This window comes from Chryseotalea sp. (assembly GCF_057350905.1).
Window position 1 is genome coordinate 57672 of the sequence record NZ_JBMRCF010000015.1, and the last position, 57671, is coordinate 115342.

Sequence of the window (57671 nt, forward strand, 5' to 3'; positions counted from 1 at the left end):
AATTACATAAGTTCCTGGAGCTAATTCTATGTTATCAGTGCCCGATTGACCGACATTAGGATCTTGCATACCAAACACAAAGTAAATCCTTGGCGTTGAAGGGGTATTGATGTTATAAATTTTTACCCATGGTTTCTTTGCACCAGTTACAGCATCAGTAAATGCAGTCCAGCTAATTGTCACCGGCACATCTTGACCTGGTCGTTCTGGATTTTCGTTTATGACAACATTAAGAGATTTGGTGGTGTTCGTTCCCTGAATTTCCTGCTCTGTCATGGATACCCCTTGCGTTATGGTGCCTAACTTAGGATAATATGTAATGGGGGTGGATTGAATATATCCATACTCATGCGGTTCGAAATTAAATTCTGTATAACCTCCAGTTGGATATGTAATTTTTTCTAATGACCCTGCCTTCGTATGCGTAGGACTTGCATTACGGTTAGCTCCCCCAGCAAAGATGGTTCCGTTATCGTAAGTTGCAACATTTTGGGCAGGCACTAAATGGGAATTCGTATTCTCACCATTGAAATACCCCCAGTGATCCTGAGCTTTTGATACAGCTGATGGTAAGTCTAAGGAGTTGTAGGTAAAACTAAAAGGTGGCGATGCATTTTGTCCTGATACTTGGGGTACCACAGATTTTAAAGTCAGTCTTCCATTAGAGTAATCTTGTTCAAGATCGAAAGATTTGATCTCATTACTATTTACATCTTTTACAATCACTTTATCCAACATTTTAAAATTAGTAGAATATCCTGATGGCCAAAGTTGCTCTGTATCAGTTCTTGCTAATCCAGGAATAAAGTCAATAACAAGAGTATTGTCATCAGTTTTTATTTGACTGATTCTTTTTCCGCTTACATAAGTTCTGGTATTGGTTTGGGATAACACTCCGGGATATCCGCCACCGCAATTGAAATCATAATACGACTCAATCAAATGTGTAATATTTACACTTGCTTGAAATTTGTAATCCAATATATAAGAATCGTATGTTAAGAGAATAGAGTTTTCATTATTTACATCAACAATTTCACTCAGGTACCATGATGATGCAAAAGTTCCGTTCCGCGCATCACCAGTAACACCAACCGGGTCCGCATTGGTTGTTTCAATTGTTCTGAATTTATACACAGTTCCCTGATCATCTGTTACGTCCCATCCCAAAATTTTATAAGGATTTGCAGAACCAACGTCCTGAATTTTTACAATTTTAAGTCGCTTATCTTCGTTTTGTACAATATTACCATTCCAATCAAAAGTAAATTGAGCAGTTATACCATTAACATTTACAAAGTACATATCCGGTTCTGCATCCGCTGTACCCTCAGCTATCTCTTGAAATAATGCTGTCTGTTGCACTTGAGTTTGTGAAGCAATCCAGGTTGGTGATTTACCAGGAGCATATTCTAAAAAGCCCTGACCATGATCACAATCATCCGGTTTACCTTTTACAGTTCTGGTTATAACACCTCCCGCATTTAACGCCCAACCAATACCTACCCAACTCGCCATTTCTTCTACCTTAATTCCAGAAGCATGGTAACTTAAACCGATACCAAGGTTTATGCTTCCTCTTGATAAATCGTATAGCGGTATGCTCACTTCTGGTGTACCTGTGTACAAGCTTACCGGTACATCAGCAAACTTGCCCAGACTTGATGCCTCAGGTGAAGCAGGAATTACCCTTGGTGCCGCATTACCAGGGTTGCCATTGTTTGGCTGTGCTTTAACATAAAGCGTAAGTAACATGGTTATGCTTAAAACTAAAAAACGAATCATAACATTAACTCTATTAAAATTTTTAAATCTCTTATTGTTCATATCATCTAAAATACTCGTAGCACACCTTAAACTTTTTTCTTTACTTTTCTGCACACAACTAACGGATTGTAACAAGATGATGCAATAAGTTAGCGCATGATTAAATCACCAATCTCATTAACCTTTCCTACAAACGAGGGCGGGTGGAGTGGTGCTCCCCTTAAATAAATTCAATAGTAGAGAAATCTATATCTCTTAATCTCATCATCATAAAGCGTTGAATCATAAAGCTCTTTATAAACAGTTGAGTCCAGTAAACCATCTGAAAAGTAATGCGTTAAAAGGAGTCGATTCTCAGTATAAAAAGAAATCTTGTTAATTATGCCATTGCTATCATATAAATACGTAATCCTATTCCAGAGGCTATCCTCAAAATGGGTTACTTTATTCTGAAGCAGCCCATTCGAAGAGTAGCTATACACCGAATACTCTCCAGTTATTGTATCATTTTCTTTAATTACTTTTCCAAGTTTATCAAAAGTAAACTCAACTATTTTTTCAACTTCCCCAGTTGAATCATTACTTGGCCATTCCTTGATCGATACACGCCTCCATACCTGATACAGTTTGTTGACTTTTCTATTATACTCAATAAAGTAGTTAGAGGTAACATCACTCTTTGTGTACAAAGCTCTCAAACAATGAAAACTATCATATATTCTCTTCTCTTGATATCCGTGAATATCTTTTTGAACAATATTTCCGAGTGTATCAAAAAAAAACGTGTCCACCCTATTAGGTAAACCTTCGTCAATCAACATAGCCTTTATATTCTTTCCCCAAAAAGATTCCGCATACGGATCTGGGCATTTCAATGGAGTGTTCGAATCAATAGATCTAGTACAGCTGATTAAGAATAGTGCTCCAGTAAAAAGTTTAATGACAATTTTCATTTATTAAAATCTATTTTTTCGCATTATAGTTATCCGTTGCAGATCTTGTTCCATATCTATTCATCATTACACTAATATAAACCTCATTACCTTTATAGCTATTGCTTACTTTAGGCGGATCAAGAATGTATTTCATACCATATTTACTATAATCAGCAACCAATTTGTTTCCTTCTTCCATAACGCCCTGGTCAAGATGACTTCTGTACCCTCTAGTATTTACATTTTTATCTATTGTCTTCGAACTATGTGCTGCTCCATGAATAATGGCTAATGCCGAACCTTCGATTGAATTTTTCTTTTGTCCTTGCGTTCCTATATTATCTTTCTTATGGTCAACAACAATTCCCATCCCACCATCTTCTTCATTAGAAACTTCAGGTTCTTGACCTGTTTCTGCCCATGCATCAATTGCATATTTATAATCTTCGTTTGTAGTTATACTTTTTGCTAATTCCGCTATGTCTTTGCGATTATCGCCAATAACTGCCCAGTTGTCAGTATCATCTAGTTTTTCAGCTTTGAATTTACCATTCTTTTTTGAGTCGAATACACGAACCTCAGTGTTCAAACCCAATTTCTTCAACATTTCGGTTGAAGACCTGGCAATTTTTTCTGCTTCTTCTTTACTGAAATCTCCAGCTATCAATAGATAGATTATATTATCCATTCCATTGGGGTCGACAAACAGTAATGGATTGTTAAATGCATAACCATATGGCGTTGTAATTTCATACCTATCGGAATGGGGATCAATCACTCCCCACCTTCCAATATCACTCATATACATCCTCGCACCATAATCCAGCCAACCAAGATTCAATTCATCTTGCAATTCTTTTCCATTATATAAGTACTTATTCTCTGTGCTACTCTCTTTCTGGTATGAGTTAAAGGCGAGACCGAATGGATAATAATCCTGCACCTGCGTTACTTGTAAGCTTGAGGTGTTTTTGTAGTGCACTACACTGAAATCGTCAAAAAAGGCACTGGCGGTATTACCCACGTTGCTTTCGTTGGCTATGTAAATGTACAAATAACCATCGCTGGGCACGTTCAGGTCAAGGGCAAGTTTTTCAAAACTTGCCTGTGAAGTGATGCCCACGGCATGGAAGCCGTGCTGTACAAAAGCATAGTTGTTGTTAAACAAGATATAGGCCAGATAGGCCTTGGGCAAGCCTGCATTTCTTCCCACCGCTGCTGCTGTAGCAGGAGCCTGGTTGCTGAGTGCCGTATACCCCGCCTCTACCGTGCTGGTTAAACCAAAAGCACCTGTTAGTGCAGTAGCAAAAGCACTGAGTACACTGTTGCTGTTTACCACTTCAGGGCTGCGCGCAAATACTTCCATGCTTACACGCTCTCCGCTTTTCACCTGCAATAATTTGGTGGCACCTACTGCCCTGTTCAAATAGGCATTAAGTTCTAAAGACTCATTGGGTGTTATGAGTTCATTATTAGGTGCGGTGTGGTTATGTGCCACTGAGCGCGCAACTCCTAAATTATTGAAATCGCTCTGTTCTCTGTCCAAAATGGTTTGGGTATCAGTTTCCATCGTGGCCTTGTATTCGGCTACATCCTGCAACAAACCATAGACTACACGTGCATTACCCAGGTGGTCTTTTAAATGGTATTCATATTCCCAGCTTGTGTTGTTTTTAATCGCACGGCCTTCTCTGGTTTGTACAAAAGCGAGTTGGCCTTTTTCGTAATGGATACCGCCTATGTAGTCGGTCTCTCCTACTGTTTCTGTACCGAGCTTGGCAATCTTTTTCAGCTTGGCTCCGCTGGCCGTGTAGGTATAGTCTATGGTTCGTACTTTTCCGTTTTGTGTCTCCAGTTGTACTTGTGAAGGCAGGTTCAAATGGTTGTAGGTAATATTGACAATACCTTTATTAAGGTCGTGCTTCATATTACCATTTTTATCATACCCATATTCTGTGGTCAGCTCCGTAATCTCCGTAAATCCAAAATCCCCTCCCGTTGCTGAAGGATTGTCGTAAGCTGAAATATCATCTACTTTACTGAGTTGATTGCCCAGACCTGCGTAGGCGTAACTCAAATTATCTATCATGGCTGTGGCTCCATTTATTTTAGCCGTACGTTGCAAGGCCGTAATGTTTCCATTTTTGTCGTAGCCTATGTTATGCTCATTGAACATGCCCACATCGGCATTCCAGCTGCCACCGTTGCGTTTGGCATACTTCGCATGTTGCAGGCGGTTGAGTGGATCATAGGCAAAACCATAAATCTTTTCTTCTGGCGCATCTGTTAAATTATTCGTCTTCCACGCGATGGAAGAAATGTTGCCATTGTATTGAGCACTAATGTTATCGCTGCCCACCGTTACACCGCTGTTGTAGTTTAGCTCCATGCCAAATAAGTCGTTGCCATCGTTGTTAACCGTACCATCATTGTTTAACTGTCGGTTGTTGATGTGCGTTAACCAACCGCGTATGTTGTAGCGGTGGTCAACCGATTGTAAAAAGTTTTTACCGCCATCGGTGGAGTGTTGGTTTTTCTCAGTAAGCTCACCCAGTTCATTGTATTTGTGCGCCACCAGCATCACAGGGTTGCCCTGATCCAAACTTTGTGTTACGTTCAATACCCTGCCCCTGTGGTCGTACTCCGTATTGGTAGTACTTACCAGTTTATTGGTACCATGCACCAGGGTGCTGGTAGTGACCCAACTGGTAGTGCCATAATAGGTGTTGGTAATTTTGTTTTTATTGAGCAAGTGGTCATCACTTACATTGTGTATTAAGCGGTAACGGTCATCATAATAATTAACACTGATAAGCCATTGAATGGGCGAAGTATTCAGTATACGTTCTTTCGTAGCGGTAACCAATCCTTTTACGGAGTTGAAATAAGCACCGGCATAATCGTAAGCATTGCCCAGCCCTAGATTTGTTTTAAAGGTATAGTCATCGTAGTAGGTGATGGCGTAAATATCATTTATTGTTGTACTAGTCGGATAGGTTGCGCTTAGGGTGTAGCCAGCACCGTTTGAAGCAATATTTTCAAAGCGAACAGTAAAGCTATTGAGGGCAGTTTGATGTGTGCTCCAACTACTGTTATTGCTTATCTCGCCTGCCATGATGGGTCTGTTTAAAGCATCATACTTAGTAAAGAACCATTTACCCTCTTCTTTCTGCTTGCCATCGCGTGTCATCACCAGTCGGTCCCATCTGTCGTACACCATTTCTACAGGATCAGCCCCAGGCACTTTTTTATACACCATGCGTCCGCGCTCATCATAACGGTACTCAAAGGCCAGTTTACCCAGTAGTATTCTTTTGTCTGCATTACCATAAGCAGTGTAGGTGCTCAAATTAGTCCAGAACTCGGGTTGCAACACAAAACGAAGCCTGTCAAAGTCATCATAGATATAATAAGTGATCGCCCAATGTGTATCATCATAAGTATTGGGCGTGGTCTCCGTATACTGAACTTTCTTAATCAGTGTTTTGCCTTGCTTGTCAACGTACTCTCTCACCTGTTTACCATTCTCGTCAGTGGTGGCATTGATAAATAAAGAACCAGAGGCATAGTTTGCGCTGGTGGCAAGAACATATTCTGTAACCGAAGCAATGCTTACTTCCTGTATGGTAAAAATGGGTAAGGATTCTTCGCCTTGTGTGCCTGTTCCATGCTTATTGATCAAGTAAGCAAACTGAATAGGCTTATTGTTTGGCTGCCATTGGGCACCCGGGGCACCTTGCTTCAACACGCGGTTAAGCGGTGAGGCTTCAAATTCTGTAACGGCAAAAGGATAATTATCTGTTTTAACACCATTGTTGTAGGCGCCTTGTGTTTCGCTATAAAAAGCAGCTTGTGCAGTCGCAGCACTGTTTTTATATAAGCCGTCACCGGGAAAAGCAGCATAAGGCAGGTACTTTTTGTTCTCGCGGCCAAAGGCATCGTAGGCCTGGTGCAATACAATATCGTTGTAGGTAGGACTGCCCTTTACATCTACACTTTGTATAGGTCTGCCCAAACCATCGAAGTATTGGTAGGTCACTGTTTTATCCTTCACGGTATTTGTGCTGATGGGGGCGGTTGTCAGCATTTGTTCCGTTTTGATAAAATTCATGTTCGACTCCACCTCAGGCAAGTACTGATCGGGTGGATAAATAGAAGCCCGGAAAGTGCTGCCATACGGCACTATAAAGGCAGCGCCATTATCATTTGGAAGCAGTCTGATGCTCCTGATGGCTTTCAGGTCGGCAGCACCTGGGTTGTATACCTTCGATTCGATGTCAACCGGAAGTGTTTGTGCCTGCACAAAAGCAATTGAAGTCAAACACAGTAGGGTTAGTAAAAGTAATTTTCTCATGTATAACTATTTTTTCAACAGGGTTGTGATTACTTCATTTTGTTTTTCGTTCTCTTTCTTCAGTTCGATGACGTAGAGCGTCAACTCCTCCACTTTCTTCAGCAACAGCATATTCATCTCACTCAGATTAATACCATTCGTTTCCATCTCTTTGGCAGAGGGCACTTCGGGTAAATGCTTATTGGCTTTAATGTAGTTTTCTATTTCGGTGAGGCTAGGTAATTGGTAGCTAGGTTCGAATACGTAGTCGGGGCCAGTGCCTGCGTTAATATCTACCTTAACTTCGGTGGAGTATACCGTGCCCTTGACGGTAAGTTTTTGCGTGGGGTTGGTGGTGCCTATGCCTAAGTTTCCTTTATTATTAATTCGCATTCTTTCAAGTAATCCATCACCAGTAGCTCCACCCCCTGGGCTAGAATCTTTTGTGTAAAAGAGAATTTCACCACCACCATACGAAGAGGGTAATGCATCTCCCACTCTAACGGATATCACACCTATCTCATCTTCATTGTTGTTAAACGATCTTGTCGAAAAGGAAAGCCTATTTTCAGTTCCATAAGGAACAAACATATCAGGAGTATGGAATTGCAGTTTTAAAATCGTATTTGACGATGGTATATAATTATAATTCACAGTAGACATGATAGATGCATTTCCAAATCGATCAATTGTAAACGTCTTCACCAATCCTGGGCTAGGCTGCTCAGCACCCCGAGCTGGTGCATAGGTATAGAAATTAATTTTACTCCCACCATAGATTCCACTCATATCCATCTCTTTCTCGACACCTATTGCACCAAAGTTTGTTTCACCATTTGACCAGTCTTGAAATTTAAAGTTCAGCCTTGAAATTGTTCCCGCAGGTACAAATCCATCGGGTGTATTTATCGTTAATGTCATTAAATCATTGACTGGACTTGCGATCACCGCTGAAACATTCAGAGAATTTTTCAAGTGAAGCTTACTTGCTGGATTGCTTGTACCAATACCAAGATTACCCGTATTAGTATTGTAAACATGGGTTCCACTGATGTTCCATTGCCCACTAACAGTTAGTGCCATACAAAGAAGGCATGCGACTAAAATAATTCCTTTCATTCTACTTTATTTTTTATTTTAAAATTCAACTTCTTTACGTTGCCCAATAAGTTGTTTTTGTTGATCAGTGTTACTTCAATATACTTCAAAAAGTACAGCGTTGGCTTCTCTATTTTTAAACAGCAGCACAAAAATTACACTAAGGTTCTTATTATTTGTCTTCATGTCTAATAATCTGTTGCCTATCGTCTGAACCATGATAATTGTGATTATTTTGGTTCAGACATTTTGCGACACTACTTTTTACGATTGCTCTTTAGTTCATTTATTTCATTTCGCTGCAACTCATTCTCTTTTTCAATTCTGATCAGATGCAACGTCAGCTCCTCCACCTTTTTCAGCAACAACATATTCATCTCACTCAGATTAATACCATTCGTTTCCATCTCTTTGGCAGAGGGCACTTCGGGTAGATGCTTGTTGGTTTTGATGTAGTTTTCTATTTCGGTGAGGGTGGGCAATTGGTAAGTAGGTTCGAATACGTAGTCGGGGCCAGTGCCTGCGTTAATATCTACTTTTACTTCAGTAGAGTAAACTGTGCCGTTGACGGTGAGCATTTGGGTTGGATTAGTAGTGCCTATGCCTACATAACCAGAGGGTGTGATGCGCATACTTTCACGCAAGTCGGCTTCACCGCTGGCGTTACCGATAGGGTTGGTGTAAAACGCCAGTCCAGTAATCTGCCTCAGCGCATTGTTGTGCTCATACCCGTTAAATCGCAGGGCAGAAATCCTAGCTCCAATCTGATCAGGTGAAACATCGCGGTAACCAGAAAAGTCGATGTTGTACCGGGCTGTCAGCAAGCCTACACCTACAGCAATATTTCCTGCGTCATTCACAGCACCGACTCTCATCCCTCCATTATTTGTATTGCCGATGTGTAGATTGGTGGTAGGTTGTGTGGTGCCTAAACCTAATTTTCCATTTTCGGTTAGCACCATAACATTTCCATATCCACCTTTAAAAAACTGAAGGGAGTTTGTTGTATAGGGTGCAGCCACGCTCCATCGCTCGGAACCATCCTGATTCATAATCATGAATCCAACATTATCCGAACTTCCAGAACCCTGAATAGCTATTCTGTCAACCGCATTGGTTGTTTTAGCATGGAAGAAATACATAGGAGTTGTCAATCCTATTCCAAGTCTGCCGTCCTGCCTAAACGTAGCACCGTTTATTTTTAAATATCGGTCACTCCATGTTGACCACACCAAATTGGTATTTACATCCTGAGTGGCATCCCAGTGTAAACTGTTACCATTAAAAATTCTCGTCTTACCGTTAAAGGAAAATGGGCCATCTTGAGCATTTGCGCTATTGAGTAACCATCCTACACTCAAAAATATTAGCAAGCCTGTACTTACCTGATTAATCTTTATTTTCATGGCTATTTATCTCTTCAGAAGTATTTCAATTAATTCCTGTTGCGCATGAAGTTGCTTCTGTTGCTCAATCAAGTGTAGCGTCAACTCCTCCACCTTCTTCAACAACAACATATTCATCTCGCTCAGATTGATACCATTGGTTTCCATCTCTTTGGCAGAAGGCACTTCGGGCAAATGTTTGTTGGCTTTGATGTAGTTTTCTATTTCGGTAAGCGAGGGTAATTGGTAAGCAGGTTCGAAAACGTAGTCGGGGCCGGTGCCTGCGTTAACATCTACTTTAACTTCAGTGGAGTATACCGTGCCATTGACTGTGAGTTTTTGCGTGGGGTTGATGGTGCCGATACCTACGTTGCCATCGGTATCAATAGTCATCCTGTCCTGAAATACATTATTTCTATCCCAAAGACTGAAGAGCATCTTTGGTTGAACTCCCCAATAGGTTTCTTTTAAAGAAATTCTTCCTTCAATATTGTTATTACCTGAATTATTCCCAATTCCAAAATCTAATGAAACTCCAGCTTTGTTATTCGGGCTACCTGGATTTATTTGCTGAAGTATGAGTGCTGTTTGAACCGAAACGTTGTCTCCATTTATTCCAACTTCTAATGGGCTACGTGGTAAAACGCCAAGGCCAATTCCGACATTTCCTGAAGAATTTATCAAAAACCTAGTGTTCTCATTTATTTGGTTGTCAGTCAATACCTGATCTAATGAGCTTGACGATGGTACATTAACTATCCTGAATTGACCAAAAGGATCTCCCATTATCATAGAAGCTCCATTGTGGCTTCCATTACTGTGTGCTATCCAGCCTTGAGAATTCCGAGCTAGATTTAAACCTATGTAATTATATGCCCAGCCTAATGCTTGACTGTATTGATTGGGTATTTTACCCAGTGATATTTTTGTATGGCCTGAATTAACTTGAAATTCACTTGTTGGTGAAGTAACACCTATACCCACATTTCCATTGTTTAGCACAACCATTTTCTCAGTACCGATTCCAGAAGCTCCTACACCTCTGGTGAAAAAAGCAATACCACCATAATATGGGTTATTGGTGCTATAAGTAGAGAAATCAATAAACGATGAGGGTTTTGAGGGATCAGGTATATCCCATAGACCATATTTGGTTCTCGCATTAACCCCGATGATGTTGTTTGCAGAATTAGTCGTTATGTAAAAAAAAACTGGCCCACCATTCAATGGTTCGAGACTCAAGTTATAATCACCTTTAACAGATAACTTGGTAGGAGGCTCTGCATCTCCTATCCCCACATTCCCTCCATTATAATAAATATTACCTGTAGTCTGATTATCAGGGTTCCACTGCGCAAAAGCGTGACCGGCCACTAGCAGTAGCAGCGTCACCATGAATAAGAATTTCATTGATGAAGATTTAGATAAAATTGTAAAGAGTTAACGCTGCACTAATTCATGCCCGGAACAAAGAAAACCACTAAAAGCTTTACAACAAAATATACAACCTGATTATTGAGTCACTTTGTGTCACTAATGACAAAAAATTTTAAGAAGGCTTTTTTCAAAGACTATAGTTTTCATCCCTTTTTAAGAAGAAAAGCATCCAGAAAAAATCATAAGCCATTCTGAATCAATAATTTCCTAACCTCCACTCTATTTGCACAATATATATACACCATATATACGCCTGCTGCTACATCATGAAGGCCCACTATCCTTTCGGTGCTGGTTTTAACCAGCTTCATCCTGCTGTCGTAAATATCTATACGCTCAAACTCATGTGCCTGAACTGTTACGAAAGCACTAGCCGGATTGGGAAACAAGGAGAATCTATCCCTCCTGTCTCTGTCAACTTTCTCAATCTTTAAATCAGTCGCAGCACCCTCAATATCTATCTGCCGTAATTTATAATAAGTTCTGCCCTCATTATGGCTATCGTCATAGAGTGCATGATAGTTATGCAATACGTTTGAATTACCTGAACCATCAATCTTACGAATCAATTGCCAGTTAAATCCAGCCTTGGATTCAAGAATTTCAAAATAATCGTTATTAAGCTCACTGGCTGTAGACCAGACAAATTCAAGCAGGTCATCACTCAGCGCACTCACATGAAAAGCAGAAAGTGTTATTGGCAATGGGGTTGTATTAATATTGCCTGAGCCAAAAGTGAAGCGACTACCATTACTGATGGCTGATACGTTTTGAAATTGATAACTGTTATTGCTTAGATCGTAAGCACCACTGATAGCAGTTTCATCCGTAAACAAACCATCCTGATCGGTATCAATCAACAATACTAAATCACTGGCAGTAACTGGTCCAAGGTTCTGCAACTGAAAAGTTATACTCAGGCTTCCTAGATCCACAGCCGTGCCTGCACTGCTCACTTCACTTACATACCAAAGGCGGTTAGATCTCGCCTCAACCCCTTCAGGCACATCATTGATTTCAACAGCGGCAAGGGCACCATTGTTATGTCCCCAAAACAAGAATTCATTAGCATCAATATTTGCTGCTTCAATGCTTACGATACCGGTTCCTTGTGTCGATAATCTTGCAGTAGATGCATCAATCCTACCAATGCCTGCGACATCATCATCAAAGGCATTGTCATCGCCTGTAAATAGATTATTCGCTGTTAAGGCAATGTTATACTTCGCGGAGAGGTAATTCTCAATTGTTATCAAGTCCAGTTCATTCAAGGCTTCGCTAAATACAATAAGCTCTGCCACTGCTCCATTAAACCAAAAGGGGTAATCAGCGTTAATCGAACCGCCTGAACCAACAACAAACTGATCGTAAGCACCGGGATTGTGATTAGTAGTAAAACTTCTGGCCGAAAAACCATTTACGCGGACTGTTGTTCCATTACTTACATCTTCCCTGAAAACAACAGTACTCAATAACCATTGATTTGCGCTGAATAATCCGGGTATGGAGCCTGAAGGATGATTAATATCGGGCGGCTCAAAACCTGGCCCTACAAAATTAGATGTGCGAGGCAGGTTGAGATTATTGTCTGTCAGGTACCTTCCCTCCCAATCTGATGCATAGTCTCCCCAAACACCCCCTGCATAGGTAATGAAGGGCTGATACACGGCTAAGATAGTCAGGTTAGGATACAAGGCAGCATTGATAAAGGCATTTGTTAAAATCTGTTGATCAATGCCATTAAATTGGATGGCACTTCTTTGATTTACAAAGTTGGTTGTCAGTGTTGGATTACCAACAATCGTATTTATCACACTATTTCCAGATAAATCTGAAATTTGTATAAGATTACCTCCCCCCACCTGTGCTTGCTGGTTTGCATCAATCCAATAGATGAGGGTGGAGGTTCCGTTTGTATCTCCTACTCCACCAGGGCCTTGCTGAGCAAAGGCAAGATCATTAAAAAAAAATAGAAGTATAAGACAAAAGACCAAGTAGCCACGTTGATGGTAATCATTTAAGACAGGGCATTTTATCATTGTCATAAATTACCAGATTCAGATAATCTGGTTTTAACCAAGATTAATTATTCGCTTAAAAAAATGATAATACACTTATCAAATTCGGAATAAAACTATGCGGAAGAAATACCAAATAATATCTTACAAAGTTCAAATAGAATAATTAAAGGATCAATTGAATGTATCGAGGTGGCAGCTGTGGGAGCTTACAGGCAAATGTTTATGCACTTCTGAAAATCAGTGTAAAGGTACTTCCTTTACCCAGCTCGCTGATGGCCTGGATTTGTCCACCCATCACCTCAATTTGTGTTTTTGTTAAAAAAAGTCCGAAGCCCTTACCCTCACTATTGGCATGAAAGCGCTGGTATAAATTAAATATTTTCCCTTCGGCATAACGCATATCAATACCTATTCCATTGTCGGTAATTATTACAATCACTTCTTCATTACTTCTACGGGTAGAGATTTTAATAATCGGTTGTCGGATATTATCTGAATACTTCAATGAATTATGGACAAGGTTATGGAATATACTCAACACATATGGCTCTATACCTCTGATAACATAATCCTGAAAATCAGATTGATCGATGATCGCATTTTTATCTTTTATATCGATCTCAAGTGTCTGAATAGTGTGTTCCAGCACATGTTGAAGTGAAACGGGCTCAATTAAGCGGCTGGCACCATCGCGTATATTGATGATAGTACCTAAATCAGAAATGATATCATCAAGACTCTGTACACTCTTTTTCAGGTGCTCAATTTCAATTAAATCTTTCTGAGGCAACAACTGCAGGAGTCCCTTGATGCGGGCCAGTGGTCCTCGTATGTTGTGTGCTGTGATGAATGAGAATTGTTCTAATTGAACATTTTGTTCAATTAATCTATTATTTACGTTCTGCAATACAAGCGTACGTTCTTTTACTTTTTTCTCTAAGGAGGAGCGAATCGAGATAAGTTCCTGATTCTGTATTGAGAGTGCCTCTGACTGCGTGCTCAGCTCTTCATTTTGCGCAGATATTTCTTCATTTTGGGTAGCAATCTCTTCATTCATTTTTTGAATTTCGTGTGTACGCGCTGCCACTACCCTCTCCAGATAAATGGACTGTCTCTTCAAACTGGATACACGCCAATAATATAGTAGAATAAAAAATATTAAAGCGCCAACTACCGCTGAAACTAAAAAATAAGGTGACTTCCAGAAAGGTCCGTTTACTGTAACATATATGGTTAATCCATGCTCCTCCCAATCCCCAAACGAATTAGAGGCAAGTACACGCAGGGTATATTTACCCGGAGGCACATTTGTATAAGAAATTCTCGTTTCATCTTCTACAAAACTCCAATCTGCATCAAAGTTCTCTAGTATGTATTTTAAACGAGTTCTACCAGGATAGTTAAACCCTAAACCTGCTACTTCAAAACCAAAATTCTGTTCACCCCATGCCAGTTCAATATGCTGATCACCATACTGACTGATAATGGTTCCATCCTTTAATGAATCTATTCTGGTCTGGTTGATAAAGAAACCTGTTACGATACTTTTCGGTATTGAAGATTTTATTGCATTTGCTTCCGCAGGTTTATAATAGGTTAAGCCATTGATACCACCAAAATAGAAATGGCCAGAGGGGGATTTAAAGAAAGCACTAGTATTAAATTCATTGCCTTGCAAGCCATCTGCTTTTTCAAAATTTCTGATTACTTTTTTCTTCTTTGTATCGAAAGCACAAATTCCTTTATTTGTGCTAAACCATAAATTGCCAGAAGCGTCCTCAAGGATTCCGTAAACAACAGCATTTGGTAACCCCTCTGACTCAGCAAAAGTCTGGAAGCGTTTATTGATGTGATCATACAAAATCAGACCTTGACCCCAGGTACCTATCCACAATGTCCCTGCTGAATCTTCATAGAAGCATTTTACCTGGGTATCCGGAAACTGGCTGCTGCCATTCGAGTCTTTTTTGAACATCTGTGTTGTGGTAATGCCATCACTACCTAACAACCTGATATCCTCTTCAGATTCTATCCAAAATTGACCGTGCCATTTTCCAATAACCATGCTCCGGTAGTCATTAAGCTTTACAGCCTTATTCCTATTAAAATCTACCTGAAACATACCTATGCTAGTAGCTAGTAGAGAGGTGGTTGAATCAAAAGCAAGCCCTGTGAAAATATTTACATCAGCCCCATCAAGTATTGAGATTCCACCAGGAACTACTTCTCTGTCCCTCCATTTCATCAGGCCTTTGGTTGTACACAACCAGATATTTTTATCGGTTGATTCAATCATTTTGTTAACCTGGGCACGATCTCCATTTTTACTTATCACTTCATAATGCCTGCTAGTGTTATTTTTAAGATTCAACACGTCCAGTCCCGAAAAAGTACCTACCAAAACCTGCTCATCGTTATTGGTGTAAATTGATCTGACGAAGTTATTGGAAAGAGCAAGCGGTGCATCTTTAAATGCACCTACATACTTAAAAACAGATAGCTGAGGGTTGTATTTGTTTAAACCAAAACCGTTGGTACCAACCCAAACAACCTGGTCTTTTGACTCATAAATACATGAAATTAAATTGCCTGATAAACTATTGGGATTCTGTGGTATACTTAACAATCTGGATTTAAGTATGCCCTGACTATCATAAATATGCAGGCCGTTACGATACACCCAAAGTTCACCTGTAGATCGTCTTAATAATCCATTTTGATCCGGGTTAAAGTTTTTTGATTCTTGAAAGGTCTCGAGATGGATGTAATTTCTTTTCAGCAAGTCATATTTTAACAACTGTGTTTTTGTCTGAAAGTATATTTCCTGGTTACCCTCGCTAACATAAGCAAAAAGGCTTATTGTATCGGTTAGTAATATCTTCCAGTCATTCGTATTTGTAAAGTGGAAGAAGGCACTTTCTTTCGTCACCACCAATTCACCGACTGATGGAAGACTTGCGTAGGATGATATTTTTTTCCCGGCAAACATAGAATACCTTGCTGAAGGTTTAGCTTCCTGTTTTTCAACATCAAATTCAATAAGCCCTACATTGGTTGATAATAAAATTGAATTTTTATCAACAAAATCAATTTCAAAAATGATAATGGACCCAACTATTGATGAAAGGGTGATGGGGTAATTGATGAACGCATCTGTTTTGGGTTCATAGCGCGCTATAGCATTATCGAATACCAACCAAAGTTGTTGATCCGGATCGAGTGCTAATGTCTTAACATGATTGGTGTAAAGCGAATGACTGTTTTTATTATTATGTTGGTAGATTTTAAATTCTTTGCCATTGTAGCGATTCAGTCCGTCCAATGTAGCAATCCATAAATAACCATATTGATCTTGAGTTATGCTACTAATTGATGATTGCGAGAGACCATCGTCAGTGGAAATGCGTTCAAATCGAATATCGTTCTGAGCAAAAAGATCAACCTGACCTATAACCAAAAAAGACAACAGCAGCCTGAAAGCCACGCCAATTACGTGGAGCCTTCTTCGGAGAAAGAACACCATTTCTATCATGACAGGAGCCAAGTGGCTTAGGTAGAACCCCAATTAAGTTAAAAATAATTGTATTACAAATGATCAAAGTATGAACCTTGATTTTCTTCATAATAAATACATTGTTTCGAACATTAGCCCCATCGTAATAAGCACTGCTTTGCCTTCTTTTGCTATGCTAAGTAAAAGTAGATCACGTTTACCACTATGTTACCTAAACATTTCGATAAATAAACCCATACACAGCCTCTTCTGGAAGGCAGAATAGAATGCAAAAACAAGCATTAGTCAGAAATCAGTAGAATAATTCTGATGACTCCTTCAGAATATAAAGACGTGCGACCGGGATGGAATCAGTATACTTAAGCACCGCTAATCTTCACAAAGATTGCTTTTGATTGGGGCATTCTGTTAGCACAGGCTGATCTTTAAAAACTATTTTTTAGGCTGCATTAAACCATCAAACCAAAAATCTGTCTAAATTCAAAAGAACGAAACTAGTCTTGGAAGACAGCGAACTCCTCAGTAAGATTCGACAGCCGGAAACCCGGAATTATGGCTTTAACATGCTGGTGCGAACCTACCAACAGCGGGTCTATGCGCATGTGCGTAAAATGGTAATCGATCATGACGATGCCGATGACATTACCCAGGAGACTTTCATTAAGATACACAAGCATATTGACGGCTTTCGCGAAGATGCCCAGCTTTTTACATGGATTTACAGAATCGCTACTAACGAATGCCTGACCTTTCTGCAAAAGAAAAAGAGGCGTTTCTTCCTCCCTATTGGTGATGTGGCCGGTGAACTGAGTGCCAAGCTGGATGCACATCCAGGACTTTCGGGTGACGAGATTCAGCTGAAACTTCAAAAAGCGCTCTTACAATTACCTGATAAACAACGGCTCGTTTTTAATATGAAGTATTTCGAAGACCTTACTTACGAACAAATTGCTGAAATAACACAAACAAGTGTGGGGGCCTTAAAAGCGAGTTATCACTATGCCGTAAAAAAAATTGAAGAATTAATCATTATTTAATTAAACCCTGAGCCATTAAAACCGTCAAAGACTTGAAAATGAAGAAACTGGAGGACATACCTAAAAAAGATCATTTTAGCGCGCCTGAGGGCTATTTTGAAGCACTTCCTAACAGGATTAACGCGAAGTTAGCAGAGAAGCCAAGCTTGCTTGCAAGACCTGCTTTTCGCTACTCGCTTCAATATGCTTTACCTGTGCTCATTCTTTTTGTGGTGGGGATTGTCTGGTTCTCGCAACCAACGATTGACAGTGATGCCGCTGACGACTTGCTCGCATCAATAGAAACCACTGCCCTGGTTGAGTTTCTGGCCGATGCTGAAAGCACTTCATATGAAGATTTTTTAGATGAAATGAATCCGAGCATTGCGGAAGCTGACAGCCTGGAAAATGCAGTTTACAAATTATCATTTCCTGGCGATGACATAGAAGCGCTCTTAGATGAAATAGACACAAATAATTTATAACATGAAAAAGATATTCTTCCTCAGTTTAGTCTTGTTTGCACTGGCAGGCTTTAGCAGCCTTGCACAAGATGAAGAAGCACTAGCGCCCGATCCGGCAGCAAGAGAAAAAATTAATGCAGCACGTGTTGCTTACATCACGGAAAGACTAGCCCTAACGCCAGCCGAGGCAGAGAAATTCTGGCCGCTGTACCGGGAGTTTACAGAAAAGCAACGCACGCTCAAGCATCAGTTTAACCAGGCCAGAAAAGAAGGAAAACCTGCCGAGGAACTGCTTGATCTTGAATACAAACTGAAACAGCAAAACCTTGATCTTGAAAAAGAGTATTCAGGAAAAATAAGACAAACCATATCACCGGAGAAATTGATGAACCTGCGCAGGGCGGAAGAAGATTTTCGCAAACTTGTATTACATCAGGTGCAACAGCGACAGATGCAGCATCAAAAAAGGGAGTTGCAGCGCGACCGCATGCAACAAAGGCAACAACAACGCAATAACTAAAAGCGATTTGTCAATGGCATGAAAGGCCTTCGGCTTCTATTCTTAACACTATTATTATCAACGTCTTCTGTACTTCATGCACAAGACGTTGATTCTTTATTATTTGGCGATGATCTCGACTTCCTGATCAGTGGCGATTCACTTTCTGTATTTTCGCTTATCGACAGTTTATTGAATGCTGATATCCATGCGCAGTCTCAACTCGCATTAAGGTTAGGATATAATAGTAATGTAATTGCAGCTGGCAGAACGCTGGGGGTTGAAAACTTTGGTTTAGCACCCGGCATTACGTATTATCACAAATCCGGGCTCTTCGCTGATGTGTCAGGCTTCTGGAGCAAAGACTTCTCCCCTCCCTACTATTTGACACTTGCTTCGGTAGGTTACTCCCCCATTATCTCAAAAAAATTCAGTCTCATGGCCACCTATGATCGCTACTTCTATCATACTGACACAGAAGATGTCTACATCCCCTATAAGAATACAGTCTCGCTCAATGGCAGTTTTGATTATCGATGGCTCAACACCGGCCTGACTTATTCATTTTATTTTGGCGATAAAACTGTTCAACGAATTATTCCTTCTCTGGGAGCTACTTTTGAAATCAAGAAAAAAGCATTGATTAAACGCATCGCAATTCTACCTACCTTTTATCTTCTTGTGGGCGATGAAATATTTTATAGCACTGAGGTGCTTGTTCCGCGAACAAGACTGGAAGCACTGTACAACTACAGAACTTATGGAAAGGTATTTCCAACCATCGTAACCGAAAAACGCGAGTTTGGATTGATGAATCTTTCTTTTACGCTTCCGGTGAGCATCTCCATAGGTAAAACCAATTTGCTGCTTACCTATGTCTATAGCGTTCCTAAAGCTCTACCCAGCGAAAACCTAACGTTTTCTGAGAGTAGCTTCATTACGGCCTCCTTTAGTTGGCTCCCTGCTTTTAAGTCACGTAAAAGCGCTTGGCAATAAGCCTTTCTTTCAATATACTTACAGCTGATAAACTGTTATTAGCATGTATTACAAGTCAATTATTACCTTTTGCTTATTAGGTGTGTTGTTTACCGCGCATAGCCAGGACTACCGATGGCAACAACGCGTGGAGTACAGCATGGATGTAAAACTCGATGTAGCTACGCATAAAGTGAATGGCACTCAAAAACTGGTGTATTACAATAACTCCAAAGACACCCTTACCAAAGTATATTATCACCTCTTTTTTAATGCCTTTCAACCCGGTAGCATGATGGATGTACGCTCCAGAAATATTGTGGACCCGGATGCACGTGTGGGCGACAGAATTTCAAAACTAAGCGATAGTGAGATTGGCTATCAACATATTGAAACACTTAAGCAAGATGGCAAAGATCTTACCTGGAATATTGAAGGTACCGTAATGGAAGTGGCCCTTGCTAAGCCTTTAATGCCAAATAGCAAAACAACTTTCGATATGAAATTTGAGGCACAAGTTCCGGTGCAAATAAGAAGATCAGGAAGAAATAGTAAAGAAGATATCGCTTACTCTATGACACAATGGTATCCTAAATTGGCTGAATATGATTTTAAAGGATGGCATGCTTATCAATATGTAGCCAGAGAATTTCAGGGCGTGTGGGGCGATTTTGATGTAAAAATTACCATAGATCCGAAATTTATTATTGGAGGAACAGGTGTATTACAAAATGCTGATAAAATCGGTCATGGTTATGAAAGTGCAGGCACTAAAGTGAACCGTCCCGCTGGCGATTTAACCTGGCACTTTGTTGCTAAAAATGTAATTGATTTCGCCTTTGCTGCCGACCCCGATTACGCACACGAAACTGCTCAGGTACCCAACGGACCGATGCTTCACTTCTTTTATCAGCCGGGAGAAAAAACCACCGCTAATTGGAAGGAACTTAAGAACTATGGCGTCAAGCATTTCGAATTCATGAATAAAACGTTTGGTAAATATCCGTATGAAACCTATTCCATTATTCAAGGTGGTGATGGTGGAATGGAATACCCGATGTGTACCCTCATAACCGGTGAACGAAGCATTGGCAGTCTTGTAGGTGTTATGGCACATGAAGTTTCGCATAGCTGGTATCAGGGAGTGTTAGCCTCTAATGAAGCATTATACCCCTGGATGGATGAGGGTTTCACTGATTTCTCTTCGAATGAATCAATGACTGCCATGTTTAACCAGGACCAAAGCAAAGCACATGATGGAAGTTACCGAGGATATTTTTCGTTGGTAAGCAGTGGTCTACAGGAACCCATCAGTCAACATTCAGACCACTACAATACCAACAGGGCTTATGGTACTGCTGCGTATTCTATGGGCACAGTTTTTCTACACCAATTAAAGTATGTAATGGGTGAAGAAGTATTCTATAAAGCTATGCGCAGGTATTACAACACCTGGAAGTTTAAGCACCCTGAGCCGAATGATTTTATCCGCATCATGGAAAAGACCAGTGGCTTGCAATTAAACTGGTATATGAACTACTGGGTTAATACAACTAAAAAAATTGATTATGGAATTAAGAGTGTAGTGGAGAAAGATGGTGCTACTTTAATTACGCTTGAGCGAATAGGCGATTTTCCTATGCCTGTTGATCTGCTGGTAACGTATAAGGATGGCAGCAAAGAAATGCTCTACATCCCGCTCAATGAATTATTAGGTAAGAAGATTAAGGAAAACACTACTATCAGCAGAACTGATTTAGAAGCCTGGCCATGGGTATACCCTACTTACACAGCCAAGCTTGGCAAAAAAGCAAGTGAGATAGATACTATTGAAATTGACCCTTCATTACGAATGGCAGATGTTGATAAAAAGAATAATAAAATAGAGGTGAGTAAGTTGAAGTCATTTGAAGACCCGACTAAATAGATCGAGGTCAGAGACTCGATGATCGAGTCTAGAATCTTGATAAATTTCAAACAAAAACCGTTTCGTAATTGAAGCGGTTTTTTTGTTTTTACGTACTTATGGTTTCCTGGAATAATGTTCTCTATCACTTTGTTAGGTAAGTGAAAGGTAAAAATGCCTGTCAATGGTTTGCTCGAGAATATGATGACCAATTTTTTTTCTCAGGTTTTTAATATAGGCTTCAATAGACGATTCCACCAGATAAATTTCCGAACCCCAGATTGTTTGCAAAAGGCTGTCAATGCTAATTTGTTTACCCGGATTCTGCGCAAAAAAGAAAAGTAATTCAAATTCCGGTTTACTCAACATCATTTCGCGTTTGCCAATTTTAACCGACAACTTCTTTCGATTTAAGGTAAGTGAACCGATAGTAAGTTTTGCAATGCTTTTGCGAATCACGAAATGCTGCTTCAATACAGTACTTACTTTATAAGTTAATGCCCTGAGTCCAACAATTTTTTCGATAAAATCATCGCCACCCGTATCCAAAGCTGCCTGTACAAAATAACTTTCAGATCGGGCTGTAAGAAAGAAGATATAAGTGTTTTCAAAAGCACTACTGCTGCGAAGGTAGCGACAGATTTCAATGCCATTGGGGTGGGGCATCATAATGTCGAGAATGATCAAATCCGGATGAAAGGACTTAGCCTGGCGAATGGCTTTAGCACTATCCGATACAGTCTTTACTTTGAATCCCTCTTTTTCCAGATTATATGAAAGTAAGTCAAGTATATCCTGATCATCATCCACAACCAATATCCTATGCGCTTTATCACTCATCAGAAAGTGTTTTAAGAAAGATAGTATAGCGCCTTTACCTGTTGATTAAGTCAGGTTTATAGAAGGATTAAGATATAAAGAAATTGATAAAACTAAGGTAACACCCACTACAAAGACCTACCCATGGCAACAGCATCATTTACGGCCTGCTCTGTTATGTTTGGATATTCAATATTGATTACGGTATCGGATTCTACCCATTCAGCAATGGTCTCCAGTCTTTTTTTCTTGATGTTCTTTAAAACCGGAACTTTCAATTCTTTTAAGGCTATGGCATTATAGTATTGCTCATATTGATTCTTCATTGGCACCACCATCAGTTTTTTATGCAGGTATAAGGTTTCTGCTGGTGTTTCAAAGCCAGCGCCACACAACACACCTTTGGCAGAGGTCATGCTTGCTTCAAATTCTTCTTTATTAACCGGGTACACTGATAGCTTGCCAATGTGGTAAGCTTTTTTTGTATGCTTGGAAAAAATATGCCACCGTACATGAGGTAGTTTTGCTAATAATGGCACCAATTTACGATCATCATATGCAGGCAGATACACAGTATAATGGTCGCGCATGGTGTTGCTCGCCTTTCGAATTCCTGCACGGATCACAGGTGTGTAGATGTTTTTGTCGAATGCCGCGAAGTGAAAACCAACATGAGCTTGCGATGGCGCATAGTTTTTTAGTATCCAATCCCCCACGGGATCATAATGCTTGGGTGAAGGTACTTTGGGCGATAGTAAGGCCGATTGATGACTTAATGCCACACAAGGAATATTTTTTCGCCTGCAGGCCCAGGCCGAGATGGGCTCGAAATCATTAATTACTAAATCATACTTCTCCACAGGAAATTCCTTGATTTCTCTATAGACATCTTTGGTACTATTTTTTCGAAAAGTTTTTAGCAAATCAACACCCCCACCCTTACCGAAATAAAAACTCAACCCTTTTGATTTATATTTAACGGGATACGATAATTTAATATCTGCCTGAGCACCACTAACAAATAAATCAAGTTTACCATGTTTTTGAAGTTCAGGAATAATGTCTTCGGCTCTGGCCAGGTGGCCATTGCCTGTGCCCTGAATTGCGTAGAGTATTTTCACTTGCGAACTGTTAAAAATTCATTAACAAGATCGCGGAATATCTCATCATTATCCAACTTGTCGCGAAGTCTTTTTGGTAACTTAACTGTCTTGGCACGTTCATCTTCAAAGTATCTGTAAATTCTCCACTCTACACCATCATATTCCAGGGCAGTCAGATTTTCCACCCAGTCACCTGAATTTAAGTACAATACCTCTCCTTTTTCAGTTTGAATATGCTTTATCTCAGGTTGATGGATGTGCCCACAGATTACATAATCGTAACCGTTTTCAATAGCTATATCTGCGGCTGTAGTTTCAAAATTGTTGATAAATTTTACTGCACTTTTTACACTGTCTTTCACTTTTTTGGAAAGTGAAATCTTTTGACGACCCACTTTAGTCAGTATCCAATTTACAAAAGTGTTCAGGACAATGAGTGTATCGTAGCCAATGGCACCGAGTTTGGCAAGCCACTTAGAGTATTGCATAGTAATGTCAAATACATCACCATGAAAAACCCAGGCGCGTTTTTGGTTCAGTTTTAAAACGACTTTATTATCAATGGTAAAAGAGCCTAGTTTAAACCCTGCAAATTTCCGCAACATTTCATCGTGGTTACCTGTCAGGTAAGTGATTTTGGTATTTTTTGCCAGCAAACCTGTAATGTGCTTCACCACCTGCATATGCGACTTAGGCCAGTAGCGCTTACTAAACTGCCACATGTCTATAATGTCGCCATTCAGAATCAGTCTTTTAGGTTTGATGGTTTTGAGGTACTTGAGAAGCTCTTCTGCATGGCAGCCATAGGTACCAAGGTGTATATCGGATAACACCACAATTTCTACTTCGCGCTTTTTTGTACGTTTGGCCATGCCTGTATAAAAGGATTCCCCGAGGTCTCTCAACCTAAGGGAACCTAAACCTATGAAGAAGTAATGTACAAAAATACAATGGGTGTATTACCTACCGATAGCCTGCCTGTTACTAAATTGTTATGCCTTATTAATCGCTCGTTCTCCTACACCTTCTTGATCCATCAACGACCTACCAGCCTGCGTTACAATTATTGTTACAACATAATCACACAAATCAAATTGGTCTATCGCAATCTCGGGTAAAAAGTCAGTTTTGTCATTGCATACAAACCTCGCTGGTTGTGAATAGATTATGCTGCCTTCTGCGTTTTCTTCTCTAGTATTTTAGCAATCCAGGCAAGAATCAGTGCAGAAATAATGAACACAAGGTGAATCGCTATTTCATAGTTCAAATCTTCAAAACCTTTACCCCTCTCAGATTCAGAATGTATATCAATAAATGTTTTTAATAGGTGAACACCAGAGATAGAAGCTAATGAGGTTGCCAATTTAACCTTCAGTCTATCTGCATCCAGATGGTCAATCCAATGGGGCCTGTCTTCCTGTTCATCAAAATCTATTTTACTGGTAAAAATGGAATAACCACCAATGATTACAATCACCAGCAGGTTCATAACCATAGAGATATCGATGAGACCCAATATAGCCAACATGGCTTGCACTTCCGTTATCTCATTAATGGTTAAAGCCAATCTGGATAACTCCTCAAGAAATTTATAAACGTATAACAGGGAGCCTATAATCAGACCAAGGTATATAGGGGCCTGGAGCCACCGGGAAAAGAAAATGAAAAACTCTATTGTACTTTCTACTGCTTTGTTAAAAGTTCTAAATGCACTCATAAAAAGGGTTGGTTGGGTTTTAAGGTGTAAAAATAGAGGATTTTATAATATTATTCAGCTGCTAAAAATCACTCAATTTATAGGTAAGCTACCCTATAAAGCTTCTTATGAAAAGCCTCTGCCTGCTTTAAACTTATCTAAAAAATATGTGGAATGGACTTTTCTGAACAACAATTGAGTAAGCAGTGCAGTATGGCTTTTGGTTTTTAGTAGGATTGAAGAAAATAATTCTTTAAAGTTATCATCGATAACCATGAGAATAAAGAAAAAAATAGTCTGGTTGGCTGAAAAAAAAAACAGCAGTCTTACTTGAAAGACTGCTGCTCTAATTTGATTGATAAATCAAATCAATTACTTACAGATAACATTGTATTCAAAAATCGCAGCAAGGCGAATAACATCTCTGTTAAGGGTTTGATCAGCAAATTTAGCTAAACCAGTTGCTTCCTCCTTATCGGCTTGCATTCCATAACCACCTTTTTCGAATTTCTCAACTACGACTGGACAATCCGCGAGCTCTTTCTTTACGTTAAGGTTATTAATAAGCTTTAGTTTACCGTCTTTACCAACTTTATAAACTAAGCTACCCACTGCGCCATCGCGCATGCTTTGTTCCATGGCAGAAACTTCACCCATTGATAATGGTGGTGAATAGTGCATGTATAAGCTTATTTTACCTTCTGAGTATTTTTGCATAAACATTTTTTTTGCAATCATGCCAGTACCCACAGCAGACATATCTGCATACTTAACACTCTCAAAAGTCATCAATGAGTCGCCTTGATATTTATATCCATCGATTTCATCCGCACCATATTTATCAAAATCTTTCAGCTTAACTTTTGCAAGGGCATCAAAAGCACTTTTTTCGATAAAGCGAATATCCTTTTGAAATTCCCATGGGGCAGGAACTGTTTCTGTACTTGACATGAGTGTTTCAGTTCCAGTTTTCATGATATACCCTTCTATTTCTTTTCCTTCTTTGATGATGGATCCTTTCACGACATACTCTTTCTCCATTTTTTCTTCTAGGGTCTGGGCTTGTACTGCAAAATGCCCACCTAACAATGCTGTAAACATTGTACAAAAAATAATTCTTTTCATAAACGAGTTTAGGTTAGTAAGGCACAAAAGTAAGCATTGATTCAGATTCAAAAAATGTTTTTAGGAGCCAACTAAAAATATCAATGCATCGATTTTTTTACCTAGGTACAGTATAAGTAATCTACTAACTGTTAATAGTTTAACAAGTTACGCAACTCCTCCTTTACTTTATCGGCATTGGGTAACATCATTTTCTCTAACTCGACATTGAGTGGAATGGCCGGCAAGTTTACTGCACCCAAGGTCCATACAGGTGCATCTAAATATTGGAAGCATTCTTTCGATATTCTACCTGCGAGCGATTCTGCAAATGAATTCAATAACGGTTCCTCTGTAAGTATAAATGCGCGACTATGGCTTTTCACCGATGTTGTAATGCTTTCCCAATCAATCGGGTTTAATGTTCTCAGATCAATAATTTCAACCTGACCACTGAAGGATTTTGCAGCCTCTTTAGCCCAATACACCCCCATGCCGTAGGTAATTACAACGCATGATTCACCAGACGCTATTTTATCCGCATCAGCTTGTTGCACTATGCTGGCTTTGCCTAAGGGTATAATATAATCTGCATCAGGTTCTATTGTTTTTGCTTCCAGTGTACCAGGTACTTTGGACCAATACAAGCCCTTGTGCTCTAACATAACCACAGGGTTAGGATCATAGAAAGAAGCTTTCATCAAACCCTTCATGTCAGCGGCATTGGAAGGATACACTACTTTAATTCCCCTAATGGTTAGTAAAGTGCTCTCAACGCTACCACTATGGTAAGGACCACCGCCCCCATATGCGCCAATAGGAACACGTATAACTGACTGGATAGGGAATTTTCCTTTAGATAGATAACAGCTCTTTGATAGTTCTTCAACCAACTGATTTATACCTGGCCATATGTAATCTGCAAATTGTATTTCTACAATTGGCTTGGCACCAACGGCAGACATGCCTGCTGTTGAGCCAACAATGTAGGCCTCTTGTATGGGTGTGTTAAAAACACGATCGTCTCCATACTTTTGTGCCAAGGTTGCGGCTTCTCTGAACACACCGCCTAATCTTCGCCCAACATCCTGTCCATAAAATAAAGCTTCCGGGTGTTTCTTTAGAATTTCATCTACAGCGTGCAGTGCCGCATCTACCATGACTACCTTCTCACCTCCCTGTGGGCTACGTTTACCGATTTCTTCAGTTACCGGACTAGGAGCAAACTCATGAGAATCAAAATCATGCACATCCGGATCAACAGCTGCTACTGCTTTTAAATAATCACTCGCCACTTTATCAGCGGCAATTTGCTTTATCTGATCAAGTTGCTCTTCTGTTTCCCCCTTCTCTATCAGGTATGCATGAAGCTTTTCAAGAGGGTCAAATTTTTGATGTTGCTCCAGGTCTTCACGATACCATTCTTTTCTTACCCCCGATGTATGATGCCCCAACAATGGACATTTTGCATGCACCAGAATTGGTGCCCGCTTTTTACGCACATAGTCGATTGCTTTTTTTATACCCAGGTATGAATCTTCAAAATCAGAGCCATCAACAGCCATTCTTTCGAGGCCTTTAAATCCTTCGGCATATTCATAAGCATCCATGGCACGCATCTCTTTGCCGGTGGCTGAAATCCCCCAATCATTATCTTGAATCAGATAAATAATCGGTAGCTTCTTTAACACTGCCATTTGAAAGGCTTCGGCCACCTCACCTTCTGTAACCGATCCATCACCTAATGAACAAAGGGTAACAGGAGGCTCTTCCGCCTTCAGCAAATTTTGTGATTCCAGGTAGGCAACACCATGCGCCATGCCGGTAGCCGGAATAGCTTGCATACCCGTGGCCGAACTTTGATGCGGAATCAGAGGAAAGCCTTCGCGTTTGAGTGAGGGGTGCCCATAATAAGTTCTACCCCCCGAGAAAGGGTCATCGCGCTTAGCCATGAGTTGTAACATCAATTCAAAAGGCTGTAATCCCATTGCCAACAGCATGGATTCGTCTCTGTAGTAAAGGGAGGCATAATCATAGGCCTTAAGTTGCAGACCTGCAGCCAATTGTATAGCCTCATGTCCGCGAGAGGTGCTGTGCACATATTTACTGCAAACCTCACGGTTTTCATCGTAGGTCTCTGCCATGCGTTTGGCTGCATGCATTAATTCATAAGCTTTGAGCAAAATTGGACGCTCAATTGGCGATTTAAGGACTCTGCTTTTTGCTTTTGACTGGGATATTTCCATCTCGCTTTCCTAACTTTTCTTAACCGCTTAAAGATAAGTAAAACAACAAATACCCCTGTAATTTTAAACAAATAGGTTGCAGAACTTGTGCTAATTTGCAGCCTTTATATGCAGCATATGCCAACTAAAGAAGATATCCACGACTGGTTTATTTCATTGCAACAATCCATTTGTGACCAGTTGGAGATTGGCGATGGCCAAGGTAAATTCCTAAGCGATAAATGGGAAAGACCTGGAGGAGGAGGAGGTCATTCACGTATCTTAACTAATGGCCGGGTAATAGAGAAAGGTGGTGTTAATTTTTCGGCTGTATGGGGCAAAGCACCTGAGCATACATTAAAAATGCTTAAACTGGATGAGACATCAGCGGACTTTTTTGCCACGGGAGTCTCCATTGTACTTCATCCCCACAGTCCGATGGTGCCGATCATTCACATGAATGTGCGTTATTTTGAAATCCTACCTGCTGGCAAGCAGGGAGCTACAAGTCAATATTGGTTCGGTGGTGGTATTGACTTAACACCCCACTATGTTGTAGAAGAAGATGCCCGCTATTTTCACACGCAATTAAAAAAAGTCTGTGACCTGCACCACCCTTCTTACTACACAGACTTTAAAAAATGGGCAGATGATTATTTCTACATTAAACACAGGCAAGAGACCCGGGGTATTGGCGGTATCTTTTTTGATTACCTGAAAGCAGATGAGCAATTCACAAAGCAAGATCGTTTTGACTTTGTGAAAGCTGTGGGTACAAGCTTTGCCCCCATATACACACACTTTATGCAAAAGAATAAGAGCCTGCCTTATAGCGAGACCGAAAAACAGTGGCAATACTTAAGAAGAGGTCGCTATGTTGAATTTAACTTAGTGTGGGACAGAGGGACTAAATTTGGTTTGGAGACCGATGGCCGTACAGAATCTATACTGATGAGCCTGCCGCCCCAAGCAAATTGGGCATATAGCCACCAGCCAGCGCATAACTCTGAGGAAGCCAAAACATTAAGTCTTCTGAAAAAGGGAATTAATTGGATTTAACTTAACAAGCCGTTAACTTCCCTCATTGTTTGTATGGTAAGTCTATGGCAAACCCTTAGTTACTGGGGTATTGAATCACATTATTCTTCAAAGGAAAAAAGAACAATCCTGCTTAGCAACCGCGTTTGCCTGCTCATTGCCATTTTTACTGGTTTCCTGACTACGGTTTCTTTTAGCTTTTTTGGCTTGATAAATTCAACTACGATTGGGTTTATCTTTACCCTATTATTTCTGACTCCCCTACTGCTAAATAGATTAGGGCACACAGATGCCAGCAGAATTTTACTGGCTATCTTTCTCAGCATCGGTTCCTTGATTATATCTGTTTTTGATAAATTCAATTATCGCGTACTGGAAGAAATGCAATACTTTGAGTTCAGGCTTACTTTACTCACGGCTACCATTATACCTTTCATTTTATTTGACCTTAATGAACGCAGGCTTTGGATAAGTGCACTCGTCATTAATCTGCTTTGCATCTTGCTTTATGATCCTATTCACGAATACTTTGATGTAGGCTATTACCAACTTGGCTTTACTGGACCTAACTATTACTTTGTCAATTTTATAGTTTCTGCCACCTACCTGATCATTGCTGCGAGCACCTACTTTTTAAAATACAGTTTTGAAAAATCTGAAAAAGAAAATGTAGACCTCATTAACCAGCTTTCAGCAAAACAAGAGGAGCTTTTGCTCGCAACAGGGCTTGTTGAAAAGCATCGCGCGCAACTGGAAAAAGAGAATAAGCAATTAAACAGCAGTTTAATTCAGTCCAACGCCACACTCACTGAAATGAATCATGAGTTGATCAGTCACAATAATAATTTACAGCAATTTTCATATACGATCAGTCACAACCTGAGGGGCCCCGTTGCCAGTCTGCAGGGTTTATTCAGTTTATTGAATCAAAAAGAACTTGGTGACAGTAACAGAGAATTATTCATTCACTTCAACAATTCAATAAAGGCATTGGATGGAACAATTAAAGATTTAAGCCACATTATAGAGTTAAAGAACGATGTCTCCAGTGTGCGGGATAAGGTTTCTTTACAGGCGGAACTAAATCAGATTAAAACATTGTTGCAACGCGAGATCATTGAACAGGAAGTTACCATTACACATGAATTTGGTGTTAGTGAATTTGAGAGTGTGAAACCCATGGTACACAGTATCCTTTACAATTTGATCAGTAACGCCATAAAATACAGGTCCTATGAACGCCCCCTCGTTATCACACTCAGATCGCAACGGGTGGGCAAACAAATACAAATAGAGGTTCAGGATAATGGCCTTGGCATTGATCTCGTTCAGTTTAAGGATAAACTGTTTGGTTTATACAAAAGATTTCATACCCACACTGAAGGTAAAGGACTTGGTCTGTTTCTGGTAAAATTACAGGCAGAGAGTTTAGGGGGTGGTGTGCATATTCAAAGCAAACCTGGAATTGGCACCACTTTTACAGTGTTAATAAGTGCTTCCTAAGTTTTTTCCTGCCTTTTGGTTTCACTGCATAATCCTGTACTTTTGCCACCTAAATTAACTCGGTAGCAATATGAAATTTATCAGTACAAGGGCTTTCTTATTTTATTTCATTCTGTTAGTAAGTGCCTCATGCTCAGAAGAAAATCCAGAGGACACTAACCTTGAAAATGGTTTAGTAGCGCATTATTCATTTTCAGGAGGGCTTGCTGAAGATTTAACCGGGAACGGTAATAATGGAAATATTTCTGGGTCAATAGCTTTTGACGATCAACTTGGAAGATCAAATCAATCCATGAAGTTCAACTCTTCTGACGATAATATAAAAGTTAATGCACCAACTTTTTTATCTAACAATCAAGGCACCTTCGCTGCATGGGTTAAATTTGACAATTTAGGGCATACACAGTATGTTGGTAGTGTTGGTGATGAACAATCTACTGAAAATTACTTAAGCTTTTTAAGAATTGATGGCACCGACAAAACTGTTGGAATTTACCAAAGAGAGGCAGGTTCTGCCAATTGGTTACAAGGAACCACTGTTCTTCAGACAAACACCTACTATCATCTTGTATTACTTTCAACAGGCACTGAATGGAAAATATTTATCAATGGGCAACCCGAGGTGTTAAGTATTGAAGCTGGTGTTAATAATGGTAAATGGATTAGTGATCTTGTGGGAATTGATAACTTTGTGATTGGTAATTTAATAATACAAGCCCCGTACACACTACCCTATTTCTCAGGCACTATCGATGAAGTTCGATTGTATGACAGAACTTTAAGTCAAACTGAAATCACTGCTTTATTCGAAACAACAAACTAGAAGCATCTCTTATAATAAAAAAACCTGCCTTTGGGCAGGTTTTTTTTTATTTTCTAATTTCTTCTACAGCAGACTTCAGGGCCTCTACGTATCCCCTACCAAATTTCAAATCAGGCTCCATATAATTTCCCTCAGCCCACTCATTCCATGATTTAAGGAAAATGATACGATGATCTGGCTCTTTATGCTTTACCGTGTCCAAGACTTGCTTAACATGCTTTTTAAAAACAGTTGGATTGGAGTTAATGAAAATATTACCACGCCTGCCTGACCTTGGCGAGTGATCCCAGTTAGGAATTATTGTGGGATACCAATTGTCTTGTTTATCTTTTTCATCTGAAAAATATTTAAACAATTTCTCATAATCAAAAATACCACCGTGTTTAAACCAGAGTCTTTTCATTTTCATAAAAGCTCTTTCCGGTAGTGTGTATTTATGCTTATAAAAATGATAGAGCCGAACAATATTTATTGCATCAAAACCTTTTGCAAGGATGGCTTCAATGTCCTCCTCTATCAATGTATGCCCAACGAAGTGTATTCCATCCAAACCATTTTTCTTAGCTTCTCGCTGCCAGCAAGCGATGAACTTATCAATGTCAGGAAACTGCAGCGGTTGATATATCTGGAATAAAGGTTTATTATCCACACGTATGTAGCGCTTATCTTGAAAGGCAGGCAGTAGCGCATAAAAATGTTCAAGGTAATCAGGCTCTCCGCCATACTTTTGTTCAAGTAGCATACGATTTGTACCCTCTTTACTGAATTGTTTGTCTTGCCAACTATGGTTGGCCCAACTTAAACAAAAGGGAAAATCCGGTTTACCAGATGTAAGCACTTCATTGAAAGGACGTTCAAGTAATCGCTTTCCATTTCCAAACCAGTAGTGCCAATAACAAAAGCCTTCAATACCGCACGCTCTGGCCATGTCAGCTTGTTGTTGACGCACTTCTGGAAGTCTTAAATCGTAGTAGCCTAGATCAGCTGGAACCCTGGGTTGATAGTGCCCACGAAACAGAGGCTTTGCCTTACCCACATTCGTCCACTCTGTAAAACCCTTACCCCACCATTCATCATTTTCTGGTACAGGGTGAAACTGTGGCAAGTAGGTTGCTAATATTCTAACTGATGTATTGCTCATGATTATTGTTCCTGATAAGCATCTGCCATTGCTTTAAAACGCAGGGCATCATCCTTACTTTCAATTTTTTTATAAATGATATCTATATTTTTACGTATCCAATCATCAGAAAAATTCACAAAATAAATTGGCAACAGGATCTTAATAATATCCTCTTCAAATCTATAACGAATAAGTTTTGCCGGATTTCCACCCACGATAGCATAGGGCGCAACATCTTTAGTAACCACAGCACCAGCTGCGATAACAGCTCCCTTCCCTATCGTTACACCCGAGAAAATCATAACTCCCGTACCAATCCATACTTCATCTTCAACCACTACCGCTCCCTTACTAAGCGCATCAATCGCTGAGCGTTTTATAAGCTTGGAGTGAAAAGGAAAAGTTGTAACTGTATCCAACTGATGATTCACACCAAGGAAAAAAGTAACATCTGGAGCGATTGATACGTAATTTCCGATGATTAGTTTTTCCTGAGACGTAACATATAGGCTTTGTATATTGAGCGTTCCATAACTCCCCTTACCAACCTCAACAACCTCCATGGGAAAAAAGCGCTTACCAGCTTTTGTTTCGTTATGCGCATTTCGTTTTCGCCATTCCTTTTCAAAGTCACGCTTGCGTATTCTTCTTACTAGTTCTCGAAACACCGGCATGTTGTTAAAAAAGCTGCTCATAGATAATCATTTCTTACAACGGATCACACCCTTACTTAATCGTTTATTCCAGTACATCAGCCCTTCAGAAAATTCGGTTGAAAAATTAAATTCTTTAAAGAATTTATCCATGAACTCTGGATCACCTACCTTGTGGTACGTACAAATGGCCGCCTTTATATTCTTTCCGTTAGATAACGTTTCCTCTGCGCCTGCCAATGCCATTCGTTCTGCACCTTCAATATCCATTTTGATGAATAAATTATCAGGACTTTCATTTGCCAGATAATCGTCAATCCTTATAAAGTTTCCTTCCGTTTTATCTCCAACAAACTTAGGCACTATTGTAACTTTCTCCTGCCAAGGAGAAAATGTTGCCCTAAGCGGTTTTTGCCAGCTCTCCATGTATTCAAATAGTATTACCCGATCAACTACGTCAATTGTATCTAAAGAAAAAATACCCTCCGCAGAACCTATGTCTAACAACGTCATACCTTTCAAATCATGATAGGAAGGAACATATCTATGAGCTGCGCGTGAGTCCTGCTCAATAAGCAAAGCGAGGTAATCCTTTTTCACCTTCTCCACAGAATAAGAGTGCGGGAAATAAAGTTTTTTCCCTTGATGATTTACGTAAGGCAAATCCAATGCAAGATCACGTTCAACCCGGATATCCTTACTCTTATACTCCAACATATAATTGGCCGGATAAGATGTTATGCCATATTTCCCAATAAAGGCAAATGCTTTATTTTCTTCATTCATTGGCAGCAAAAACCCAAACAGATAAGTAAACTTGGCTCTGATAATGACCTTAAAATTCCGAATGAAAAACAAGATTCTTCCAAGAAAAAAATCGTAGATGGCTTGCCGAAATGAGAAAGGCACTAAATTTCTGTAGAGGGTCGAAAGCATTTAGGATTTTTAGGTTAATTTTTAATGATCATGTTCTAAGTCAGGTCCAAAACATCATTTAAGTTCTTGCAAAAATAGAAACATTTTATGAATTGGATTCAGACATAATTATACTCAGGGTTTATCTGAATCTGGTATCTGACGCCAGTTAATCAGATTAAATATATTAATGACTTTCAGATCAGCATAGTATGTAAACCATAAAATTAAAACACACAGTATACAATAAACAGAATGACGCAAAAAATCATTTAAACCATCCAGTAATAATTCACCACTTATTATAATTGTAAACAAGATCAGCGGAGCAATGAGTATCTTATAAATATTAAAATTAAAAGAGAATCGATTTTTCGAGAAAATATAAATCAGAATCAAATCAGTAAAAAGGCTTAATGCACTGGCCAACACAACTCCTCTTACACCAAGGCTAGCAGCAAACAAAACAACACTTCCAATTTTGACAAATGCTACTACCAAATAAATAATTGGTAACGGCTTCGTATATTTTAAAATAGTATAAGGTAAACCAAAGTACAGTCTGATGGAGCGAAGCAGAAAGAGAACACTGATATATGGAATTAGGCTTACAGAAAGTTTATACTCTGGTTTGTTAAGATAATCGCTTAACCATGTTATACCAAGGGGCACGACCAGTATAGCAGCACACACCACCAACATCATAACCGCAATAAACCCATGGTAGTAACGGTTTGTTTCCGGAACCGCTTCCTTCAATTTTTGGCCAACGAGCACCTTCATTACTTTTGGAACAAAAGAGCTGTGTAAGCCATTCATAAAAAGCTCTATTCCTATTAGGCATTTAATTGCAAAATCATATACGCCCACGGTTGATAAGGGAACGTAAGCAAGCATAAGGAGTCTATCAAAATAGTTAATGAACCACTGCTGCAATTGATAAATAAAGGTGTAGAGATTGAACTGAAATGATTCCCCAAGAATATTTAAATTCAAATGAACTCCGAATTCTCTGACTATGCGATAAATAATCCAAAGCGTAATAAAAGAGAGGGCAAGGGCACGGCCGCCCAATGGTCCAATTAGTGTTGACGGAAATAAGTAAAGCCCCCCTAGAGTAAAGGCAACGATACCTACGAACAAGAAAAGATTTGACCAAAAGAAAGTCTCTTGCTTTTCACGTGTCTGAAGCAAACTGCTATGAACTTTCACAATTGCCTGAAATATACCCGATCCAATCGCTAACCAACCATTCGGAAAAAAGTCAATGTGTTTATCCTTAAACTGCCAATCAATAATAAGATTACCTGTTACCGCCAAAAGCAGGAATACAATGGTTCCGATAATAAACATCAGCGAAAAGGCAGAGCCTATAAAAGAGGCTAGCTTCTTCGTGTCTTCCTTAAACTCATGGTAATGAACATACAAAGAGGTGTCGTAGCTGTATGTAACCAGTAACTGTACCAGAATAGAAAGTGTCAGGTAAATTGACAGCGCCCCAAAGTTATCAGTTGTGAGCTGATCCATGTAAAATGGAAGCAACAAGATGGCGCTGGCCATCGGCAAAGCGCCTACCAGTGTGTAAATGAGTGACCCTTTGATGAAAGACCTGCTGATTCGTACCATGGAGGAGGCAAAAATAGTGTTTTAACCGGATAGGAAAGCATGTTAAAAGGCTACTGAAACTTAATTATCTTCGCGTCCGATGAGAAAACAAGTTCTGGTACTGGTCTTTAGTAACCTTAAACACGATGCAAGGGTAATGCGTCAGGTTCAGTTTTTAGCGAAACACTTTGAAGTATCGTTGGTAGCCTTTGATGCAGATCCCTTGGATCATGTTACACTTTTCAAGATTAATCAGACAAAACTCACCATTACTCGTAAAGGCTTACTTAGCCTGGCTTTATTGTTCCGGCTCTATAAAATAGCCTACCGGCTTTTTCATAATTATGAAAAGCAACTCCATACTATTCTGAGTCATAAAAAATTTGACCTGATTATAGCCAACGATGTAGATACCCTACCCCTCGCCTTCAGTCTAAAAGGAAAAGGGAAAGTAATTTTTGATGCACACGAATATGCGCCCCGTCACTTTGAAGATAAGCTGGTTTGGCGACTTTTCTTCCAGCCATTTAACCTGCATTTATGCAAAACCTACATTCCTCAGGTAGGTGCCATGCTTACCGTAGGCCGTGGGTTGGCGAATGAATATGAAAAGCACTTTAAGGTAAAACCAACCATTATTACCAATGCAGCACGCTATCATGAAATAACGCCAAGCACTGTGTTACCTGACAAAATAAGGTTAATCCATCATGGCATTGCCAATGCCTCTCGCAGGCTGGATCTCATGATTGATATGATGAAGTTACTGGATGATCGTTTTACCTTAGATCTCATGCTAATGACTTCCAACTATGCCTCAGGGCAAACCAAGGCATATATTGATGACTTAAAAGCCACTGCCGCGCAGGACAATCGTATTAAGATATTACCCTCTGTAGCCAGCAAAGATGTAGTGAATACCATCAACCAATATGATATGGGGATATTTTTATTACCTCCCATTAATTTCAATTACGCCAATACATTACCCAATAAGTTATTTGATTTTATTCAGGCGCGTTTAGCCATTGCCGTTGGGCCAACGCCTGAAATGGCTGATATTGTTCGTGAACATAAGTTGGGTGTGGTATCAAAAGCATTTACGGCAGAAAGTTTAGCCGAGGAGTTACGAAATTTAACAACAGCGCAAATTCAGTTTTTTAAGAAAAATGCTGAAGCGGCTTCCAAAATATTAAACGCTGAAGAGAACGAAAGAAAATTCAAGTCGGTGATCGATCAATTGATCGATACCTGATTTTAGTAAGCGCTTAGTCCAGAAGTTCGTTTAATTTGGCCGCCATCGTTTTTCGCGAATATTCACTAACCAATTTCGAGGGCTTACTATCTTGATTTTTCCAAGCTTTAAAATGATGCAGAAGATTGTCCTTGATTTGTTGCTGATGACTCTCATGAATCATCACGCCTGCACCTGATTTATTTAGCAGATCGGCAGCATCCCCTTGTTCCGGCCCCACGCCCAGTACCGGCAAACCCGTGGCCAGGTATTCAAATAGCTTGCCCGGCATATAGCCTTCGGCATCCTTATAACCTGTAAGTATCAATAGTAATAAGGCACTCTTACCGTATAACTTCACTACTTCCTGATGTGGTATGGTGGCTGTAAATGTGGTGACCGATTTTAAAACCGCGTGATCATTTACGTAAGTGGTAAATTGTGAATTGACCTGCCCTACAAAATCAATACGCACAGCATTTTTAAATTCAATATGATCCTCGCATAGGGCAGTTACTGCCTCCATGAAGGGAATCGGATTACATTTTTCATTAATAATCCCGGCATGTCGAATCACAAAGCGATCTGGCCTATCGATTTTAAAGTCCTGAAAGTCTTCTTCATCATAACCATTCGTCAACAGGTTAACCTTACGTCCACCCAGTTGTTGAAAATGCCTGACATAAAAAGGTGTGATGGTTGTAATTTTATCGGCTGTAGTCAACACGCGTTTCTCCAATTGCTGGTGCTGTCTTCTTGCAAGCTTGCTTAGTTTTAAAGTATCCAAGAACCCCCATTCACTCCACGGATCTCTGAAGTCTGCGGTCCACTTCAGGGAGGGGTTTCGTTTTTTTAATCCCAGACCAATCAGGTGCACGCTATGGGGTGGCCCGGTGGTAATGATATGCCTTATCCTTTTTTCTCTTAAAAAATCATCCAGGAATTTAACACTGGGTCTCACCCAAAACACCCTGGGGTCAGGAATGAAGAAATTCCCCCTGATCCAGATACTCAACTTACTGAAGAATGAATCTGCTTTAGGCGCAGAATTAGCGCTCACCTTAACACCTCCACCTGATAATCTATTAAACAAGCTATATGGTTCCCAAATAGGAAAATGCAAAACCTCCGCTTCAGACGGAATGTCTTTTAGTAATGATTCATCTTTTAAATCAAATGCCGGGTTTTCAGGCGTAAAAACATAGGGTTGCCAGCCAAACTGAGGCAGGTATTTAACAAACTTAAGCCAGCGCTGCACCCCACTTCCACCACTGGGAGGCCAATAGTAAGTAATTACCATTACTTTTTTGCTTTCACTTTCTTCCTCCTTGGTGGACATTCGGTTCAATTAAAATTCAAAATTCAACTTTCAATTGGTCTTAGCAAATCTACAGACCTGATTTTTAAATGAAGAATCTATTACTTTTGATCTATGAATTTCAGTGAAGAGGTCTTTCTCCATAAACTGGCGCAAACCACACCTTATCCTTACAACATTAGTATAGAAAGTGCGAAGGGTGTTTACCTCTTTTCGCCCGATGGCAAACGTTATATCGACATGATATCGGGTATTGGCGTGAGCAGCATCGGGCATGGCAATCCGCATGTAATTAAGGCCATTAAAGATCAGGTGGATAAACATTTGCATGTGATGGTCTATGGCGAATTTATTCAGCACAGTCCCAATGCCCTGGCTGAAAAATTGACCAGCCTCCTACCCTCATCACTTAACTGTTGCTACTTTGTTAACTCAGGCACAGAAGCCAATGAAGGAGCTCTGAAGCTTGCCAAACGTGTAACGGGAAGAACTGAGATTATATCCATGCGTAAATCTTACCACGGCAGTACGCATGGTGCCTTGAGTGTTTCAGGTAACGAAATGAAAAAGGCAGCCTATAGACCTTTATTACCCGATGTACGCTTCATCAATTTTAATTCAACAGAGGAACTCCAGCAGATTACCACCAAAACAGCTTGTGTAATTATTGAAACAATCCAGGGCGATGCAGGCGTTCGCATTCCATCCAGGGAGTATTTAAAAGCGCTGCGGAAACGTTGCACTGAACTGGGCGCTTTGCTGATCTTAGATGAGATACAATGCGGTATGGGGCGCACGGGAACCTTATTCGCCTTTGAGCAATTTGATGTAGTACCAGATGTATTAACCATTGGCAAAGCCTTTGGTGGCGGCTTGCCTATTGGCGCTTTTATAGCCGATGAAAAGCTGATGAAGGAGTTTACTTACAATCCCCCCTTAGGCCATATCACTACCTTTGGTGGCAACCCTGTTTGTTGTGCTTCTGCCCTGGCCACCCTCGAGGTTATTGAACAAGAAAAGCTTTTATCGGGCGTTGAAGCTAAGGGGCGTTTGATTGAGTCGCTTTTAAAACATAAAAAAATTAAAGAAATAAGACGTATCGGTTTAATGTTTGCCATTGACTTTGAAACGGCTGAAGAAGTAAACAGCATCGTGGCTTATGCCAAACAAAAAGGTGTAATCTGTTATTGGTTTTTATCGCACCCAAATAGCTTTCGTATTGCGCCACCCCTCATTATCAGTGAGGGTGAAATACATGAAGCCTGTAACATTATTCTAGAAGCTATTGACAAGGCATAGCACTTCAACCGGAGAGTATATATATTTAGACAATGGAAAATAAGACCTTCAACAGATTAGACTACACATATAAGCTTTTCATTGTTCTTGCACTCAGTATTGTAGCCCTTATACTGGCTAAAGATATATTTATTCCGATAGCCTTTGCGGGTTTTATTGCTGTAGTTATGCTTCCTGCCATCAAATGGATGGAGCGTAAAAAAGTTAACACCATTCTTGCTATAACATTAATGCTACTGGGCTTCACCACATGTCTTACTTTATTGGGTTGGCTCATTATCGATCAGATTGTGGCACTTGTCAACGACCTCCCTGATATTCAAACCAGGCTCGAATTGTTTACTGACAGCATCAGAAGCTCGCTCCGAAAAGATTTTGGTGTGAGTATATCCGACCAGAATAATCTGGTTAAAGATGCAGTTAAAAATATAAGTACGTACATCGGAGATATACTTGTTTCTACCGGGAACCTGATCTCGCTCATTATTCAAATACCCATTTACATTTTTCTATTCCTCATTTACAGAGATAAGTTTAAGTTGTTCTTTCAGAAGTTAATACCCAGTCAGGAGGATTTTTTATGGAAGAAAGATCTTGAGAATGTTTTACAAGGTTATGTAATTGGTCTCGCACTTGTTACAATCATCATTGCCTGTCTTAATACCATTGGTCTCGCTTTATTGGGCATAGAGCATGCTATCTTCTTCGGCTTACTCTCCGGCTTACTTACCATTATACCCTACGTTGGTATTTTCATTGGTGCCGCCCTCCCGGCTTTTCTGGCGTTGGTAACAAAGGACAGTGCCTGGTATGCGGTAGGTGTAGTCGGTATTTTCTCTTTCGTTCAGTTTCTGGAGGGCAATTTTATCACCCCACGCATTACCGGCTCAAAGGTGAGCATCAATGCGCTGGCTGCCATTATCGCATTACTGCTGGGTGGCAAAATATTGGGTATTGCCGGTATGATTCTGGCAGTGCCTGCTATCGGTGTGTTCAAAATAATTTTAGGCCATACAGAACACCTGAAGCCCTTTGTTATTCTTTTGGAAGACACCAACGGTGCAAATCCTAAAGAAGAAGCGGAGACGAGTTCAGCAACAGAAGAGAATCCTAATCCTCCTGTTTCTTAACAAGCAATTCTTTATAGCCATAGGTACTATCAAGCGTACGCAGGTAGCTAACATGAGGTAATATGCCGATAACAATTTCGGCAGTTGTATAAATTTTAGAACCTTTAGCCAAGTGACCCCCCTTACAATTTCCTTCTCCATCGGCAATGGAAATGTGCAGGTGCATGCCGTTGACTGAGACTGTCCCTACCAGTGACAAAATCTCGAAATGACCTGACAGCGATGTATATGATTCCTGATTGGCATAGCGGATATTGGCCTCTGTTAAACTTCCCACACAAGTGATGATGAAGCCTGCTTCAATCTTTTCACGCACGACAAAGCTCTGCAGGGCTTCGTATATATCTTCACCTGGTTTTAGCCGGATGGTTTCAACTACCAGATCCTTTTTATCAGATGCATCAGACATACAGGCTGTGGCTATACAAACAAGCAGTAAAAAACTTCGAATCAAACTTTTTCAACCACCAGGTTGTGATTGGTGTAAATACAAATGTCAGCCGCAATATTCAGACTTTCTCTTACAATCTCTTCCGCGGTAAGGTGTGGCGCATGTTTTTTCAGCGCCAATGCGGCCGCTTGTGCATACATGGCACCTGAACCAATAGCGGCCACGTTGTTATCAGGCTCCAGTACATCACCGGTGCCTGACAGTATAAGCAACTCCTCTTTATTGGCTGTGATTAACATGGATTCTAATCTTCTCAGATAACGATCGGTACGCCAGTCTTTGGCCAACTCTATGGCGGCACGTTTCATGTTACCACCATAGGCACTCAGCTTCTCTTCAAAGCGCTCTAATAGCGTAAAAGCATCAGCAGTAGATCCTGCAAAACCTGTTACGATCTTACCGTCCAGCAATTTTCTGATTTTCTTTACATTACTTTTGGCAACGTAATTACCCATAGTCGCCTGACCATCGGCACCAATAGCCACCTGGTTATTATGTAATACCGCAAGTACGGTTGTTGAATGTATCTTAGTCATTATTATCTTTTTTAAAAATGAAACCGCTTACTCCCAAACCAGCCGATAATGCGGCATATTTAGATATCGATTTATAGGATTGATAGAAAATACCTGCATCCAGCGCTACATTTCTAGATTTGTTTAAGAAGAAAGAGTAACCTGCACCAATAGAAAATCCTCTAATTTTTACTTCTCTGCTTCCCTCAAAGGAAGAAGACCAGTCACCAGGCGAGAAAGAGGTTTCTATTTCGCGTATGGTTATCTTCTGCTTTCCAAACATGTAGTTGGCTTCGCAAAAGAAACCTTTTGATATGTAATACCGAACAAATGGGGCGATGTTGCGTGATATTGATTTATTTGAATAGTCTTTATATGAAGGGATACTTGGACTCAGAATATTTTTGCCTTCCTCTCTATTGCCAATTAACGAAAAACCAACACCTGTCAACAATTTAGACATTGGAAACATTCCTAAGGAAAAAGATCCTACTGCGTTCTGAACAGTAATCTCTGCATTGTCAGATAACTGAGTATTCTGTGAACGCGAATACGTTCCGCTGCCATTCGCATACATTGTTAGTGGATCAAATTGTGCAGAGACAATTATGCATGCGCTGACCATCAGTAGGGAGCACAAACAAAAAACTTTACTATACATTTTTAATTAATGAAGTGTGCTGGTAAATAAGTTCAATTGGCAGTTGAACACCAATTGCTGGCATTTCTAGTTTATCATATACCGATTTATATTCCTCTAATTCCCAATGTCCTGATTTGTTGAAACGAAACACCTCTATATTTATATTCTCAGAGTCGACAAGAATATACTCTTTTAATGATGGAATATCCCTGTACAACTTGAACTTGCTGCCTCGATCATAATTCTTCGCAGAGGTTGAGAGGATTTCAATAATGATTGTTGGCCCAACAAATGAATCTTCATTCGATTGATCCAAATCACCACAAAACACAGAAATATCCGGATAGGTAAAGAGTGTGTTTTCAGGAATATACACCCGCATATCACTTCCGTAAAGTCGGCAGGGTTTACCTTTTAACCTAGCATATAACTCACCTATAATGTTAACAGAAATGATATTATGCACATGGCTTGATCCTGACATCGCTCGGACTTCCATCTCCGAAGTGCCCTCCGGAACAGCATCCAGCATCAGAAAAACCTCACCTTGGTAGTATTCGTGTTTCAGCTCCGAAGATCGCTCAAAAGCCAAATACTCCTCAATGGTGAGTTTCTTTTTCCCATAAGCGAGTATCGGTTCACGAACTTCAATCATTGCTTCTATTAACAAGTAAGCATTCTTTATCGTTGCTTATTAAATCAAAATTCTTACAGGATCTTCTAATAAACCTTTCAGTGTTTTGAGGAAGGCAGAGCCTACGGCTCCGTCTACAGCGCGATGATCACATGATAGGGTAACCTTCATTACACTTCCTGCCACCAACTGGCCATTCTTAACAACAGCCGTTTCTTTAATACCACCTACTGCCAAAATACAAGCATCAGGAGGATTGATAATGGCTGTGAACTCTTCTATACCAAACATGCCCAGGTTTGAAATTGAGAAAGTTGAACCTTCCCAGTCCTTCGGTTGCAATTTCTTGTCGTGGGCACGCTGCGCCAGGTCTTTTACCTCCGCTGAAATGTGTGACAACGATTTATTATCCGCAAAACGAACCACGGGCACCAGTAAGCCATCTTTAACAGCCACAGCTACGCCAATGTGTATATGATTGTTCTTTCTGATCTTATCGCCCAACCAGCTTACGTTTACATCAGGATGTTGACGTAAGGCGGCAGCGGCAGCCTTAATTACTAAATCATTAAAGCTTACTTTAACCGGACTGATTTCATTAATGCTCTTTCTTGCTTCTATCGCTTTATCCATGTTAATCTCCATGGTCAAATAGAAGTGAGGCGCAGTATACATGCTTTCGCTCAAGCGCTTGGCTATTGTCTTTCGCATTTGCGATACTGCCACTTCCTCAAAGCTTTCCTGCCCTACCACGCTTGGTAATACAACAGCAGCACCCTGTGATGCGGCTTTGGCTGCTGGAGCAGAGGCAGCACCTGGTTTAAAGTTTTCTATATCTTGTTTTGTGATGCGTCCATTATCACCAGTGCCCTTGATCTGGTTAAGATCATAGCCCTTTTCTTTAGCCATTGATTTGGCCAAAGGTGATGCTTTAATGCGACCATTTGAACTATGATCCTGTGTAGTTACTACGTTATTACCTGACGAAGCACTTGTTGCAGCGGGTGCCTCAGTTTTTGCGGGTTGAGCGGCACCACTTCCCTTGGCTTCATGTGCTTTTAACAAGGTTGCCCAGTCTGCACCCTTCTCACCAACAATAGCCAATACACCATTCACTGCAATCGCTTTTCCTGCCTCTGCACCAATGTATAATACTGTTCCTGTATTGTAGGACTCGTATTCCATGGTGGCCTTGTCCGTTTCTATTTCGGCCATGAGCTCACCAGACTTAACTGTATCACCCACTTTTTTATGCCATGCAGCAATTACACCTTCGTTCATGGTGTCGCTCATTTTAGGCATTAACACAATTTCGGCTTTAATACCACTGGTATCAATTGTTGCTGCAGGCGCTGCACTTGCTCCTGCTGATGCTGGCTTAGACGCCTCGGCCTGGGTTCCACCTGAAGCGGCCGCCTGACCAGCCCCTGCTAATAAGGCTTTATAGTCTTCTCCATTCTTACCCACAATAGCCAGGACATCGTTAACTTTAACTGCCTGACCCTCAGCAGCGCCAATATATAATACAGTGCCTTCGTTAAAAGATTCATAATCCATTGTGGCCTTATCTGTTTCAATTTCGGCCATCAGTTCACCTGATTTTATGGTATCGCCCACCTTCTTATGCCATTTTGCAATGACGCCCTCAGTCATTGTATCGCTCATTTTGGGCATTCTTACTATCTCTGCCATGTAGCTTTGCTTTTAAAGATCTGTTAAACAGCCAAAAATAAGGCATCAGACCCGATTTTCAAGTGATTTAGAAATTTATCGTGCCCAGTAAAAATTCAAACGTTGACACTGACGGACTTAGGCCATAACTCACGCGAAATCCGATATCTAATTGCGGAACGAAACGAAGAATATTCATGTCGAGCTTTACTTCAGAACCGACTGTCAAATATGATTGGCTGGAGCCGAAGGAGGGTGAATTAGCAAAACCATAATCAACAAAAGCATTAAGTCTAAGGCGCTGAAAATTAACAAGTGGCCCGATGTTTATATCCGGGTACCAAATGGGTAAAGCATAGTTGGCCGACATTGAATAAAACTGCTGTGCCCTGAAAATGGATTGTCCTCTGGGAACAGGAATTCGGTTTGGAAAAATATAATTTGTTCTGAAATTATCAGTGTACAGGGTTTTTTGAAATGCCCAGTAGCCGTTAATAGAATGATGCTTAAAAAGTCCTGGAAAAAATAATTGTGTATAAACAGCAAACAATGAACCCTGCACGTCACTTCCAAAACCTGTTTTATACCATTCCATATTGACAGACTGACCCCATTTTGGTAAAAAATCCCGGCTACTCTGTCGGAAATATCGGAAAGCATTAAATCTGAATCTGTTAAATACTAAGTTTTCGTTTGCCACATAATCTCTAAAAGCATAAGTGGGCACACGAGTGGTGTCTCCGTCTTTTACTATGTAGCCATTAATAATTTTACCTGCTTCGTCAATGGAATTTGAAAATTCACTTGTTTGAGTTACTCCAATATGGTTTGCAATGGTCACGCCACTGTTATACTTTGAATGGGTTGTGATAAGTGGTATTCGAAGACCTGCCAAAATCGTTTTCTCCGTCCATTTAAATCTTAGCGTCTCTAAAGAATTGGTTAAAGTTGAATCTGTACCCACAATTGTCAATGTTGGTACTTCAATGAGGCCTCTGTTAACTGATCGTTGGGCGTAACTCGCGCTTACATCTACAATAGGCAACCACCCCTGATAACTAACGGTTGCGTTCCATGAGCCACTGTTTTCTGCAATGTTGTAATCATAACCTGCTGATACAGCCGTTGTGCTCAAAATATTTCTTGAGGTTATGCCAAGGGTCGTACTGGTTAGATTACTGTCAAAGTAGGCGCCCCAACTAACAGGATTAATAATGCCACTCAGTTTTGAATAACGCTTCGTACTAAGTGCTGTTTGCGGAATGCTGTCTAATAAATTGGGCCTCCCCTCCTGCTCGGCTAAAAACTCGAAGAAGGTTTTTACAGGTTTGGTAAAGCTCACTTCTTTCCACAACGATGGGTCTATAGGCATTTTAACAATGTCCAATCCATCTTTGCCCTGGTCGTTATAAAAAAGCATCTTCCCATCAGCGCTTAAAGCAGGGTTAAAGGCTCCATACTTACTTGAAGTAACCTGGTATCTTTTTTCTGCTGTGAGATCAAAGGCATAAATATTATCAATACCACTTACCGGGGAGTTGAAGTATAACATATTTCCATCCAAAACAGGATGCCCGATGTTTTCATCGGTAACGGGTAGTACATCTTTCTCTACACCACTGGCTACATCAATAATGCTGATGGTTTTACCTTGTGAGGTTGTTTTGCTTACTACTACAGACTTCCCATCGCTGGAAAACCGGGGCATCGCATAAAAATGATTCTCCGGATTTTCGAATCTTCTTTTTTCTTGTCTTGTAAAGAAATCGATAATGACTACTGCAGTCTGATAGCCATTGTTTGTTTCTACGGTGACTACCTGATAGCCGTCTGGTGAAAATGCTGCCGCACCATAGCGTGACTTCTTACTGAGTATCCACAATTGTTTAGTGGCTACATCATAAGCCTTGATCACTGAATAAGTTTTTACCCTGTAGCGCGGATCAAACTCATATTCATTCCATACTACTTTTGTATTGGCTGTGGATAGCATTCCACCATCATTCACAACACCTTGTGTATGAATTCTGGTTTCAATACCATCTTTAATTAATACCAGTTGATCAACATCGCCTATACCGCTCTTCATGGCAACAATGCTGCCGTCATCCAGCAGGTTAGGATAATGGTAATTGGTAAAAGCCTTAGTCTTGCGCTTATTAACTGTTTCAAAATTTGTTAAGGAAAGTTCTTTCAATTCATTCTCCCACCGCGTTTTGTATTCGTTGGCCATTTCCTTGTACAACTTACTGACTCTTATATTAGCATACTTGTTTATTGAATTTGAAAAGCGAAAAGGAAGAAAGGGAACATTCCAGGCACGCTTGGTTATTTTACCCCAAATCTCCGGATCGTTACTGCGCTCTCTTAAATAACTTACCATGTGATAACCGAGCACATAATGATCTGGAATAAAATGTTTGTACGATCGTAGGTATTGCTTATCGTAATTGAAGGTACGCCCCTCCAATAAGTTAGTGCGGAAGTTCATGTTAAAATTCGGTATTCTACCGCGGCCACTTCCTGTTAAACCGGTTTCCAAGGCAACGGCATCACCTTCCCAAAACCAGGATGGCACCGCTATGTTGGCCATGGCTGCTGTAGTAGCCGGACCAAAGGCATAATAAAATAATTTATTAAAGCCCGTAATGGCGTTTTCAAACTGAACCACATGCCGGTATTCATGAACGGCCAATAAGTTCAACCAGTCATTGCTTCCCAGGAAATTATAATTCTGGGATGGCATCATGAAAAACTCACTCCTGCGTGGGGCTAGTGAAACAAAGCCATTTGAAATAGCGGACTGGTTTTGAAGTATCACTGAAATTTTTCTGGGTGCCTTGCCCAATGTTCTGGATTCTGCCAGGCGAATGTGCTCAAGGGTGTTTGCTATTCGTTGCGCCTCTGCTTCAACACCTCTGGGGTGTATTACCCGAATTGAGGGGGTGTTTACCTGCTGCCATTGTATGGCGGGCGGATTGTTATTTAAAACACTTGTCTGGCTATGGGCCTGAATAGTTATTAAACAAAACAGTATTACTAGTTTTCTCATATCACCTGATCTTCAAATATAGATGAAAATGAGACTTTTGCTATAGAAAAATTGACGACTGATAAAAAGGTATTGATGAAGAAAAGTCCTCTTGAAACCACTTTGAATTGTTAACTCCAAGCTTTGCCTATGCTGCTAAGTAATTATACAATTATATAAGTTACCTGGGGATAGCTTTCCAATCCTGACGTTTAAGCCGGTAAACAAAACAATCATCATCGCCAAAAAATCGTCTTTCCACAAAACGAAAACCTAAACGCTCATAAAATCGATGCGCTTTAACATTGCTGGCCAGCGGATCAATCAGTATTGCTGACACCTTATTTATTGCAAAGCAGCGTTCAATGGCTTGTGTCATGATTATTGAACCATACCCTTTACCTAGGTCTTGCTCCTCTCCCAACCAAATATCAATGGCTCTTAAATCTTTTTCTACATCACCCCAATAATGTGAATCTTCTTCATATGGATCAATGATTTGCACAAAACCTATTGGTCTTCCGTCAAGCTCTGCCACCAATTGTTCGCGCCACGAAGGTTCACGCATCAGCTCTTCCTCCCAATTCCAGTCGTCATTAGGATCTGAATCGATATTGTGTTGTTGTTTGTCCCAATAATTAAGCAATGAAATGTCGTGTATGGTAGCCGACCTTAACTTTATTCTTTCAAACAAATTATTCATATCTAAAAATAAAGAGATCCCTTTAATGATAGCTAGTCTATAATCAGTTTCTTCATGTTAATATGTCAAAAAAAAAAAACGTAGTACTGATGTTATTGATGACATCAGTACTACGCATGAAAACATACACAGTATTATCAAACAGTTTTGTTAGTATACCCTGCTTATTTCATCAAGACTTTTAAAACGTCTGCCATTACCTGCCACCGCTGCCACGTTAAAGAAACCAACCACTTTGGTTCCATTCGCATTCAGGTTGCGTAAGTTAGTAGGTACGTTGGCAATGGGCGTAGAAAATAATTCACCAAAACCACCAGGTCTGTCGGTTTGTATTACCACCTCCGTTAAGAAGTCAAACGCTTCTTCTGAAAGAGAATTTATTTCAACATACAATGAGTCCCCAACAGAATATGGAGATAGAATAGTGCCGTCTTCAGCCTCATCAAAAGGATTAACGGCTGTTCTGATTGGTGAGATAAAATTGACACCGGTAAAATCTCCACCTCTTGAAAAGGCTGCATCGTAAGCAAGATTAACATCGGAAGGTTTATTTAATAATTCTCCATTTTTATAAGTCTTAATCCAATAGGCATCACCCACAGGAGCCAGATCAACCGACCAGAATTCAGCAAAATATAAATCATCGATAAACTGATTACCTTCCTGCTTGTTGAAAGTGATGCTATCAACTACGGGTACTGCACTCATATCGGTATTAGCGCGCAATGTTTCTCCGTTAACAACAATTGTCAATTCATACCCGAGACCTGGCTCACCAAAAACTTCATTACCAACCGGAGTCCACACGTACTCGCCATCTTCGTCACCTTGAGTAAAGGTATAAACCTTCCCTTGATTGTCTTCAATGGTTACTACTGCGCCATTTACTCCCGGAGGCAGTACATTTTCGAAATAAGGCTGTGACCTGGTAAGCCTGATTATTTGGGGAGCAGCACCGTTGGTTATCCAGGCATCCACCACATACACAGGATCAGCTGATTCTAAGGTAGGGCTGATTACATCTTCGCATGCAGCAAAAACACCAATGGCTGCAATAAATAATAATGACTTTATATAAACTGTTTTCATAAAATTTAGAAGTGGAAGTTGTATGACACTGAAGGTATAACAGTACCGATAATGGCCAACTGTCGTGCCTCGCTATTGATGGCACTACCAGCAGGCACACGTTTATCGCCTTGTGTAAAGTAAATGGAGAATGGATTTTTTCTGGCGTACACATTATACAAACCAAAAACCCAGTAATCCGTATTCTTGCGCACTTTGCCGTTGCTCTTTACTGTCTTACCTTCCAGTCTTAAAGAAAGATCAAGACGATGAAATGCTGGTAAGCGTACATTGTTGCGAGTTTCATTTGCATTGTAAGGAATTAGGATGCCCTGCACAACATAGCGTGATGTAGGGAAAGTAGCAGGTGTGCCACTAACAAGAGTAAAGTTTGCAGAAGCCGAGAGTCGTTTATTGATATCGTAGAAACCGGTAACTTTCAGATTGTGACGTTGATCGTAACGCGTGGCATACCAATCGCCTTTATTAATACCATCTACCTGTAGTTCGGTCTTACCCAAGGTGTAAGATATCCAGCCATTGAATTTACCTTCCCGCTTCTGCAAATAGAATTCGAGACCATAAGCCCTGCCTTGGCCGGTTAATAGCTCGCCTTCCAGGTATTCATTAATCAAAATATTGGCACCATCAATGTAATCAATCTGGTTTTCTGTCTGGCGATAATAGGATTCTACAGAAAATTCGTAGTTGTCGTCCTTACCAAAAGACTTGAAATACCCAGCGGTATACTGATCGCCTATTTCAGGTTTAATATTATCCGAACTTGGTGTCCAAACATCTAAGGGATTAGAAGCAGTTGTATTGGAAATCAAATGAAGGTATTGCACCATTCTGTTATAACTTGCTTTTACTGAAGAGCTTGAGTTAAGTTGTGCTTTGAATGAAATCCGTGGTTCAAAATTTCCATAACTGCTAATAATCTCTCCTGATTTTACATCAACTTCACTAATGGGTGTTCTTCTTCTTCCCGGAATGGTGTCGTTATAAGTTACCTTCGTGCCTGGTCCCACACTATAGAAAGAAGAGTAACGTAGTCCGTATTGTAAAGAGATTTTTTCACTGATCTTCTGATCGTTTCCTATATAAATAGCTTGTTCTGAATTGTATTTTTTAGGTAGACTAATGTCGATTACATCTCCATTACTTGCTCCGGATGCGTTGGCAGGATCGAAGGCATAATACGTCAGCTCTGCACCGAATGAAACTTCATTATTGGCATCTACGAAGTAACTGAAGTTGGGCTTAAAGGTGAGATTGGTAATGGATGATTTCCATTTGAAAAAGTCTTGTTCATCTTCTCCGAATTGTAAGGAATAATCATACTTACTAAAGATGGCTGAGAAGTTAGCGAAGAGTCTGTCGTTAAAAATTTTATTGTAGCGAAGTGTTCCGGTTTTATTACCCCATGAAAAACCCTGGTCTCCGTCAAAGAAAAATACGTCACGGCCTAGATAACCAGACAGGAATATTTTGTTCCTATCATTGATATTGTAATTGGCCTTACCAGTCAAATCGTAAAAGTTAAGCTTGGCACCATCCTGCAGCACATCCACAAATGGTTTAGCCAATACATCAATATAAGACCTTCTGCCTGCCACTATAAACGAACCTTTATCTTTAACAATGGGTGCTTCTAATGCTAAACGACTAAAGATGGTTCCTATACCACCATTGGCTTCAAACTCTTTGTTATTCCCCTCCTTCATCCTGACATCCAATAGTGAGGCTAAACGCCCACCATACTGAGCAGGGATGGCTGCCTTGTATAATTTGGTGTCCTTCACTGCATCTGGGTTAAATACAGAGAAAAAACCTAACAAGTGTGAAGAGTTATAAACTGAGGCCTCATCTAGTAGAATGAGGTTTTGACCAACACTACCCCCTCTGACGTTAAAACCTGAGGCACCCTCACCTACGGTAGCTACGCCTGGTAACTGCTGTAAGCTTCGGATTACATCAACCTCTCCTAAAAAGGCCGGGATCTTTGCAATGGTCTTAATGTCAAGTTTGTTTACGCTCATCTCGACTGACTGAACAATAGACTGTTCCTTCTCGGCTGAAATCACGACTTCTTTCAGTTCTTCACCCTGGGGTAACATCTCAATGTCTAGCCTGATATTTTTTGTAAGCTGCTGATTACTAATCTGTTTAGCGTATCCAATGTACGTAAACTCAACGTCATAGGTGCCTGGTGGCAAGGTGAGAGAGTAAAAACCGTAAACATTGGTGGTTGTTCCTGCTGCCAGTGACCGAACGTAAACAGTAGCACCGATAAGTGCTTCTCCATTGCTGGCATCTTTGATGTAACCATTAATGGTAACTTTGTCCTGAGCTGTTATCGAAAACGTTTGAAGGACGCAAATAATTAAAAAGTAGTAGATTTTTTGCATAGCGCGATGTATGTCGGATGTAAACGCGCAAGATTACAAAGAGTTGTATGATTTAATTTTAACTTAACAATGGTTAATTATTCATTCACTTCTTTCAGATGAAATGCTTTTGACCTCACAGGTTTGCTGTGCCTGAATTCGTAAATTGCAAAACAAAAGTTATGTTCAAAAAAATAAAAGCACTTTATCAGGAATATAAAGAATATGTAAGGGTTGACCTTATTATGTATGCCGTTTTAATCCTACTGATCGTAATCTATTTTATTATTAGCGTGGCCTTTGATTAAGCCAAGAGGATTTCTTCCACATTATCCTTTATCTTATCTGCCAGTTCATCTGTAGGTAAATCATTTACATCCGTTCCAAAAGGATCTTCAATCTCTTCTGCAATTAATTCAACACTCAACAATACAAAAGTGATGAGTACAACAATAATCTCTGTGAAATAACCAAAGTTGTTAATAAAGGCAAACGGTAGTGTTATCACATATATGAAGAGGAATTTCTTAATATACATGGAATACGAATACGGGATGGGTGTATTTTTAATTCGCTCGCATGCACCTATCAGATCTGTGAAGTCCTTTAGCTCTTTATCCAGGTTCATCAGCTGGTAACCTGAGAAGTCCCCCTTTTTATACAAGGCATTAACCCTGTTGTACATCATGGCCGATAGCTGATTCGGCTTATGTTTATACTTTTTTAAGGTAGCGGCAAAATCATCTGTTGGCGGATCAAGCTCGCTTATTTGAGTTCCTGTTCTCAAGTGTTCCTTTGTAGCGATCACAAAGTTAGGGATCATTTTAGCGAACCACTCTCTGTTTTCATGGTCTTCTTTGCTGATATAGGCATTTAACTTTAATGCAAAATTTCTGGTGCTGTTAACCATACCTCCCCACATTTTCCGGCCTTCCCACCAGCGATCATAGGCTGAATTAATTCTAAACACCAAAAAAAGACCCAACACAATCCCCAAAAGCGAGTGCATGGATATAGTGCCCGGAAAATTCTCTTGCGTCAACTCAAAAACGTCATAGAGAACCTCCACTGCGAATGTAAAAACAGCCATAAAAATCAATACTGGCATGAGCGTTCTCATGACATGCTTGGAATAGCTGTGGAAGATGAGGGAAAACCAAACCTTGGGGTTATAATTAATCATAATGCAGGGTACCTAAGTCGCAAATAAAGGATAAGAATGATTGATTTCAAAAATACCTTTTCTGACCGCATTTTCTTTGGCGATGAGCGGATTTCAGATTAGTTTGCAAGCATATAAAACTATGAAACGACTCCTTACTTATTCAGTGCTGGCATTCCTTATGGTGCAAACAACCCTGGTAGCTGCTCAGGACTATGTGGTCAATGCTAAAGGTGACACCTTACAAGGCAAGGTTAAAGTATTTGTGAACGGCTTTGATAAAAGAGTTCAGGTTACCCAGCCGGATAAGAAAAAGTTTACCTTCAATATTTTACAAGTAAGAAGTTTTGTTTTGGAAGGTGAAGACCATAAACCAGTAAAATTCGGAGAGACTTATGTGTTTATGAAACTTCTTAAACAAGGGTATTTAAGTCTTTATGCCTTCCAAATGAATGGACAGTTAGCCTACGATGGTCGCTATCTGTTGAAACTGGATGGGAAGGGTATTGAGGTGCCCAATCTGGGTTTCAAGCGCAACATGACAAAATTCTTAACTGAATGCCCGAAGATAGTCGCGCAAATAGAAGAAGGAAAACTGGGGTATAGCGATTTGAATACGATCATTGACCAGTTTAACCAGTGCATCAATTCCAATACTTCCACCCAATCACTTAGTGCAGCTAAGCAAGAAAATACACAAAATACACCAACTAACCTTGATCAATGGAATGCCTTGGAAGCAAAAATTCAGAATAGTAATCTGGCTGAGAAGAATGATGCCTTGGATATGGTAAAGGATATTAAAAACAAACTATCTAAAGGTGAACAAATCCCTAAATTTCTATCTGAAGGACTCAAGAGCGTCTTAAAAAATGATGAAGCACTACTCTCGGATCTTATCAAAAACCTGGAAGGTCTATAACTATTTTTTATTTGTTAAAAACGGCAACCAGGCGGTGCGTTGTTCATAAAAAACATAGCTGCTAAGCAAGAGTACCGTCAAAGCCAGAAAAAACAGTTCGCCTCCATCTCCCATTACTTCTATACCAATCACCAATAGGTGCATTACGATTGCACCACCCATTATACCTATAGAAAGACCTGCGCCCACCCAACTGAAAGGCTTATAGAGTAGAAGAAGTGCAGCTACTAGTTCTGCTATACCAACACCTATTCTACCCCATGGCTCCATGCCTACCGCGGTAAAGATGTACACCGATTCTGTAGCAGCACTGAACTTAAAAAATAGCGTTTGTGCTAAAATCAATGCTGACAAATAGCGCGCCACAGAAATAAATACCACTTTACTTTTCATATAGTACAATTTTACGCAAGACGCGTCCGAAAGTTTGTCTGCCGGGAGACACAAAGAATTTGTATTTTGCATAAAGCCTATTTATGAAATTCGATGTACATCCGGATATAGCCAAAGCAAAAACCATCCATACGGATTTTTACCTAAACCCCCTTTGCTTTGAAGAGGCAAAGGAAAAAATATTTGCCAGCACCTGGCAGTTTGTTGGTGATACAGATCAGGTAAAAGAAATCGGCTGGACAACTCCTATTAACCTATTAGAAACATACCTGAATGAGCCCATTGTTATAACCCGCGATGAAAATAAAAAAATTCATTGCTTATCCAATGTTTGTACCCACCGGGGCAACATACTGGTTGAAAGAGATTGTAAGTTAAATGATATACGTTGCCGCTATCATGGCAGACGCTTCAAATTAGATGGCACCTTTCTTTCGATGCCCGAATTTAAAGAGGTGGAAAACTTTCCATCCAGTGATGATCACCTCAAACATTTGCCATTACATCAGTTGGGAAAATGGCTTTTTACATCGCTCAACAACAAAAGTAATCCACAGCACTTCTTTGCCGAAATGCAAGAGCGCATCGGCTGGATGCCACTTGACCAGTTCCACTTCAGACCGGATTTATCTAAAGATTATTTAGTCGATGCCCACTGGGCTTTGTACTGCGAAAATTACCTGGAGGGTTTTCACATTCCATTTATTCATGCAGGTTTAAACAGCATCATCGACTATGGTAACTACACCACCGAGCTCTTTCGCTATAGCAATTTACAATTAGCGCTGGCTAAGGAGGGTGATATTACCTTTGACCTTCCCACAAACACCTTTGATTATGGTAAGCAAGTGGCAGCCTACTATTTCTGGGTATTTCCTAACATGATGTTCAATTTCTATCCCTGGGGTTTATCCATCAACATTGTCAGACCACTGGGTATTCATCAAACAAAGGTCTCTTTTCTCTCCTATGTCTGGGACGAAAACAAACTGAGGCAAGGTGCGGGGTCCAATCTGGATGAGGTGGAAAAGGAAGATGAAGAAGTAGTGCATCAGGTTCAAAAAGGAATTCGCTCGCGCTTTTATCAACATGGTCGGTATTCTGTTAAACGCGAAATGGGCACACATCATTTCCACCGCATGCTAGCAGAATTCATGCAGTAAATATTTATGTCAGCACCAAAGGATAAAGAACATCTTGCCAGGACACTCGGCCTTTGGTCAACCATTGCTTTAGTGGTTGGTGGTGTTATTGGTTCAGGCATATTTCTCAAACCATCCTTAATGGCCTCGCAAGTAGGGTCTCCTCTCCTGCTGCTGTTTGTATGGATATTGGCGGGCATTATCACACTTTTTGGTGCACTCAGCAACGCTGAAGTAGCGGCCATGATGCCCGAAACGGGTGGTCAATATATTTTCTTCAAGAAGATGTATGGAGACTTCGTTTCCTTTTTGTACGGATGGTCAGCTTTTATAGTCATTAATACGGCAGGCGTTGCATCGATTGCTTATGTAGCCGGCACTTATGCGGAATATTACATTAGTCTCCCCCGGTTTTCAATTGAAATTGAACAAGCTGTTTATTTATACATACCGGGTATTGGCAGGATATTTCCACTGGATAATATTGGCGTAAAACTCTTTACGATTATTATCATCCTCATACTCACTTTTATCAATTACCGCAGTACCAAAGCGGGCGCTGGTTTACAAGTATTGTTTACCCTTATCAAAGTGGCATCAATAGGGCTTTTGGTTGTAGGGATATTCACCATCGGTGATGGATCAACTGCTAACTATGTAAGGTCATCCTCAAGCACACCTGAAGGCTGGGCCTTGGTACTCGCCATTGTTGCTGCGCTATCGGGCGCTTTCTGGGGTTACGATGGTTGGAACAACATTACTTTTGTGGCTGGAGAAATTAAAAAACCACAACAGAATATATCCAGGAGTTTGTTAATTGGTCTCTTGTCTTGCATTGCCATTTATGCACTGATTATTCTGGCCTATCTTTTTGTAATGGATATAACAACTATGGCTGCCACAACTTTTGTTGCTTCTGAAGCGGCACAAATTGCTATGGGCGGGCTGGGAGGCGTGCTCATTGCCTTATTAGTTATTTTCTCAGGCATTGGCTCAACCAATGCCAATATTATGGCAACCGCAAGGGTAACTTTTGCCATGGCACAGGAGAAAAGATTTTTTAGCTGGACCGCCAATATACATCCAGGCTTTAAAACACCGGCCAATGCTTTAGCACTTCACGCCATTTGGACTTGCCTGCTGGTGCTGAGTGGCTCCTTCGATATGCTCACTGACATGCTGATTTTTGTTAGCTGGCTATTTTATGGTTTAAGTGCACTTGGTGTATTTATACTCAGAAAAAAAATGCCAGATGCGCATCGACCTTATAAGGTTTGTGGGTATCCACTGGTGCCCGGTATTTTTGTGACCGTTACACTATGTTTTCTGATCCTTACACTCACAAATGACATTACGAATTACCTGAGCGCAAAAACGCCTATCATCAACTCACTCTTTGGATTATTACTTGTTGTAATGGGTACGCCCTTATATTTTTACTTTAAGAGAAAAGAGAGATCATGACAAAAAATATTTCCATCATTGGTGCCACTGGGTTATTAGGATTGCCTGTTACCAAAGCATTTGTCAATCATGGTTACACAGTTAAGACACTTGTCCGTAACACTATAAAGGCAGGCAAAGCACTTCCCGACAGTGTGCAATTGTTTAGTGGCGACATTGCCGATACTCAAAGTCTTGAAAAGTTTTTAGATCAGGGGGCATACCTCTATCTCAATCTCAACTTAAAACAGCATGAAAAGGTTAATGACTTTCATGCAGAGTCAGAAGGCTTAAAGAACATTTTGCGTGTGGCAAAGCAAAAACAAATAAAGCGAATCGGTTTCATCAGCTCTTTAGTGATGAGATACCAGGGCATGAATAACTTTAAGTGGTGGGTATTTGATCTTAAGCATCATGCTGTGGATATGATCAAAGAATCAGGAATACCTTATGCGATATTCTACCCCTCTACTTTTATGGATAATTTTAACCATACGTACAGAAGAGGGAGCCGGATTTTATTAGCGGGTGAATCGAAGCAGAGGATGTACTTTATTGCTGCCAG

The 57671-nt window shown here is 40.2% G+C and carries 46 protein-coding genes (2 of these 46 cut by a window edge); 16 read left to right on the forward strand and 30 right to left on the reverse strand.

The features are described 5' to 3' along the window. The 8 genes from ACO1XM_RS16715 to ACO1XM_RS16750 all read right to left on the reverse strand — a co-directional run. On the reverse strand, window positions 1–1755 hold the 5' portion of the coding sequence (locus ACO1XM_RS16715; protein ID WP_486231074.1) for an RHS repeat domain-containing protein. 1515 nt of this gene lie to the left of the window's left edge; 1755 of the gene's 3270 nt are visible here — the first part of the coding sequence; its start codon is at window positions 1753–1755; its stop codon lies beyond the left edge, outside the window. A gap of 242 nt (window positions 1756–1997) precedes the next feature. Further along, window positions 1998–2720 carry a hypothetical protein gene (locus tag ACO1XM_RS16720; RefSeq protein ID WP_486231076.1) on the reverse strand — a complete coding sequence of 241 codons (723 nt, stop codon included), beginning with the start codon at window positions 2718–2720 and terminating at the stop codon, window positions 1998–2000. A 10-nt stretch (window positions 2721–2730) separates the two neighbouring features. Further along, window positions 2731–7056 (reverse strand): DUF6443 domain-containing protein, encoded by a 4326-nt coding sequence (locus ACO1XM_RS16725; protein WP_486231078.1) that lies wholly within the window; start codon window positions 7054–7056, stop codon window positions 2731–2733. A 6-nt stretch (window positions 7057–7062) separates the two neighbouring features. After that, complete coding sequence (locus ACO1XM_RS16730; protein ID WP_486231079.1) at window positions 7063–8118, reverse strand: hypothetical protein; 1056 nt, start codon at window positions 8116–8118, stop codon at window positions 7063–7065. Between the two features lie 272 nt (window positions 8119–8390). Then, window positions 8391–9539, reverse strand: a complete 1149-nt coding sequence (locus ACO1XM_RS16735) for a hypothetical protein (protein WP_486231081.1) — start codon at window positions 9537–9539, stop codon at window positions 8391–8393. A gap of 6 nt (window positions 9540–9545) precedes the next feature. Beyond that, a complete protein-coding gene (locus ACO1XM_RS16740) occupies window positions 9546–10928 on the reverse strand; it encodes a hypothetical protein (RefSeq protein WP_486231083.1) in 1383 nt (460 codons plus the stop codon). A 206-nt stretch (window positions 10929–11134) separates the two neighbouring features. Beyond that, window positions 11135–13000: a T9SS type A sorting domain-containing protein gene (locus ACO1XM_RS16745; protein WP_486231085.1), complete on the reverse strand. Its 1866-nt coding sequence runs from the start codon at window positions 12998–13000 to the stop codon at window positions 11135–11137. Window positions 13001–13196: 196 nt separating this feature from the next. After that, window positions 13197–16499, reverse strand: coding sequence for a two-component regulator propeller domain-containing protein (locus ACO1XM_RS16750; protein WP_486231087.1), 3303 nt, complete (start codon window positions 16497–16499; stop codon window positions 13197–13199). Between the two features lie 491 nt (window positions 16500–16990). Between ACO1XM_RS16750 and ACO1XM_RS16755 the strand changes: the two genes are divergently transcribed. The 5 genes from ACO1XM_RS16755 to ACO1XM_RS16775 are packed head-to-tail and all read left to right on the forward strand — an operon-like array spanning window position 16991 to window position 21371. After that, window positions 16991–17527, forward strand: coding sequence for an RNA polymerase sigma factor (locus ACO1XM_RS16755; protein ID WP_486231088.1), 537 nt, complete (start codon window positions 16991–16993; stop codon window positions 17525–17527). A 38-nt stretch (window positions 17528–17565) separates the two neighbouring features. Further along, window positions 17566–17991, forward strand: a complete 426-nt coding sequence (locus ACO1XM_RS16760; protein WP_486231090.1) for a hypothetical protein — start codon at window positions 17566–17568, stop codon at window positions 17989–17991. A gap of 1 nt (window position 17992) precedes the next feature. After that, window positions 17993–18490: a hypothetical protein gene (locus ACO1XM_RS16765; RefSeq protein ID WP_486231092.1), complete on the forward strand. Its 498-nt coding sequence runs from the start codon at window positions 17993–17995 to the stop codon at window positions 18488–18490. A gap of 18 nt (window positions 18491–18508) precedes the next feature. Next, a complete protein-coding gene (locus ACO1XM_RS16770; RefSeq protein ID WP_486231093.1) occupies window positions 18509–19465 on the forward strand; it encodes a hypothetical protein in 957 nt (318 codons plus the stop codon). Between the two features lie 43 nt (window positions 19466–19508). Next, window positions 19509–21371, forward strand: coding sequence for a M1 family metallopeptidase (locus tag ACO1XM_RS16775; RefSeq protein ID WP_486231094.1), 1863 nt, complete (start codon window positions 19509–19511; stop codon window positions 21369–21371). A gap of 132 nt (window positions 21372–21503) precedes the next feature. Here ACO1XM_RS16775 and ACO1XM_RS16780 read toward each other — a convergent pair whose 3' ends face one another. From ACO1XM_RS16780 to ACO1XM_RS16805, 6 genes are all read right to left on the reverse strand, one after another. After that, window positions 21504–22190, reverse strand: a complete 687-nt coding sequence (locus tag ACO1XM_RS16780; RefSeq protein ID WP_486231095.1) for a response regulator transcription factor — start codon at window positions 22188–22190, stop codon at window positions 21504–21506. A 107-nt stretch (window positions 22191–22297) separates the two neighbouring features. Further along, window positions 22298–23290, reverse strand: a complete 993-nt coding sequence (locus ACO1XM_RS16785; protein ID WP_486231096.1) for a glycosyltransferase family protein — start codon at window positions 23288–23290, stop codon at window positions 22298–22300. After that, window positions 23287–24144 carry a UDP-2,3-diacylglucosamine diphosphatase gene (locus ACO1XM_RS16790; RefSeq protein WP_486231097.1) on the reverse strand — a complete coding sequence of 286 codons (858 nt, stop codon included), beginning with the start codon at window positions 24142–24144 and terminating at the stop codon, window positions 23287–23289. Before ACO1XM_RS16790 ends, ACO1XM_RS16785 begins: the two co-directional genes overlap by 4 nt. A gap of 293 nt (window positions 24145–24437) precedes the next feature. Beyond that, window positions 24438–24989 carry a TIGR00645 family protein gene (locus ACO1XM_RS16795; protein ID WP_486231099.1) on the reverse strand — a complete coding sequence of 184 codons (552 nt, stop codon included), beginning with the start codon at window positions 24987–24989 and terminating at the stop codon, window positions 24438–24440. Between the two features lie 351 nt (window positions 24990–25340). Beyond that, complete coding sequence (locus tag ACO1XM_RS16800) at window positions 25341–26093, reverse strand: hypothetical protein (protein WP_486231101.1); 753 nt, start codon at window positions 26091–26093, stop codon at window positions 25341–25343. A gap of 131 nt (window positions 26094–26224) precedes the next feature. Next, window positions 26225–28216 carry an alpha-ketoacid dehydrogenase subunit alpha/beta gene (locus tag ACO1XM_RS16805; protein ID WP_486231103.1) on the reverse strand — a complete coding sequence of 664 codons (1992 nt, stop codon included), beginning with the start codon at window positions 28214–28216 and terminating at the stop codon, window positions 26225–26227. A gap of 219 nt (window positions 28217–28435) precedes the next feature. Between ACO1XM_RS16805 and hemF the strand changes: the two genes are divergently transcribed. The 3 genes from hemF to ACO1XM_RS16820 all read left to right on the forward strand — a co-directional run bounded on the left by hemF (window position 28436) and on the right by ACO1XM_RS16820 (window position 31661). Further along, complete coding sequence (gene hemF / locus ACO1XM_RS16810; protein ID WP_486231105.1) at window positions 28436–29356, forward strand: oxygen-dependent coproporphyrinogen oxidase; 921 nt, start codon at window positions 28436–28438, stop codon at window positions 29354–29356. A gap of 33 nt (window positions 29357–29389) precedes the next feature. Further along, the gene (locus ACO1XM_RS16815) at window positions 29390–30838 is read left to right on the forward strand and encodes a sensor histidine kinase (protein ID WP_486231107.1); all 1449 of its coding nucleotides are present in this window, start codon (window positions 29390–29392) and stop codon (window positions 30836–30838) included. A 70-nt stretch (window positions 30839–30908) separates the two neighbouring features. Further along, window positions 30909–31661, forward strand: coding sequence for a LamG domain-containing protein (locus ACO1XM_RS16820; RefSeq protein ID WP_486231109.1), 753 nt, complete (start codon window positions 30909–30911; stop codon window positions 31659–31661). Window positions 31662–31707: 46 nt separating this feature from the next. On the opposite strand, the gene ACO1XM_RS16825 is transcribed toward ACO1XM_RS16820, so the two are convergent. The 4 genes from ACO1XM_RS16825 to ACO1XM_RS16840 form a co-directional block, all read right to left on the reverse strand. Then, window positions 31708–32802 (reverse strand): glycosyltransferase WbsX family protein, encoded by a 1095-nt coding sequence (locus ACO1XM_RS16825; RefSeq protein WP_486231111.1) that lies wholly within the window; start codon window positions 32800–32802, stop codon window positions 31708–31710. 2 nt (window positions 32803–32804) lie between these two features. Then, window positions 32805–33479 carry a CatB-related O-acetyltransferase gene (locus tag ACO1XM_RS16830; protein ID WP_486231113.1) on the reverse strand — a complete coding sequence of 225 codons (675 nt, stop codon included), beginning with the start codon at window positions 33477–33479 and terminating at the stop codon, window positions 32805–32807. 6 nt (window positions 33480–33485) lie between these two features. Further along, on the reverse strand, window positions 33486–34373 hold the full coding sequence (locus ACO1XM_RS16835; protein WP_486231115.1) for an FkbM family methyltransferase: 888 nt from the start codon (window positions 34371–34373) through the stop codon (window positions 33486–33488). Between the two features lie 114 nt (window positions 34374–34487). Next, on the reverse strand, window positions 34488–35978 hold the full coding sequence (locus ACO1XM_RS16840; protein WP_486231117.1) for a lipopolysaccharide biosynthesis protein: 1491 nt from the start codon (window positions 35976–35978) through the stop codon (window positions 34488–34490). Window positions 35979–36057: 79 nt separating this feature from the next. On the opposite strand from ACO1XM_RS16840, the gene ACO1XM_RS16845 reads away from it, so the two are divergent. Then, a complete protein-coding gene (locus ACO1XM_RS16845; RefSeq protein WP_486231119.1) occupies window positions 36058–37212 on the forward strand; it encodes a glycosyltransferase family protein in 1155 nt (384 codons plus the stop codon). A 13-nt stretch (window positions 37213–37225) separates the two neighbouring features. Here ACO1XM_RS16845 and ACO1XM_RS16850 read toward each other — a convergent pair whose 3' ends face one another. Next, window positions 37226–38530, reverse strand: a complete 1305-nt coding sequence (locus ACO1XM_RS16850; RefSeq protein WP_486231121.1) for a glycosyltransferase family protein — start codon at window positions 38528–38530, stop codon at window positions 37226–37228. Between the two features lie 93 nt (window positions 38531–38623). Here ACO1XM_RS16850 and ACO1XM_RS16855 point away from each other — a divergent pair, with 93 nt between their 5' ends. Together ACO1XM_RS16855 and ACO1XM_RS16860 are read left to right on the forward strand one after the other, a co-directional pair. Next, window positions 38624–39808: an aspartate aminotransferase family protein gene (locus ACO1XM_RS16855; RefSeq protein ID WP_486231123.1), complete on the forward strand. Its 1185-nt coding sequence runs from the start codon at window positions 38624–38626 to the stop codon at window positions 39806–39808. A gap of 32 nt (window positions 39809–39840) precedes the next feature. Beyond that, entirely contained in the window at window positions 39841–40938 is a 1098-nt protein-coding gene (locus tag ACO1XM_RS16860; RefSeq protein WP_486231125.1) for an AI-2E family transporter, read from the forward strand. Here the strand turns inward: ACO1XM_RS16860 and ACO1XM_RS16865 are convergent. The 9 genes from ACO1XM_RS16865 to ACO1XM_RS16905 all read right to left on the reverse strand — a co-directional run bounded on the left by ACO1XM_RS16865 (window position 40919) and on the right by ACO1XM_RS16905 (window position 52065). Next, window positions 40919–41347: a PPC domain-containing DNA-binding protein gene (locus ACO1XM_RS16865; RefSeq protein ID WP_486231127.1), complete on the reverse strand. Its 429-nt coding sequence runs from the start codon at window positions 41345–41347 to the stop codon at window positions 40919–40921. The genes ACO1XM_RS16860 and ACO1XM_RS16865 overlap by 20 nt on opposite strands. A gap of 41 nt (window positions 41348–41388) precedes the next feature. Further along, a complete protein-coding gene (gene hslV, locus ACO1XM_RS16870; RefSeq protein ID WP_486231129.1) occupies window positions 41389–41925 on the reverse strand; it encodes an ATP-dependent protease subunit HslV in 537 nt (178 codons plus the stop codon). Further along, entirely contained in the window at window positions 41918–42481 is a 564-nt protein-coding gene (locus tag ACO1XM_RS16875; protein ID WP_486231131.1) for a hypothetical protein, read from the reverse strand. Before ACO1XM_RS16875 ends, hslV begins: the two co-directional genes overlap by 8 nt. A 76-nt stretch (window positions 42482–42557) precedes the next feature. After that, window positions 42558–43217 carry a Uma2 family endonuclease gene (locus ACO1XM_RS16880; RefSeq protein ID WP_486231133.1) on the reverse strand — a complete coding sequence of 220 codons (660 nt, stop codon included), beginning with the start codon at window positions 43215–43217 and terminating at the stop codon, window positions 42558–42560. A gap of 24 nt (window positions 43218–43241) precedes the next feature. After that, window positions 43242–44873 (reverse strand): pyruvate dehydrogenase complex dihydrolipoamide acetyltransferase, encoded by a 1632-nt coding sequence (locus ACO1XM_RS16885; RefSeq protein ID WP_486231135.1) that lies wholly within the window; start codon window positions 44871–44873, stop codon window positions 43242–43244. A gap of 67 nt (window positions 44874–44940) precedes the next feature. Further along, window positions 44941–47904: a hypothetical protein gene (locus tag ACO1XM_RS16890; RefSeq protein WP_486231137.1), complete on the reverse strand. Its 2964-nt coding sequence runs from the start codon at window positions 47902–47904 to the stop codon at window positions 44941–44943. Window positions 47905–48064: 160 nt separating this feature from the next. Then, a complete protein-coding gene (locus ACO1XM_RS16895) occupies window positions 48065–48586 on the reverse strand; it encodes a GNAT family N-acetyltransferase (RefSeq protein WP_486231138.1) in 522 nt (173 codons plus the stop codon). Between the two features lie 150 nt (window positions 48587–48736). Next, window positions 48737–49675 carry a DUF4249 domain-containing protein gene (locus tag ACO1XM_RS16900; RefSeq protein WP_486231140.1) on the reverse strand — a complete coding sequence of 313 codons (939 nt, stop codon included), beginning with the start codon at window positions 49673–49675 and terminating at the stop codon, window positions 48737–48739. A gap of 5 nt (window positions 49676–49680) precedes the next feature. Beyond that, window positions 49681–52065 carry a TonB-dependent receptor gene (locus ACO1XM_RS16905; protein WP_486231142.1) on the reverse strand — a complete coding sequence of 795 codons (2385 nt, stop codon included), beginning with the start codon at window positions 52063–52065 and terminating at the stop codon, window positions 49681–49683. 161 nt (window positions 52066–52226) lie between these two features. Between ACO1XM_RS16905 and ACO1XM_RS16910 the strand changes: the two genes are divergently transcribed. Beyond that, window positions 52227–52352 (forward strand): hypothetical protein, encoded by a 126-nt coding sequence (locus ACO1XM_RS16910; protein WP_486231144.1) that lies wholly within the window; start codon window positions 52227–52229, stop codon window positions 52350–52352. Here ACO1XM_RS16910 and ACO1XM_RS16915 read toward each other — a convergent pair. Beyond that, window positions 52349–53227 carry a bestrophin family protein gene (locus ACO1XM_RS16915; protein ID WP_486231146.1) on the reverse strand — a complete coding sequence of 293 codons (879 nt, stop codon included), beginning with the start codon at window positions 53225–53227 and terminating at the stop codon, window positions 52349–52351. The genes ACO1XM_RS16910 and ACO1XM_RS16915 overlap by 4 nt on opposite strands. 121 nt (window positions 53228–53348) lie before the next feature. On the opposite strand from ACO1XM_RS16915, the gene ACO1XM_RS16920 reads away from it, so the two are divergent. Beyond that, on the forward strand, window positions 53349–54128 hold the full coding sequence (locus ACO1XM_RS16920) for a hypothetical protein (protein ID WP_486231148.1): 780 nt from the start codon (window positions 53349–53351) through the stop codon (window positions 54126–54128). Here ACO1XM_RS16920 and ACO1XM_RS16925 read toward each other — a convergent pair whose 3' ends face one another. Beyond that, on the reverse strand, window positions 54129–54521 hold the full coding sequence (locus tag ACO1XM_RS16925; protein ID WP_486231150.1) for a DoxX family protein: 393 nt from the start codon (window positions 54519–54521) through the stop codon (window positions 54129–54131). A gap of 83 nt (window positions 54522–54604) precedes the next feature. Between ACO1XM_RS16925 and ACO1XM_RS16930 the strand changes: the two genes are divergently transcribed. The 3 genes in view from ACO1XM_RS16930 to ACO1XM_RS16940 are tightly spaced (at most 6 nt apart) and all read left to right on the forward strand, a layout consistent with a single transcriptional unit that may run on beyond the window. Further along, on the forward strand, window positions 54605–55684 hold the full coding sequence (locus ACO1XM_RS16930) for an aromatic ring-hydroxylating oxygenase subunit alpha (RefSeq protein WP_486231152.1): 1080 nt from the start codon (window positions 54605–54607) through the stop codon (window positions 55682–55684). 6 nt (window positions 55685–55690) lie between these two features. After that, window positions 55691–57127 carry an APC family permease gene (locus ACO1XM_RS16935; protein ID WP_486231154.1) on the forward strand — a complete coding sequence of 479 codons (1437 nt, stop codon included), beginning with the start codon at window positions 55691–55693 and terminating at the stop codon, window positions 57125–57127. Then, window positions 57124–57671: the 5' portion of an SDR family oxidoreductase gene (locus ACO1XM_RS16940; protein ID WP_486231156.1), read on the forward strand. It continues 319 nt past the right edge of the window; 548 of the gene's 867 nt are visible here — the first part of the coding sequence; its start codon is at window positions 57124–57126; the stop codon falls past the right edge of the window. Before ACO1XM_RS16935 ends, ACO1XM_RS16940 begins: the two co-directional genes overlap by 4 nt.

Excerpts from the sequence above, each read along its gene's own strand:
- ACO1XM_RS16720 (WP_486231076.1), bottom strand. The coding sequence starts at position 2,720 with ATGAAAATTGTCATTAAACTTTTTACTGGAGCACTATTCTTAATCAGC.
- ACO1XM_RS16725 (WP_486231078.1), bottom strand. The coding sequence starts at position 7,056 with ATGAGAAAATTACTTTTACTAACCCTACTGTGTTTGACTTCAATTGCT.
- ACO1XM_RS16730 (WP_486231079.1), bottom strand. The coding sequence starts at position 8,118 with ATGGCACTAACTGTTAGTGGGCAATGGAACATCAGTGGAACCCATGTT.
- ACO1XM_RS16735 (WP_486231081.1), bottom strand. The coding sequence starts at position 9,539 with ATGAAAATAAAGATTAATCAGGTAAGTACAGGCTTGCTAATATTTTTG.
- ACO1XM_RS16740 (WP_486231083.1), bottom strand. The coding sequence starts at position 10,928 with ATGAAATTCTTATTCATGGTGACGCTGCTACTGCTAGTGGCCGGTCAC.
- ACO1XM_RS16745 (WP_486231085.1), bottom strand. The coding sequence starts at position 13,000 with ATGACAATGATAAAATGCCCTGTCTTAAATGATTACCATCAACGTGGC.
- ACO1XM_RS16750 (WP_486231087.1), bottom strand. The coding sequence starts at position 16,499 with ATGGTGTTCTTTCTCCGAAGAAGGCTCCACGTAATTGGCGTGGCTTTC.
- ACO1XM_RS16760 (WP_486231090.1), top strand. The coding sequence starts at position 17,566 with ATGAAGAAACTGGAGGACATACCTAAAAAAGATCATTTTAGCGCGCCT.
- ACO1XM_RS16765 (WP_486231092.1), top strand. The coding sequence starts at position 17,993 with ATGAAAAAGATATTCTTCCTCAGTTTAGTCTTGTTTGCACTGGCAGGC.
- ACO1XM_RS16770 (WP_486231093.1), top strand. The coding sequence starts at position 18,509 with ATGAAAGGCCTTCGGCTTCTATTCTTAACACTATTATTATCAACGTCT.
- ACO1XM_RS16775 (WP_486231094.1), top strand. The coding sequence starts at position 19,509 with ATGTATTACAAGTCAATTATTACCTTTTGCTTATTAGGTGTGTTGTTT.
- ACO1XM_RS16780 (WP_486231095.1), bottom strand. The coding sequence starts at position 22,190 with ATGAGTGATAAAGCGCATAGGATATTGGTTGTGGATGATGATCAGGAT.
- ACO1XM_RS16790 (WP_486231097.1), bottom strand. The coding sequence starts at position 24,144 with ATGGCCAAACGTACAAAAAAGCGCGAAGTAGAAATTGTGGTGTTATCC.
- ACO1XM_RS16795 (WP_486231099.1), bottom strand. The coding sequence starts at position 24,989 with ATGAGTGCATTTAGAACTTTTAACAAAGCAGTAGAAAGTACAATAGAG.
- ACO1XM_RS16800 (WP_486231101.1), bottom strand. The coding sequence starts at position 26,093 with ATGAAAAGAATTATTTTTTGTACAATGTTTACAGCATTGTTAGGTGGG.
- ACO1XM_RS16805 (WP_486231103.1), bottom strand. The coding sequence starts at position 28,216 with ATGGCAGAGACCTACGATGAAAACCGTGAGGTTTGCAGTAAATATGTG.
- hemF (WP_486231105.1), top strand. The coding sequence starts at position 28,436 with ATGCCAACTAAAGAAGATATCCACGACTGGTTTATTTCATTGCAACAA.
- ACO1XM_RS16815 (WP_486231107.1), top strand. The coding sequence starts at position 29,390 with ATGGTAAGTCTATGGCAAACCCTTAGTTACTGGGGTATTGAATCACAT.
- ACO1XM_RS16820 (WP_486231109.1), top strand. The coding sequence starts at position 30,909 with ATGAAATTTATCAGTACAAGGGCTTTCTTATTTTATTTCATTCTGTTA.
- ACO1XM_RS16825 (WP_486231111.1), bottom strand. The coding sequence starts at position 32,802 with ATGAGCAATACATCAGTTAGAATATTAGCAACCTACTTGCCACAGTTT.
- ACO1XM_RS16830 (WP_486231113.1), bottom strand. The coding sequence starts at position 33,479 with ATGAGCAGCTTTTTTAACAACATGCCGGTGTTTCGAGAACTAGTAAGA.
- ACO1XM_RS16835 (WP_486231115.1), bottom strand. The coding sequence starts at position 34,373 with ATGCTTTCGACCCTCTACAGAAATTTAGTGCCTTTCTCATTTCGGCAA.
- ACO1XM_RS16840 (WP_486231117.1), bottom strand. The coding sequence starts at position 35,978 with ATGGTACGAATCAGCAGGTCTTTCATCAAAGGGTCACTCATTTACACA.
- ACO1XM_RS16845 (WP_486231119.1), top strand. The coding sequence starts at position 36,058 with ATGAGAAAACAAGTTCTGGTACTGGTCTTTAGTAACCTTAAACACGAT.
- ACO1XM_RS16850 (WP_486231121.1), bottom strand. The coding sequence starts at position 38,530 with ATGTCCACCAAGGAGGAAGAAAGTGAAAGCAAAAAAGTAATGGTAATT.
- ACO1XM_RS16855 (WP_486231123.1), top strand. The coding sequence starts at position 38,624 with ATGAATTTCAGTGAAGAGGTCTTTCTCCATAAACTGGCGCAAACCACA.
- ACO1XM_RS16860 (WP_486231125.1), top strand. The coding sequence starts at position 39,841 with ATGGAAAATAAGACCTTCAACAGATTAGACTACACATATAAGCTTTTC.
- ACO1XM_RS16865 (WP_486231127.1), bottom strand. The coding sequence starts at position 41,347 with ATGTCTGATGCATCTGATAAAAAGGATCTGGTAGTTGAAACCATCCGG.
- hslV (WP_486231129.1), bottom strand. The coding sequence starts at position 41,925 with ATGACTAAGATACATTCAACAACCGTACTTGCGGTATTACATAATAAC.
- ACO1XM_RS16875 (WP_486231131.1), bottom strand. The coding sequence starts at position 42,481 with ATGTATGCGAATGGCAGCGGAACGTATTCGCGTTCACAGAATACTCAG.
- ACO1XM_RS16885 (WP_486231135.1), bottom strand. The coding sequence starts at position 44,873 with ATGGCAGAGATAGTAAGAATGCCCAAAATGAGCGATACAATGACTGAG.
- ACO1XM_RS16890 (WP_486231137.1), bottom strand. The coding sequence starts at position 47,904 with ATGAGAAAACTAGTAATACTGTTTTGTTTAATAACTATTCAGGCCCAT.
- ACO1XM_RS16895 (WP_486231138.1), bottom strand. The coding sequence starts at position 48,586 with ATGAATAATTTGTTTGAAAGAATAAAGTTAAGGTCGGCTACCATACAC.
- ACO1XM_RS16900 (WP_486231140.1), bottom strand. The coding sequence starts at position 49,675 with ATGAAAACAGTTTATATAAAGTCATTATTATTTATTGCAGCCATTGGT.
- ACO1XM_RS16905 (WP_486231142.1), bottom strand. The coding sequence starts at position 52,065 with ATGCAAAAAATCTACTACTTTTTAATTATTTGCGTCCTTCAAACGTTT.
- ACO1XM_RS16910 (WP_486231144.1), top strand. The coding sequence starts at position 52,227 with ATGTTCAAAAAAATAAAAGCACTTTATCAGGAATATAAAGAATATGTA.
- ACO1XM_RS16915 (WP_486231146.1), bottom strand. The coding sequence starts at position 53,227 with ATGATTAATTATAACCCCAAGGTTTGGTTTTCCCTCATCTTCCACAGC.
- ACO1XM_RS16920 (WP_486231148.1), top strand. The coding sequence starts at position 53,349 with ATGAAACGACTCCTTACTTATTCAGTGCTGGCATTCCTTATGGTGCAA.
- ACO1XM_RS16925 (WP_486231150.1), bottom strand. The coding sequence starts at position 54,521 with ATGAAAAGTAAAGTGGTATTTATTTCTGTGGCGCGCTATTTGTCAGCA.
- ACO1XM_RS16930 (WP_486231152.1), top strand. The coding sequence starts at position 54,605 with ATGAAATTCGATGTACATCCGGATATAGCCAAAGCAAAAACCATCCAT.
- ACO1XM_RS16935 (WP_486231154.1), top strand. The coding sequence starts at position 55,691 with ATGTCAGCACCAAAGGATAAAGAACATCTTGCCAGGACACTCGGCCTT.